This window comes from Streptomyces bungoensis (assembly GCF_001514215.1).
GTDB classification, from domain to species: domain Bacteria; phylum Actinomycetota; class Actinomycetes; order Streptomycetales; family Streptomycetaceae; genus Streptomyces; species Streptomyces bungoensis.
Window position 1 is genome coordinate 1 of sequence record NZ_KQ948856.1, and the last position, 56,973, is coordinate 56,973.

Sequence of the window (56,973 nt, forward strand, 5' to 3'; positions counted from 1 at the left end):
CGACGGCGACCCGGGAGGTCGGGTCCTCGCGCAGGAGCGCGTCGAGAATGGTGTCGCTGATCTGGTCAGCGATCTTGTCGGGGTGACCTTCGGTCACGGACTCCGAGGTGAACAGGCGACGGGACACAACGCTCCCTGGGGTTGCAGCGGCTGCTGGCTGATCATGGTCGGACCCCGCGCGGGAGCTGCGCCCGGCGTGGTCCGTGAACAGTTTATCGGTCGCACTCCGCCGCGGGCCCACCCGTCTCGCCTCTCGGGAGCGCTGTGACCTGCGGCACGGGCATTCTGCACAATGCCGCGCGGCCTTGGCCAGGGCCGTCGCGCCACATTCTCGGGGCGGGGAAAGACGTCGAACGGCCGAATCGATGCGGTCCGGACGGCGGAACGCGGGTGCTCGCGGGCGGCCCGGCGGCTCAGCCGAGACGGGCGGCCACGAGGTCCCAGACGATGTCCGCGAGGGCCTCCTTCGGCCCGTGCGGCACGGGGGTCTCGGTGCCGTCGGCACCCAGCACCACGGCCTCGTTCTCCTCCGAGCCGAAGGTCTTGCGCTCCCCCACCTCGTTGACGACGAGCAGGTCGCAGCCCTTGCGGGCGAGCTTGGCGCGGCCGTTGGCGAGGACGTCGTCGGTCTCGGCGGCGAAGCCGACCACGAGCTGTCCGGCGCGGGCGCGGTCGGCCGAGATCTCCGCGAGGATGTCGGGATTGCGCACCAGGACGACCGGCTCGGGGTCCTGGCCGTCCTTCTTCTTGATCTTCCCGGCCGCGTAGGCGGCCGGGCGGAAGTCGGCGACGGCGGCGGCCATGACCACGGCGTCGGCGTCCGCCGCGGCCTTCAGGACCGCCTCGCGCAGCTGGACGGCGGTGCCCACCGGGACCACGTCGACGCCGGCCGGGTCGGGCAGCCCGGTGTTGGCCGCGACCAGCGTCACCCGGGCGCCGCGGGCGGCGGCCGTGCGGGCCAGTGCGTAGCCCTGCTTGCCGGAGGAGCGGTTGCCGAGGAAGCGGACGGGGTCGAGGGGCTCGCGGGTGCCGCCGGCCGAGACGACGACGTGGCGTCCCGCGAGGTCCGGCTCGGCGACGCCCCGGGCCAGCACCCGGCGGCAGGCCTCGAAGATCTCCACCGGGTCGGGCAGCCGGCCCTTGCCGGTGTCGACGCCGGTGAGTCGGCCGACGGCGGGCTCCAGGACGACGGCGCCGCGGCGGCGCAGCGTGGCCACGTTCTCCTGGGTGGCGGGGTGCTCCCACATCTCGGTGTGCATGGCGGGCGCGAACACCACCGGGCAGCGGGCGGTGAGCAGCGTGTTGGTGAGCAGGTCGTCGGCGAGGCCGTGGGCGGCCCGGGCGAGGGTGTCGGCGGTCGCCGGGGCGACGACGACCAGGTCGGCGTGCTGGCCGATGCGGACGTGCGGGACCTGGTGGACGTCGTCCCAGACCTCGGTGGCGACCGGGTTGCCGGACAGGGCGGACCAGGTGGCGGCGCCGACGAAGTGCAGCGCGGAGGCGGTGGGCACCACCCGGACGTCATGGCCCGACTCCGTGAGCCTTCTCAGCAGCTCGCAGGCCTTGTACGCGGCGATGCCGCCGCTGACGCCCAGAACGACCCTCGGCTTGTCCACCATGTCCCGCCATCTCTCCCGGCTCGGCTGCGTACGAGTCCATCACACACCACAGGCCCGGCAGGGGTCCCCCCTCCGGGGAGAGTGACTGCCGGGCCTGTGGACAAACCAACTGCGATCTGACGGTGTTACTGCGCCGGGCCCTCGATGGCCTCGGAGGTCAGCAGACCGGCGTTGATCTCGCGCAGGGCGATCGAGAGCGGCTTCTCGTGGACGTGGGTGTCCACGAGCGGACCGACGTACTCGAGGAGGCCCTCGCCGAGCTGCGAGTAGTACGCGTTGATCTGGCGGGCACGCTTGGCCGCGTAGATCACGAGGCTGTACTTCGAGTCGGTGGCCTCGAGAAGCTCGTCGATCGGCGGGTTGATGATGCCCTCGGGCGCGGTGATGGAAGAGGACACGCTCTACCTTCCGATGGGTGGAAAAGAATAGATGATCGTGATCACGGTCACGATCACACAACTGCCATCAAGGCTAGCAGCTCGCGGGCCACGTCCTCGACGGAGGTGTTGACCAGGGTCGTGTCGAACTCCGGCTCGGCCGCCAGCTCGGTTCTGGCCGCCTCCAGGCGGCGCTCGATGACCTCGGGCGGCTCGGTCCCCCGGCCGGTGAGCCTGCGCACCAGCTCCTCCCAGGAGGGCGGGGCCAGGAACACCAGCTGGGCGTCCGACATGGACTCACGGACCTGCCGGGCGCCCTGGAGGTCGATCTCCAGCAGCACGGGCTCGCCGTTCTCCAGCCGCTCGATGACGGCCGCGCGGGGCGTGCCGTACCGGTTGCCGGCGAACTCGGCCCACTCGAGCAGCTCGCCGTTGGCGATCAGCTTGTCCATCTCCTCGTCGGTGACGAAGAAGTAGTGGACTCCGTGCTGCTCGCCGGGGCGCGGCTTGCGGGTCGTGGCCGAGACCGAGAGCCAGACCTCGGGGTGCTCCTTGCGCATATGGGCGACGACCGTGCTCTTGCCGACCCCCGAGGGGCCGGAGAGCACGGTCAGCCGCGGACGTACGTCCGGGGGCTCGGGGGTCGTCCCCCGGAATGTTGCAGCCATGCAGCGATTATTCCAGCAATCCCGGAGTGCCCGGGACTCCTGGGTCCGGCGGGACCCGGACTCAGGAGCCGGTGCTGCCGAACTCACGCTCCAGGGAAGCGATCTGGTTGGAGCCGAGGCCGCGCACCCGGCGGCTCTCGGAGATGCCCAGACGCTCCATGATCTGCTTGGCGCGGACCTTGCCCACGCCGGGCAGCGACTCGAGCAGTGCGGAGACCTTCATCTTGCCGATGACGTCGTTCTCCTGGCCCTGCTTGATGACCTCGTGCAGGGAGGCGCCGGAGTGCTTGAGTCGATTCTTGACCTCGGCCCGCTCCCGGCGAGCCGCGGCGGCCTTTTCGAGCGCGGCTGCGCGCTGTTCAGGGGTAAGGGGCGGAAGAGCCACGCCTACGTCACCTCGGATGTCGAACTGTCGGATACGGACCGGTGAGGAACCTAGTCGCCCCACACCTGGGGAGCCACGAGCAACACGCTCGCCCGTTAACTCTGCTCGGAGACTAGCGATTAAGTCCGCCAGAGTCAGCGAGAACAGCGGAAAAGTACAGGTCAGCCGCCGTCAGGCCGGACATTTCAGACATACTGCCCTCAATTTGAGGATGTATTCACGCTCAACCCGGCCCCTTGCCGCTCGCCGACGGCTCCCACCTGGGGTCTCAGCCGCCGGCGACGGCGGCCCGGATCTCCTCCGCGAAGCGTTCCGTCGCCGTGCGCAGGGCACCGGCGTCGGGTCCCTGCCGCAGGACACCCCGGCTGACGTTCGGCACGACGTTGCGCACCGCCGCCCCGAACACCGCCGGCAGGTCGGCCGCCGTCGCCCCCTGCGCCCCGACGCCCGGGGCGAGGAGCGGGCCGTTGACGGCGAGGTCGTACGCCGACAGGTCCCCCACCGTCGCGCCGACGACCGCGCCGAAGGAGCCCAGGGGCTCCTCGCCCGCGTTCTCGGCGGCCAGGTGGGCGAGCATGGTCGCGGCCACGCTGCGGCCGTCGGCACGGACCGCGTGCTGCACCTCGGGGCCCTCCGGGTTGGAGGTCAGCGCCAGCACGAACAGCCCGGCGCCGCTCTCCCTGGCCAGCGCGACGGCCGGGCTCAGCGAGCCGTAGCCGAGGTAGGGCGAGACGGTGAGCGCGTCGGAGAACAGCGGGGCGTCCTTGTGCAGGTAGGCCTCGGCGTACCCGGCCATGGTCGAGCCGATGTCGCCGCGCTTGGCGTCCATCACGACCAGGGCGCCGGCCGCGCGGGCCTCCTGGACCGTCTTCTCCAGCACGGCGATCCCGCGTGAGCCGAACCGCTCGAAGAAAGCGCTCTGCGGCTTCATCACGGCGACCCGGTCCGCCAGCGCCTCGACGACCGTGCGGCTGAACCGCTCCAGACCGGCCACGTCGTCGTTCAGGCCCCACTCGGTGAGCAGGGAGGCGTGCGGGTCGATGCCGACGCACAGCGGCCCGCGCTCGTCCATGGCGCGGCGCAACCGGGCGCCGAAGGGTTCCAGAACCGTCATGCGGGCTTCCTCACGTCGGCGCCGACCGCGTCGGCGAGGGTGGCGTACGGGCTGGTGCGCAGGCGCGCGGCGAGGCCCTTGTGGATCGCGCGGGACCAGAACGGGCCCTCGTAGACGAAGGCGCTGTACCCCTGGACCAGCGTGGCACCGGCCAGGATCCGCTGCCAGGCGTCCTCGGCGGTCTCGATGCCGCCGACGCCCACCAGGGTGATCCGGTCGCCCACGCGCGCGTAGAGGCGGCGCAGGACCTCCAGGGAGCGGGCCCTGAGCGGGGCGCCGGACAGGCCGCCGGCCTCCTTCACCAGCGCGGGGTCGGACCTGAGGCCCAGCCCCTCGCGCGCGATGGTGGTGTTCGTGGCGATGATGCCGTCCAGGCCCAGTTCGACGGCCAGGTCGGCGACGGCGTCGACGTCCTCGTCGGCGAGGTCCGGGGCGATCTTCACCAGCAGCGGGACGCGCCGGTTCGCCACCACGCGGTCGGCGGCCTCGCGCACGGCGGTCAGCAGCGGGCGCAGCGCCTCGGTGGCCTGCAGGTTGCGCAGGCCGGGCGTGTTGGGCGAGGAGACGTTGACGACCAGGTAGTCGGCGTAGGGCGCCAGGCGCTCGGCGGACTTCACGTAGTCGCCGACGGCCTCCGCCTCCGGGACGACCTTGGTCTTGCCGATGTTGACGCCCACGACGGTCCGGAAGACCGGCCGGCGGGTGGCCAGCCGCGCGGCGACGGTGAGCGAGCCGTCGTTGTTGAAGCCCATGCGGTTGATCAGGGCGCGGTCCGCGACGAGCCGGAACAGCCGCTTCCTGGGGTTGCCGGGCTGCGGCTCGCCGGTGACCGTGCCGATCTCGACGTGGTCGAAGCCCAGCATCGACATGCCGTCGACGGCCACGGCGTTCTTGTCGAAGCCGGCTGCGAGCCCGAAGGGGCCGTGCATGCGCAGGCCGAAGGCCTCGGTGCGCAGCTCTTTGTGGCGGGGCGCGAGGGCGGCGGCGGCGAAGGTGCGCAGCACGGGGACGCGCGCCGCGAGGCGGATCCAGCGGAAGGCCAGGTGGTGGGCCTGCTCGGGGTCCATCCGCCGGAAGACGAGATTGAAGAAGATCTTGTACATGGTGTCCTCGTGAAGAGGGGGACACCGTTTCCGGTGTCCCCCTCAAGGGCTGCTAGTCGCGGGCCGCGGTCAGGTGCTGCGCGTGTTCCTGGAGTGAGCGCACGCCCACGTCGCCGTGGTTGAGGGCGTCGATGCCCTGGACGGCCGCCGCGAGCGCCTGGACGGTCGTCAGGCACGGGACCGAGCGGGCCACCGCCGCCGTACGGATGTCGTAGCCGTCGAGGCGGCCGCCGGTGCCGTACGGGGTGTTGACGATGAGGTCGACCTCGCCGTCGTGGATGAGCTGGACGATGGTCTTCTCGCCGTTCGGGCCGGTGCCCTCGGACTGCTTGCGCACGACGGTGGCGTTGATGCCGTTGCGCCTGAGGACCTCGGCGGTGCCGGAGGTGGCGAGCAGCTCGAAGCCGTGGGCGACCAGCTCGCGCGCCGGGAAGATCATCGAGCGCTTGTCCCGGTTGGCGACCGAGATGAAGGCGCGGCCCTTGGTGGGCAGCGGCCCGTAGGCGCCCGCCTGCGACTTGGCGTACGCCGTGCCGAAGACGGAGTCGATGCCCATGACCTCGCCGGTGGAGCGCATCTCCGGGCCGAGGACGGTGTCGACGCCGCGGCCCTGGATGTCGCGGAAGCGCGACCAGGGCATGACGGCCTCCTTGACGGAGATCGGCGCGTCCAGCGGCAGCTCGCCGCCGTCGCCGTTCGCCGGGAGCAGGCCCTCGGCGCGCAGCTCGGCCACGGTCGCGCCCAGCGAGATCCGGGCGGCGGCCTTGGCCAGCGGCACCGCGGTCGCCTTGGAGGTGAAGGGGACCGTGCGGGAGGCGCGCGGGTTGGCCTCCAGGACGTAGAGAATGTCCCCGGCCATCGCGAACTGGATGTTGATCAGGCCGCGCACGCCGACGCCCTTGGCGATCGCCTCCGTGGAGGCGCGCAGGCGCTTGATGTCGAAGCCGCCGAGGGTGATCGGGGGCAGGGCGCACGCCGAGTCGCCGGAGTGGATGCCGGCCTCCTCGATGTGCTCCATGACACCGCCGAGGTACAGCTCCTCGCCGTCGTAGAGGGCGTCGACGTCGATCTCGATGGCGTCGTCGAGGAAGCGGTCGACGAGCACCGGCCGGGAGGGGCTGATCTCGGTCGACTCCGCGATGTAGGAGGCGAGGCGGGTCTCGTCGTAGACGATCTCCATGCCGCGGCCGCCGAGGACGTAGGAGGGCCGCACCAGCACCGGGTAGCCGATCTCGTCGGCGATGGCCTTGGCCTCGGCGAAGGTGGTGGCCGTGCCGTGCTTCGGGGCGGGCAGGCCGGCCTCGGCGAGGACGCGGCCGAAGGCGCCGCGGTCCTCGGCGGCGTGGATCGCCTCGGGGGACGTGCCGACGATCGGCACGCCGTTGTCCTTCAGGGCCTGCGCGAGGCCCAGCGGGGTCTGGCCGCCGAGCTGGACGACCACGCCGGCGATCGGGCCCGCGAGCGACTCCGCGTGGACGATCTCCAGCACGTCCTCGAGCGTCAGCGGCTCGAAGTACAGGCGGTCGGAGGTGTCGTAGTCGGTGGAGACGGTCTCCGGGTTGCAGTTGACCATCACGGTCTCGTACCCGGCGTCCGACAGCGCGAAGGAGGCGTGGACGCAGGAGTAGTCGAACTCGATGCCCTGGCCGATGCGGTTCGGGCCGGAGCCCAGGATGATGACGGCCGGCTTCTCGCGCGGGGCGACCTCGGTCTCCTCGTCGTAGGACGAGTAGAAGTACGGCGTCTTCGCGGCGAACTCGGCGGCGCAGGTGTCGACCGTCTTGTAGACCGGGCGGATGCCGAGGGCGTGCCGGACCTCGCGGACGACGTCCTCGCGCAGGCCGCGGATCTCGGCGATCTGCTGGTCGGAGAAGCCGTGCCGCTTGGCGTCGGCGAGCAGCTCGCGGGTCAGCTCCGGTGCCCCGGCCAGCTCGTCGGCGATCTCCTTGATCAGGAAGAGCTGGTCGACGAACCAGGGGTCGATCCTCGTGTACGCGAAGACCTCCTCCGGGGTGGCGCCCGCGCGGATGGCCTGCATGACCGTGTTGATCCGGCCGTCGGTGGGCCGTACGGCCTCGCGCAGCAGCGCGTCCTTGTCGCCGGGCTCACCGGTGAAGGCGAACTGGCTGCCCTTCTTCTCCAGCGAGCGCAGCGCCTTCTGGAAGGCCTCGGGGAAGTTGCGGCCGATGGCCATGGCCTCGCCGACCGACTTCATGGTGGTGGTCAGCGTGGAGTCGGCCTGCGGGAACTTCTCGAAGGCGAAGCGCGGGGCCTTGACGACCACGTAGTCGAGGGTGGGCTCGAAGGAGGCCGGGGTCTCCCGCGTGATGTCGTTCGGGATCTCGTCCAGCGTGTAGCCGACGGCCAGCTTGGCGGCGATCTTGGCGATCGGGAAGCCGGTCGCCTTCGAGGCGAGCGCCGAGGAGCGCGACACGCGCGGGTTCATCTCGATGACGATGACGCGGCCGTCCTCGGGGTTCACCGCGAACTGGATGTTGCAGCCGCCGGTGTCGACGCCGACCTCGCGGATGATCGCGATGCCGACGTCGCGCAGCACCTGGTACTCGCGGTCGGTCAGCGTCATCGCGGGCGCCACGGTGATCGAGTCGCCGGTGTGCACGCCCATGGGGTCGAAGTTCTCGATGGAGCAGACGACCACGACGTTGTCGTGCTTGTCGCGCATGAGCTCCAGCTCGTACTCCTTCCAGCCGAGGATGGACTCCTCCAGGAGCACCTCGGTGGTCGGAGACAGGGTGAGGCCCTGGCCGGCGATGCGGCGCAGCTCCTCCTCGTCGTGGGCGAAGCCGGATCCGGCGCCGCCCATGGTGAAGGAGGGGCGGACGACGACCGGGTAGCCGCCGAGCGTCTCGACGCCCTGGAGGACGTCGTCCATGGTGTGGCAGATGACCGAGCGGGCGGACTCGCCGTGCCCGGTCTTCCTGCGGACCTCCTCCACGACGTCCTTGAAGAGGTCGCGGTCCTCACCCTTGTGGATCGCCTCGGGCTTGGCGCCGATCAGCTCGACGCCGTACTTCTCCAGCACGCCGTTCTCGTGCAGCGAGATCGCGGTGTTCAGGGCCGTCTGGCCGCCCAGGGTGGGCAGCAGGGCGTCGGGGCGCTCCTTGGCGATGATCTTCTCGACGAACTCGGGGGTGATCGGCTCGACGTAGGTGGCGTCGGCGATCTCCGGGTCGGTCATGATCGTCGCCGGGTTGGAGTTCACCAGGACGACGCGCAGGCCCTCGGCCTTGAGCACGCGGCACGCCTGGGTGCCGGAGTAGTCGAACTCGGCGGCCTGGCCGATGACGATCGGGCCGGAGCCGATGACCAGGACGGACTGGATATCGGTGCGCTTAGGCACGCTGGCCCTCCATCAGGGAGACGAAGCGGTCGAAGAGGTAGGCGGCGTCGTGCGGGCCCGCCGCCGCTTCGGGGTGGTACTGGACGGAGAAGGCCGGCTGGTCGAGCAGCTGCAGCCCCTCCACGACGTCGTCGTTCAGGCAGACGTGCGAGACCTCGGCGCGGCCGAACTTCGTCTCGCTGACCCGGTCGAGCGGCGCGTCCACGGCGAAGCCGTGGTTGTGCGCGGTGACCTCGACCTTGCCGGTCGTGCGGTCCTGGACCGGCTGGTTGATGCCGCGGTGGCCGTACTTCAGCTTGTAGGTGCCGAAGCCGAGGGCGCGGCCGAGGATCTGGTTGCCGAAGCAGATGCCGAACAGCGGCGTCCTGCGCTCCAGGACGGCCTGCATGAGCGCGACGGGGCCGTCGGCGGTGGCGGGGTCGCCGGGGCCGTTGGAGAAGAAGACGCCGTCCGGGCCGACGGCGTAGACCTCGTCGGCGGTGGCGGTGGCGGGCAGGACGTGCACCTCGATGCCGCGCTCGGCCATGCGCCGGGGGGTCATGCCCTTGATGCCGAGGTCGATCGCGGCGACCGTGAAGCGCTTCTCGCCGATCGCCGGGACGACGTACGCCTCCTTGGTCGCGACCTCCTCGTAGAGGCTCGCGCCCTTCATGTGCGGCTGGGCCTGCACGCGCCCGACCAGCTCGGTCTCGGGGGCGATCGCCTCTCCGGAGAAGATGCCCGCGCGCATCGAGCCGCGCTCGCGCAGGTGGCGGGTGAGGGCGCGGGTGTCGATCCCGGAGATGCCGACCACGCCCTGCGCGACCAGCTCGTCGTCCAGGGAGCGCTTGGCCCGCCAGTTGGACGGCACGCGCGCGGGGTCGCGCACGACGTAGCCGGAGACCCAGATGCGCCGGGACTCGTCGTCCTCGTCGTTCCAGCCGGTGTTGCCGATCTGCGGGGCGGTCGCGACGACGATCTGCCGGTCGTACGACGGGTCGGTGAGCGTCTCCTGGTAGCCGGTCATGCCGGTGGAGAACACGGCCTCGCCGAAGGTCTCCCCCACGGCCCCGTAGGCGCGGCCGCGGAAGGTGCGGCCGTCCTCCAGGACGAGTACGGCGGGAACCTTCACGGCTCCCCTGGTGGAGGTCGTCATCGTGCGCCTTCCGTGTCGTTGGTCATCTGGTTCAGGGCGTCGACCCAGGCGGGGTGCTCGGCCGCGTGGTCGGAGCGGAAGCCGGAGTCGATCAGCTTGTCGCCGAGCGCCCAGGTCACCACCAGCAGGCCGCCCTCGGTGAGGACCTTGCCGGCGATGCCCTTGTCGAGCCGGGCGCCGCGCAGCGCGGCCGCGGGGACGAAGAAGTCCCGCGCTCCGGGGCGTTCGACGTCCAGGCCCGCGTCGGTCAGGGTGAGCTCGGCCCGGCTGCGGGTGCCCAGGCCGTGGGCCACGATCCGGTCCAGCCACTGCCCGGCGGTGGTGGAGCCGTGGTAGCGGCCGCTCATGGTCAGTTTCGCCGGGCCGGTCTCCTCCGGCGCGCTGGGCGGCGCGGGCAGGTCGCTCTGGAGGGTGCCGCGCCACTTCCAGCCCTCGCGCATCAGCCAGTAGACGAGCGCGACGAAGAGGGCGAGTCCGACGAGCCAGCCGATGCGGGCCGGCCAGTCGGTGACCTCGGCCGACTTCCTGGCCTCGGCCAGCAGGATTACAGGTGTCACGTGAGCTTCCCGTCGACGAGCGTGGCCTTGCCCCGCAGCCACGTGTGCGTCACACGGCCCGGCAGCTCACGGCCCTCGTAGGGGGTGTTGCGGCTGCGCGAGGCGAAGCCCGCGGGGTCCACCTGGCCACGGTATGCCGTGTCGACCAGGGTGAGGTTGGCGGGCTCACCAGCCGAGACGGGACGGCCGTGCCCGGTGGCCCGGCCGATGCTCGCGGGCTTGACGGACATGCGGTCGGCGACGCCGGCCCAGTCCAGCAGGCCCGTGTCGACCATGGTCTCCTGGACCACGGACAGCGCGGTCTCCAGGCCCACCATGCCCATGGCGGCCGCGGCCCACTCGCAGTCCTTGTCCTCGTGCGGGTGGGGCGCGTGGTCGGTGGCGACGATGTCGATCGTGCCGTCGGCGAGCGCCTCGCGCAGGGCCAGCACGTCGCGGTCGGTGCGCAGCGGCGGGTTGACCTTGTAGACCGGGTTGTAGGAGCGCACCATCTCCTCGGTGAGGAGCAGGTGGTGCGGGGTGACCTCGGCGGTGACGTCGATGCCGCGGGACTTGGCCCAGCGGACGATCTCGACGCTGCCGGCGGTCGACAGGTGGCAGATGTGGACGCGGGAGCCGACGTGCTCGGCGAGCAGCACGTCCCGCGCGATGATCGACTCCTCGGCGACGGCCGGCCAGCCGCCCAGGCCCAGCTCGGCGGAGACGACGCCCTCGTTCATCTGGGCGCCCTCGGTGAGCCGCGGCTCCTGCGCGTGCTGGGCGACGACGCCGCCGAAGGCCTTCACGTACTCCAGCGCGCGGCGCATGATCACGGCGTCGTCGACGCACTTGCCGTCGTCGGAGAAGACGGTGACCCCGGCGGCCGACTCGTGCATGGCGCCCAGCTCGGCGAGCTTCCTGCCCTCCAGGCCGACGGTGACCGCGCCGATGGGCCGGACGTCGCAGTAGCCGTGCTCCCGGCCGAGCCGCCAGACCTGTTCCACCACACCGGCGGTGTCGGCGACGGGGAAGGTGTTGGCCATGGCGAAGACGGCCGTGTAGCCGCCGCTCGCGGCGGCGCGCGTGCCGGTGAGGACGGTCTCGGAGTCCTCGCGGCCGGGTTCGCGCAGGTGGGTGTGCAGGTCGACCAGGCCCGGCAGCAGCACCTTGCCGTCGGCCTCCACGACCTCGGCGCCCTCGGCGCTCAGCCCCCGGCCGACCTCGGCGATGGTCTCGCCGTCGATCAGCACGTCCTGCGGCTCGCCGCCGAGCACCTTCGCACCATGGATCAGGATCTTGCTCATGGGTCTTACTTCTCCTCGGTACGCGGGTGGGAGACGGCGGGCTCGTTTCCGCCGAGCAGCAGGTACAGGACGGCCATCCGGATGGAGACTCCGTTGGCGACCTGCTCCACGACGGTGCAGCGGTCGGAGTCGGCGACCTCGGCGGTGATCTCCATGCCGCGGACCATCGGGCCGGGGTGCATCACGATGGCGTGCTCGGGCAGCCTGGCCATGCGGTCGCCGTCGAGGCCGTAGCGCCGGGAGTACTCGCGCTCGGTCGGGAAGAAGGCGGCGTTCATGCGCTCGCGCTGGACGCGGAGCATCATCACCGCGTCGGACTTCGGCAGCGTGCTGTCGAGGTCGTAGGAGACCTCGCAGGGCCAGGTCTCGACGCCGACCGGCACCAGGGTGGGCGGGGCGACCAGGGTGACCTCGGCGCCGAGGGTGTGCAGCAGGTCGACGTTGGAGCGGGCGACCCGGCTGTGCAGGACGTCGCCGACGATGGTGATGCGCCGGCCGGCCAGGTCCTGGCCGAGGCCGGCGTCCCGGCCGACCAGGCGGCGGCGCATGGTGAAGGCGTCCAGCAGGGCCTGGGTGGGGTGCTGGTGGGTGCCGTCGCCGGCGTTGATGACGGCGGCGTCGATCCAGCCGGAGTTGGCCAGGCGGTAGGGGGCCCCGGAGGCGCCGTGCCGGATGACGACGGCGTCGACGCCCATCGCCTCCAGGGTCTGGGCGGTGTCCTTCAGGGACTCGCCCTTGGACACGCTGGAGCCCTTGGCGGAGAAGTTGATGACGTCCGCGGAGAGACGCTTCTCGGCGGCCTCGAAGGAGATGCGGGTGCGGGTGGAGTCCTCGAAGAAGAGGTTGACGATCGTGCGGCCGCGCAGGGTCGGCAGTTTCTTGATCGGCCGGTCGGCGACCCGGGCCATCTCCTCGGCGGTGTCGAGGATCAGGACGGCGTCGTCGCGGGTGAGGTCGGCGGCCGAGATGAGATGACGCTGCATCTGTCAGGCTCCGTAAGGCAGTTCATTCGGGGAGATTCAGGGCAGACCGGTGCGCGTACGGGCCCGCCGGGCGGCCGTACGCCGGACGTGCTACTGGCCGGCCGGCTTCACACCGAGCAGCACGGTGTCGCGACCGTCCTCCTCGGCGAGCAGGACCTTGACCGTCTCCCGCAACGACGTGGGGAGGTTCTTGCCGACGTAGTCGGCGCGGATGGGCAGTTCGCGGTGGCCGCGGTCGACGAGGACCGCGAGCTGCACCGCGCGCGGGCGCCCGATGTCGTTCAGGGCGTCGAGGGCGGCGCGGATGGTGCGGCCGGAGAAGAGCACGTCGTCGACGAGGACGACGAGGCGGCCGTCGATGCCGTCACCGGGGATCTCGGTGCGGGCCAGCGCACGCGGCGGGTGCATGCGCAGGTCGTCGCGGTACATGGTGATGTCGAGCGAGCCGACGGGGACCTTGCGGTCGGTGATCTGCTCCAGCTTGGCGGCGAGCCGCTGGGCGAGGAAGACCCCCCGGGTCGGGATGCCGAGGAGCACCACGTCGTCGGCGCCCTTGGCGCGTTCGACGATCTCGTGGGCGATACGGGTCAGCACGCGGGCGATGTCGGGGCCCTCGAGAACGGGCCGGGCATCGGATCCGGTGGGATTCGCGTGCGAGTCCTGCGTGTCCATAAAAACGGACCTCCTTCTCCGCCTCACGGGACGGACCTTAAAGGACGTCGGATTTGCGCCATCCACGGTAGCAGGTCGCCGGGAGCGCCCTGTCACCCGGTTGGCGTAACGCACCTTCGTCACCACGGAAGAGTCGGTGTGGACCATTCGGCTTGACGCGCGAGAGTCACGCTGCGTAACCTCACAGTGAGTTACCAACCGCGCGGCATGGAAACCACAGCCGGCCGCGTCGACAGTGTCCGGGGAGCTATATGTCCAGCGAATACGCCAAACAGCTCGGGGCCAAGCTCCGGGCCATCCGCACCCAGCAGGGCCTTTCCCTCCACGGTGTCGAGGAGAAGTCCCAGGGGCGCTGGAAGGCCGTGGTGGTCGGGTCGTACGAGCGCGGTGACCGTGCCGTGACCGTGCAGCGCCTGGCCGAGCTGGCCGATTTCTATGGCGTTCCTGTGCAGGAGCTCCTGCCGGGCACCACGCCGGGCGGCGCCGCCGAGCCGCCGCCGAAGCTGGTCCTGGACCTGGAGCGGCTGGCCACCGTGCCGGCCGAGAAGGCGGGACCCCTGCAGCGCTACGCGGCGACGATCCAGTCGCAGCGCGGCGACTACAACGGCAAGGTGCTCTCGATCCGCCAGGACGACCTGCGCACACTCGCCGTCATCTACGACCAGTCCCCCTCGGTCCTCACCGAGCAGCTGATCAGCTGGGGCGTCCTCGACGCGGACGCGCGCCGCGCGGTGGCGACCCACGAAGACGCCTGAGCCCCGTATCCCTCAGCAGAAACGTGCCGCCGGGGTGGCCGGAACTTTGCGGTTCCGGCCACCCCGGCGGTGTTTCCGCCGTCCGCCGGGCTAGGCCCGGCGGAGCGACGGCTTGAGCTCTTTCAGGCGGCCCAGCAGGCCGTTCACGAACGAGGGCGACTCGTCCGTGGAGAACTCCTTCGCCAGCTGCACCATCTCGTCCAGCACGACGGCGTCCGGCGTCTCGTCCACCCAGATCAGCTCGTACGCGCCCAGCCGCAGGATGTTGCGGTCGACCACCGGCATCCGGTCGAGCGTCCAGCCGACCGCGTACTGCGCGATCAGCTCGTCGATCCGCCGCGCGTGCTCCGCGTAGCCCTCGACCAGCTGCATCGTGTACTCGCTGACGGGCGGCTGCCGGGTGTCGTCCCGGGACAGCCGGATCCAGTCCGCGAGGACCGTGAGGACGTCGACGCCGCGCTGGTCGCCCTCGAAGAGGATCTGGAAGGCACGCTTGCGGGCCGTGTTGCGGGCAGCCACGGTTAGCTGTTCACCCGGCCGAGGTAGTCGCTGGTACGGGTGTCGACCTTGATCTTCTCACCGGTGGTGATGAAGAGCGGGACCTGGATCTGGTGGCCGGTCTCCAGGGTGGCGGGCTTGGTGCCACCGGTGGAACGGTCGCCCTGGACGCCCGGCTCGGTCTCCTGGATGACGAGCTCGACGGCGGCCGGCAGCTCGACGAAGAGCACCTCGCCCTCGTGCTGCGCGACGGTGGCGGTGAAGCCCTCGATGAGGAAGTTGGCGGCGTCGCCGACGGCCTTGCGGTCGACCATCAGCTGGTCGTAGGTCTCCATGTCCATGAAGACGAAGTAGTCGCCGTCCATGTACGAGAACTGCATGTCGCGCTTGTCGACAGTGGCCGTCTCGACCTTGACGCCGGCGTTGAAGGTCTTGTCGACGACCTTGCCGGAAAGCACGTTCTTGAGCTTGGTGCGCACGAAGGCCGGGCCCTTGCCGGGCTTGACGTGCTGGAACTCGACGACGGACCAGAGCTGGCCGCCTTCGAGCTTGAGCACCATGCCGTTCTTGAGGTCGTTCGTGGAAGCCACGGTTGCGGAATCTCCTGGACTGACGTACGACCCCGGTGCACGCACCTGCCTAGAGGGCGAGCAGCTCCTTGGTCGTGATGGTGAGTAGCTCGGGTCCGCCGTCCGCCTCGGGGCGGACGACGAGCGTGTCATCGATCCGGACACCGCCCCGGCCCGGGAGATGGACCCCCGGTTCGACGGTGACCGGCACGCAAGCGTCCAGTTTACCCACGGCCGCGGGGGCCAACTGCGGGTCCTCGTCGATTTCGAGTCCGACCCCGTGTCCCGTGAGCGCCGGCAGGGCCTCCGTGCAGCCCGCCGAGTCCAGCACCTGGCGTACCGCGCGGTCCACGTCACGGTAGGCGGTGCCGGGCGCCAGGGACTCGCGTCCGGCGCGCTGGGCGGCGAAGACCAGGTCGTACAGCTCGACCTGCCAGTCGGCCGGCGAGGTGCCGATGACGAACGTGCGGCCGATCTCGCAGCGGTAGCCCCGGTAGGTCGCACCGAGGCAGACGGAGAGGAAGTCGCCCTCCTCCACGCGCCGGTCGGTGGGCCGGTGGCCGCGGCGGCCGGAGTTCGGTCCCGTGGCCACCGAGGTCGGGAAGGCCGGCCCGTCGGCGCCGTGGTCGACCAGGCGCCGCTCCAGCTCCAGCGCGAGGTGCCGCTCGGTGCGGCCGACCAGGATGGACTCCAGCAGCTCACCGAGGGCCTGGTCGGCGATCTCGGCGCCGATGCGCAGACAGGAGATCTCCTCCTCGTCCTTGACCACCCTGAGCTGCTCCACGGCCGCGCCGAGGTCGGCGAGGCGCAGGCGGGGGGCGACGGAGGTCAGGGCCCGGTGCCGGGCCACGGTGAGGTGGTGTTCCTCGACGGCCAGGGACTCGGCGCCCTCCCCCGCGGCGAGGCCCGCCGCCGCGACAGCGCAGTCGCCCCCGGGCGTGACGTGCACCGGCAGTGCCTCGTCGGGGCGGCCCTCGGTGGGGCGGTCGTCCGGCGGGACGGGGCACACCAGCAGGTCCTCCCGTTGCCCGAGCAGCAGGACGGAGCCCTGCGGGGCCACGGCCGCGAGATAGCGGACGTTGGCGGGGCGGGTGACGAGCGCCGCCGCGGCGCCGCCCGCGTTGAAGTGTTCCCTCAGCCGGGATCGGCGGTTCGCGTACACCTCTGACATGAGACGAGCGTAGGAGTTTTGGGCGATTTGTGCCGTTCAGGTGGGGCCGAGTGGGGCTGTGGGGGCTGCGGTCGTGCGCCGGGTGCCGCTGCATGGCGGTGGCTCGCGCCCACGCGGCGGAGCCGCACATCGATACGGCCCCGCGCCCCCTTCGGCCGGGACAGTCGCCCCTGTCACCAGCTCGGCGGGCTCGCGATCGCTCTGGCCAGGACCTCGTCCAGGACCCTGGCGGTGGCCGGGACGTCCAGCTGGGAGTTGTCGATGATCGGCAGGCCCGAGCCGTACCAGCCCGCCATGCGGCCGTGGATGCGGGCCACCTCCTCGTCGGTGAGGCGGCGGTTGCCCGTCCGTTCGGCGTTGCGCTCCAGGACGATGTCGAGGCCCGGGAGGATGACGACCGGGAGCAGGCCGGGGCCCACGTGGCGCTTCCAGCCGCCGAGGCCGACGACGGGGCGGTCCGGGAAGACCGCGTCGTCGAGGATGCAGGAGATCCCGTTGGCCAGGAAGTTCCGGGCGGCGAAGCCGCAGGTGCGGCGGGCCAGGCGGTACTGGGCCTCCGAGTTGTCGTTCCAGCCGGACTGCGGGTTCGCGTAGCCCGAGCGGACCCATTCGCGTACGTCGTCCAGGCTGATGTGGGCCGTGGGCACCCGGCGGTGGTCCGCCCAGTACTTGGCCACGCTGGTCTTGCCGGCGCCCGCCGGGCCGATCAGCAGCACGGCCAGGGTGGTGGCCGCCGGGTCCGGCACGGCCGCCGCGGCCGGCGGTACGGCGGGCATGCCGACCGGGCCGCCCGGCGGCAGCGGGACGTGTCCCGTGGTGTCGGGCGGGGGCGGGGCGGGGGTGTGCTGCGGGGGTGCGGGCGGCACGGGGCCGACGGTGGGCGCGGGGCCCGCTCCGGGGAATCCGGGTGGCGGCGGGGGTACGGGTGCGGGACCCTGCGGGGCTCCCGGGTGGTGCGCGGCCTGCGCCCAGTCCGCGTGCGGTCCCTGCCCCGGCCGGTGGGGAGGCGGCAGCGGAGACCCCACTGCGTGCTGCATCCGTTGCCACTCCGTCTCGTACACACATCTGGCATTGGCAGGCGGGTGCGGAGCCCGCTCCGTACCGAACGGTACCGCCCCCGGCCGTCGTTTGGTGAAACGACCGGGGGCGGTCCGAAGTGCCCGGCCCGCAACGGGAATCGGGCGGAAGGGAACAGCGGGGTACTTACTGGCCCACTTCTCCGTAGGCGGCGAGCAGCACGGCCGGGTCCGGGCCCTCCAGGACGGTCGGCCTGGCCAGGCCGTCGAGGACGATGAAGCGCAGCAGGTCGCCGCGGGACTTCTTGTCGACCTTCATCGTCTCCAGCAGCTTGGGCCACTGGTCGTAGCGGTAGTGCAGCGGCAGGCCGACCGACTCCAGGACGCTGCGGTGGCGGTCCGCCGTCGCGTCGTCCAACCGCCCGGCCAGGCGGCCGAGTTCGGCGGCGAAGTGCATGCCGACCGCGACCGCGGCGCCGTGCCGCCACTTGTAGCGCTCGTTCTTCTCGATGGCGTGGCCGAGGGTGTGGCCGTAGTTGAGGATCTCCCTGAGGCCCGACTCCTTCAGGTCGGAGGAGACGACCTCGGCCTTGACCCGGATCGACCGCTCGATCAGCTCGGCCGTGTGCGGCCCCGCCGGGGTCCGGGCGGCTTCGGGGTCGGACTCGATCAGGTCCAGGATCACCGGGTCGGCGATGAAGCCGGCCTTGATGACCTCCGCGAGCCCGGACACGTAGTCGTTGACCGGGAGGGAGTCCAGCGCGGCGAGGTCGCAGAGCACACCGGCGGGCGGGTGGAAGGCGCCGACCAGGTTCTTGCCCTCGGCGGTGTTGATGCCGGTCTTGCCGCCGACCGCCGCGTCCACCATGGCGAGGACGGTGGTGGGGACGGCGATCCAGCGCACCCCGCGCAGCCAGGTCGCGGCCACGAAACCGGCGAGGTCCGTGGTCGCGCCGCCGCCGACGCCGACGATGACGTCGGTGCGGGTGAAGCCGGACTGGCCGAGCGCCTTCCAGCAGTAGGCGGCGACCTCGGCGGTCTTGGCCTCCTCCGCGTTCGGCACCTGGATGGCGACGGCCTCGTAGCCCTGCTCGGCCAGGTCGGCGCGCAGCGCGTCGCCGGTCTCGGCCAGCGCCTCCGGGTGGACCACCGCGACCCGCTTGGCCCGCGGCCCGATCAGCCCGGCCAGCTCGCCCAGGAGTCGCCGGCCGACCAGCACCTCGTAGGGGTCGGTGCCCGCGCTGCCGGCGACGTGGATGCGGGTGACTGCCTCGGTCATGCTTCCTTCAACTCCAAAGCGTCCAGCGCTGCTTGGGCGACCTCTTCGGGGGTGCGGCCGTCCGTCGGTACGACGGCGGTGGCGACCTCCTCGTACAGGTGCCGCCGGGCCTCCATCAGCTCGCGCCACTGCTTGCGCGGGTTGACCGCGAGCAGCGGCCGGGCCACGTTGAGGCCGGTGCGCCGGACGGCCTCCTCGACGTCCATGGACAGGTAGACCACCCGGTGCCCGGCGAGCAGCGCGCGGGTGTCCGGGTCGAGGATCGCGCCGCCGCCGAGCGCGAGGACGCCGTCGTGCCCGGCGAGCGCGGTGCGCACGGCGTCCTTCTCCAGCGCGCGGAACGCCGGCTCGCCGTCGTCCACGAAGATCTCGGCGATGGTGCGGTCCTCGGCGGCCTCGATGTCGGCGTCGGTGTCCCGGTAGCCGACGCCCAGCCGCTCGGCCAGCAACCGCCCGACGGTGGACTTGCCCACGCCCATCGGGCCGACCAGGACGACCACAGGCACGGCGGTCACCGGATCCGCAGGTTGTCGAGGTACGAGCGCACGTTGCGGCGGGTCTCGGCCACGCTGTCGCCGCCGAACTTCTCCGCGACCGCGTCGGCGAGCACGAGCGCCACCATGGCCTCGGCGACGATGCCCGCGGCCGGCACGGCGGAGACGTCGGAGCGCTGGTGGTGGGCCTGGGCGGCCTCGCCGGTGGTGACGTCCACGGTCCGCAGGGCGCGCGGCACGGTCGCGATCGGCTTCATCGCGGCGCGGACGCGCAGCAGCTCGCCGGTGGTCAGGCCGCCCTCGGTGCCACCGGAGCGGCCGGAGACGCGCCGGATGCCGTCGGGCGTGCCGACGATCTCGTCGTGCGCCTGGGAACCGGGCACCCGGGCCAGCTCGAAGCCGTCCCCGACCTCGACGCCCTTGATCGCCTGGATGCCCATCAGGGCACCGGCGAGTCGGGCGTCCAGCCGCCGGTCCCAGTGCACGTGCGAGCCGAGGCCCACCGGGACGCCGTAGGCCAGCACCTCCACCACGCCGCCGAGCGTGTCGCCGTCCTTGTGGGCCTGGTCGACCTCCTCGACCATGGCCTTCGAGGCGTCCGCGTCCAGGCAGCGCAGCGGGTCGGCGTCCAGCTTCTCGACGTCGGCCGGTGTGGGGTACACGCCGTACGGGGCCTTCACGGAGCACAGCTCGACGACGTGCGAGACGATCTCGACGCCGGTCGTCTCCTTCAGGTACGACCGGGCGACCGCGCCGAGCGCCACCCGGGCCGCCGTCTCGCGGGCGGAGGCGCGCTCGAGGATGGGGCGGGCCTCGTCGAAGCCGTACTTCTGCATGCCGGCGAGGTCGGCGTGGCCGGGGCGGGGGCGGGTCAGCGGCGCGTTGCGGGCGAGCCCGGCGAGGATCTCGGGGTCGACCGGGTCGGCCGCCATGACCTGTTCCCACTTGGGCCACTCGGTGTTGCCGACCATGACCGCGACCGGGGAGCCGAGGGTGAGTCCGTGCCGGACGCCGCCCAGGAACGTGACCTCGTCGCGCTCGAACTTCATCCGGGCACCGCGGCCGTAGCCGAGCCGCCGCCGCGCGAGGTGGTCCGCCACCATCTCCGTGGTGATCGGCACGCCGGCGGGAAGGCCCTCCAGCGTCGCGACAAGTGCCGGACCGTGGGACTCCCCCGCGGTCAGCCAACGCAGCCTGCTCAACGGTGCTCCTCAGTGCTCGCGCCCGGTACTGCCCTGGGTACGCGTGTGCGCGCGTACGACGACGACGTGACCGGGTGCGCGGCCCCGGTCCGCCACCTCCGATCCTCCCACGTCCGCGGTCCGGACCCGGCCGGTGGTCCAGCAGGCGGACGCGGCCGAGGGGGCTCAGCGCGCGGCGAGCGCCTTCTCGCCGGCCTGCCGCATGGCCTCCAGCGGGGCCGGGGAACGGCCGGTCATCTGCTCGACCTGGAGCACGGCCTGGTGGACCAGCAGGTCGAGACCGCTGACGACGGCGCCGCCGAACATGGACCAGCGGGCCGCGAGCTCGGTGGGCCAGGGCTCGTAGAGCACGTCGAAGAGGGTGGTGGGCCGCTCGGGCACGGCGGCGGCGAGGGCGTCGGTGGTGCCGGCGGGGGTGGTGGCGATCACCAGGGGGGCACGCAGGGCCTGCTCCGCGTCGTCCCAGTCCGCGGTGCGGACGTCGACGTCGAGGCGCTCGCCCCACCGGCGCATCTCGGCGGCGCGGGCGTCGCTGCGGACGTAGGCGACGACCTGGCCGGTGCAGATCCGGGCGAGGGCGGCGAGCGCGGAGGACGCGGTGGCACCGGCGCCGAGGATCGCGGCGGACTCGACCTGCTCGATGCCGTGCTCGCGCAGCGCGGCCACCATGCCCGGGATGTCGGTGTTGTCGCCGAGGCGGCGGCCGTCGCCGGTGAGGACCACGGTGTTGACGGCGTCGACGGAGGCGGCCGTCTCGCTGATCTCGTCCACCAGCGGGATGACCGCGCGCTTGAGCGGCATGGTCAGCGACAGCCCCGCCCACTCCGGTCCCAGCCCGTCGAGGAAGCCGGGCAGGGCGGCCTCGTCGATCTCGAAGCGGTCGTACGACCAGTCGGTGAGCCCGAGCGACTCGTAGGCCGCCCGGTGCAGCACCGGCGAGAGGGAGTGGGCGATCGGCTTACCGAGCACGGCGGCCCGACGGGCGTCAGTTGCCCGAGCTGGCATTGAATTTTTCCTTGAGCCGTTGGAATTCCGCGTAGGTCTTGGCGAACTCGGTGTTGTTCGCGCCGTCGGTCGCCACGAAGTAGATCCAGCCGTCGTGGGTCGGGTTCAGTGTCGCCCGCAGCGCGTCCTCGCCGGGGTTTCCGATCGGACCGGGCGGAAGTCCCTTGTGGGTGTAGGTGTTGTACGGGTTGGTGTTGCTGTTGATCTCCCGCTCGGAGATGTGGATGTTGCTCGCGCCCTTGAGGTAGTTGTAGGTCGAGTCGAACTGCAGCAACTGGTTGGTCTCGGTGTTCGTGGGCTTCAGGCGGTTGTAGACCACCTCCGCCATCTTGCGGAAGTCGTCGTGCGTCTTGCCCTCCGCCTGGACGAGGCTCGCGACCGTGACGAGCTCGAACGGGTTCTTCAGGCCCAGGGCCTGGGCCTTGGACGGCAGGCCGTAGGCGGCGTACTTCTGCTTGGCCTGACTGACCATCTGTTTCAGGATCGCGTCCGGCTTCATGCCCTTGGCGGCCGGATAGGTGCCCGGGAACAGGAAGCCCTCCAGCGGGTCCTTCATGGTGCTGGTGTTCTCCGCCCAGCCCGGCATGCCGAGGTTCTTGTACTGCTTCCGGGCGACCTTTCCGGTGGTTCCGGAGGCGAGGCCGAGCTGCTTGTCGATCGCCTGGTAGACCCCGGAATTGCGCTCGCCCGGCGTCACCAGGACATTGCTCTTGCTCTTCGGGTCCAGCATCAGGGCGACGGCGCTGGCGGCGGACATCTCCTTCTTCAGGACGTAGGCGCCCGCCTCGATCTGGCTGCCCTTGGAGTTCTGTCCCTGCGCGTGGACGAAGGCTTCGGCGCTCTTGACGACCCCCGCCGCCTTCAGCCGGCGGCCGATGTCCCAGCCGCCCGCGCCGCTCGGGATCTCGACCGTCACGGTCTCGCCGGTGCCGTCGCCCGCGTAGTCCGGGGCCGGGGCGAAACGATTTTGGTAGAACTTCCAGCCGAAGTACCCGACGGTGCCGAGGCCGCCGCCGAAGACCAGGACGACCACCATGCAGGCGCAGCCGGTGCGCCGCTTCTTGCTCTTGACCGGCTTCTTCCCGCGCCGCTCGCCGCGGCCGGAGCGGCTCTCGGCCTCGTCGTCGGCGTCCTCGTCGGCGCCGCCACCCGCGAAGAAGGGGTGCTCCTCCCCGCCGGCCGTGGGCTGGAGTTCCGGCTCCGGCTCGGGTTCCGGCTCGGGCTCGGGGCGCCTGCGGCCGGGCGGCACCGGCGGCGGGTAGGCGTCCTCGGTGCCGTACAGGTCGGGCTGCTCCGCGCCGTAGGACGCGGGCTGCTGGCCGTACGGGTCGCCCGGGTCGGCCGCGTACGGCACATGGCCGTGGCTGCCGGTCGCGTCCCAGCCGCCCTGGTGCTGGTACTGCTGCGGGGTGTGCGCGGCGTACTGCTGGTCCTGGCCCGCGTACTGCCGGCCGTAGTGCTGATGGCCCTGCTCGTCGTAGTACGGGTACTGCTGCTGGTCGTACGCGGGCTGCTGCCCCTGCGTCCAGTCGCCGTGCTGCGCCTGCTGGGGGTGCTGCTGCGGCAGGCCGCCGTAGGCAGGCTGATGGCCGGTGTGCGCCTGCTGCCCTTCCCATCCGCCGTCCCCGTACAACGGGTCCTGCGGATGCCACGGTTCGGGGCCAGGGCCCCGGCCATACTCAGTCATCGATCCCCTAGAGCCGCGAGGCCGACGGTCGCGCGGCCGGGGCCGGCTTCCGTTCCGCCTCTTGCTGTGCCCCGGCTGTTCGAACACCGGCGCATCGCGCGGAACGTTACCGTATCGCGATCAGATGACCACTTCGACGCCCTCGCCGGGTGGTTTACCTGACACCCGTTCGGATTCCAGGGCCTGCTGCAGAATGATGACGGCGGCCGCCTGGTCGATGACGGCCCGGCCCTTCTTGGATCCCACCCCCGAGGCACGCAGTCCCTGCGTGGCCGACACGGTCGTCATCCGCTCGTCCACCAGGCGGACCGGTACCGGCTTGACGCCCTTGGCCAGTTCCCGGGCGAAGGCGCGGACCTTGACGGCGGCCGGGCCCTCGCCCCCCTTGAGGGAGCGAGGGAGTCCGACGACGACCTCGATCGGTTCGTACTCCGCCACCAGCTGCCGCAGCCGGCGGTGGGCGGCCGGGACGTCCCGGCCGGGGACGGTCTCCACCGGCGTGGCGAGGATCCCGTCGGGGTCGCACGAGGCGACCCCGATCCGGGCGTCCCCGACGTCGATCGCGAGCCGGCGTCCTCTGCGCATTTCCGACCGTTTCCTTACCGGGCCGTTACTTGGCGGTCTCGGCGACGAGCCGCTCGACGGCGTCGACGGCCTCACCGACGGCGGCCGGGTTCTGGCCGCCGCCCTGGGCGACGTCCGGCTTGCCGCCACCGCCGCCACCGAGGGTCTTGGCCGCGGCGCGGACCAGGTCACCGGCCTTGAGACCGCGCTCGCGGGCGGCCTCGTTGGTGGCGATGACGGTCAGCGGCTTGCCGCCCGCGACCGTGAAGAGGGCCACGACGGCGGCCCGGCCGCCCTGGATGCGGCCGCGCACGTCGAGGACCAGCTTGCGCAGGTCGTCCGCCGTCGTCCCGTCCGGCACCCGGCCGGTGACGACGGCGACGCCGCGGACGTCCTTGGCGGACTCGGCGAGACCTGCGGCGGCCTGCAGCACCTTCTCGGCGCGGAACTTCTCGATCTCCTTCTCGGCGTCCTTCAGCTTGCCGAGCATGGCGGAGATCTTCTCCGGGAGCTCCTCCGGGCGGCCCTTGACCAGCTCCTGGAGCTGGGCGACGACCGTGTGCTCCCGGGCGAGGAAGTGGTAGGCGTCGACGCCGACCAGGGCCTCGATGCGGCGCACACCGGAGCCGATGGACGACTCACCGAGCAGCTTCACCAGGCCCAGCTGGGCGGTGTTGTGCACGTGGGTGCCGCCGCACAGCTCCTTGGAGAAGTCTCCGATGGTGACGACGCGGACCCGCTCGCCGTACTTCTCGCCGAACTCGGCGATGGCGCCCTGCTTCTTGGCCTCGTCGATGCCCATGACGTCGGCGCGCACGTCGAGGTCGCGGGCGAGCACCTCGTTGATCTTCTGCTCGACGTCGGTCATCACGGCCGTCGGCACGGCGGCCGGGGAGCCGAAGTCGAAGCGGAACCGGCCGGGCTGGTTCTCGGAGCCGGCCTGGGCGGCCGTCGGGCCGAGGGCGTCCCGCAGGGCCTGGTGGGTCAGGTGGGTGGCCGAGTGGGCGCGGGCGATGGCCTTGCGACGGCGGGCGTCGATCGAGGCGTGGGCCTTGGCGCCGACGGTGACCTCGCCGACCTGGACGACGCCCTTGTGGACGTACACGCCCGGGACGGGCTTCTGGCAGTCGCGGACCTCGATGACGGCACCGGAGTCGACCTTGATCCGGCCGGTGTCGCCGATCTGGCCGCCGCCCTCGGCGTAGAACGGGGTGCGGTCCAGGACGACCTCGACCTCGTCGCCCTCGGTGGCGGCCGGCGAGGAGACGCCGTCGACCAGGAGGCCGACGATGGTGGACTCGCCCTCGGTGTCGCTGTAGCCGATGAAGTCGGTCGCGCCGGCGGCGTCGGCGATCTCCCGGTAGGCGCCCAGGTCGGCGTGGCCGGTCTTCTTGGCCTGGGCGTCGGCCTTGGCGCGCTCCCGCTGCTCCTTCATCAGGCGGCGGAAGCCGTCCTCGTCCACGGCGAGGCCCTGCTCGGCGGCCATCTCCAGGGTGAGGTCGATCGGGAAGCCCCAGGTGTCGTGGAGCAGGAAGGCCTTCTCACCGGAGAGGACCGTGCCACCGGCCTGCTTGGTCTCGGTGACGGCGGTGTCGAGGATGTTGGTGCCCGCCTTCAGCGTCTTGAGGAAGGCGTTCTCCTCGGCGACGGCGACCTTCTCGATGCGCTCGCGGTCGGTGACCAGCTCGGGGTACTGCCGGCCCATCATCTCGATCACGGTGTCGAGGAGTTCCCTGACGACCGGACCGGTGGCGCCGAGCAGCCGCATGTTGCGGATGGCGCGGCGCATGATGCGGCGCAGCACGTAGCCGCGGCCCTCGTTGCCGGGGGTGACGCCGTCGCCGATGAGCATCGTGGCGGTGCGCATGTGGTCGGTGACCACGCGCAGGGACACGTCCGAGCCGTGGGCGTCGCCGTAGCGGACGCCGGTCAGCTCGGTGGCCTTGTCGATGACGGCCATCGAGGTGTCGATCTCGTACATGTTCTGCACGCCCTGCAGAATCATGGCGAGCCGCTCCAGGCCGAGGCCCGTGTCGATGTTCTTGCTCGGCAGGTCCCCGAGGATCTCGAAGTTGTCCTTGCCGGTGCCCTCGCCGCGCTCGTACTGCATGAAGACGAGGTTCCAGATCTCCACGTACCGCTCGTCGTTGACGGCGGGGCCGCCCTCGGCGCCGAACTCGGGGCCGCGGTCGTAGTTGATCTCGGAGCAGGGGCCGCACGGTCCGGGGACGCCCATGGACCAGTAGTTGTCCTTCATGCCCAGGCGCTGGATGCGCTCCCTGGGCACGCCGACGACCTCGTGCCAGATGCGCTCGGCCTCGTCGTCGTCCTTGTAGACGGTGATCCAGAGCTTCTCCGGCTCCAGGCCGTAACCACCTTTGTCCTGGGGCGTGGTGAGCAGCTCCCAGGCGTACTTGATGGCGCCTTCCTTGAAGTAGTCGCCGAAGGAGAAGTTGCCGCACATCTGGAAGAACGTGCCGTGGCGCGTGGTCTTGCCGACCTCTTCGATGTCGGGCGTGCGCACGCACTTCTGCACGCTGGTGGCGCGCGGGAAGGGGGGCTTGACCTCGCCCAGGAAGTAGGGCTTGAAGGGCACCATGCCGGCGGGGACGAGGAGCAGAGTCGGGTCGTCCGCGATGAGCGACGCCGAAGGGACGACGGTGTGCCCGCGCTCCTCGAAGAAGCTCAGCCAGCGGCGGCGGATCTCGGCCGACTCCATCAGTGGTCCTCATTCCGGTTGTACGAGTACGTCGTGTTCTCGATGTACTTCGGGTTCTCGATGTACTGCGGGTTGCTGCGGTTGTTCTCGATGGCGGCGTGCCGCCGGGTCGGGACGACGCCGGGGGCCCGGTCGATGCCGAGGGCCTCCTCGAGCTCGGCCTCCCGCTGCGCCATGTTGTCGCGGACGTCGAGCGCGAAGCCGACCGCGCGGTCCTTGAGGCGCTGGCCGGTCTCCAGGGCCTTGTTCGCCGCGGTGGCGGCGAGGCTCTCGGGGGTCAGCTGCCTCAGCTTGCGGTTGACCTTGGTGGTGGCCCACACACCGGCGGCGACACCCGTGCTGAACCAGAACGTACGGCGGAACATCGCTCGGTCTCAGTCCCTTTTCCCGCGGAGGTCTCGCCTGCGCCGTGCGGCGGGGACCGTGCGGCCCACGATCACCGTACGCCGGGGCGACTTGGCAGGCACGTCCTCCTTGCGGCCGCCCAGCGCGCGGCGCACGCCGTAGCCGAAGGCCGCGACCTTGACCAGGGGGCCGCCGAAGGTGGAGGCGACGGTGGTCGACAGCGCGGAGGCGTTGGAGGTGACCTCCTGGACGTCGGTGGCGATCGCGTCGACCCGGTCGATCTGGGTCTGCGCCGAGCGCACGGCCGCGGAGGCGTCGGCGAGCAGCGGGACGGCCTGGTCGGTCACGTCCGCCACGAGCTTGGTGGTCGCCTTGAGCGTCTGGGCCAGCCTCGCCAGAGCGACGGCGAGGAAGGAGACCAGGATCGCCCAGAAGACGGCCACCAGGATCCCGGCCACCTCTCCACCGGACACTGTGCGCACCCGCTCCCTGAAACGTGCCTGAGCATCGATAAGTCGTGCACCGAGCCTATCGCGCCGGGGATGGGGCTCCGTACCGGATTACCGTCGGCGGGCGGCGGAGTCGCGGGAAGGAATTGTACGCACCGAACACGCTTCAGTACGTTCCGTGCCCCATGCGGGCTTCTCGGCGCCCCGGGTCCCCGGCGGACGGCGGTCCGTCCCGTGAGCTCACCGCCTTCGTCGGGCGCCCGGCCGAACTCGCCGCGCTCACCTGGGTGATGCGCACGGCCCGGCCGGACCGGGGCCGGGGCCGGCGAGACGGGCAAGTCCTGCCGGACCACGCCACCCGGTCGTCCCGCGACACGCTGCTCGCTCAGCTCGCCGGCCGCCGGGTCCTGCCGGTGCTGGACGGGTTCGGGGGACCCGGCCGAGGCGGCGGTGCTGCGGGGCGCGGCGGGCCGGGCGTGGCCGCCGGTGGGGCCGCCGCTCTTCGGCTCGGCGTGCTGCAACGCCCCGCACGAGGCTGTGCGAGGCGACGGCCCGGGGCCGCGCGGGCCGGAACAACGCGAACCCGCCGCCTCGCCCGCCCGGGAGGGCGGGGAGACGGCGGGCTGAGGACGTACGCCGGGGCTGGTGTCAGCGGGCGTAGTACTCGACGACGAGCTGCTCGTCGCAGATCACCGGGATCTCCTTGCGGTTCGGCTCGCGGTCCAGGCGGAACGCCAGGGCGCGGAGGTTCACCTGCAGGTAGCGGGGGGTCTCGCCGTCGGGGGCGAAGCCGCCCTCACGGGCGATCTGGAAGAGCGTCTTGTCCTTGGAGCGGTCGCGGACCTGCACGACGTCGTCCGGGCGGACGCGGAAGGACGGCTTGTCGACCTTCTGGCCGTTGACCTGGATGTGGCCGTGGACGACCATCTGGCGGGCCTGGTAGATCGTGCGGGCGAGGCCCGAACGCAGGACCAGCGCGTCGAGGCGGCGCTCGAGCTCGATGATCAGGGCCTCACCGGTCTTGCCCTGGACCTTGGAGGCACGCTCGTAGGCGCGGACGAGCTGGCGCTCGGACACGTCGTACTGCGCGCGCAGACGCTGCTTCTCCAGCAGACGGACCTTGTAGTCCGAGTTCTGCTTGCGGCCGCGGCCGTGCTCACCCGGCGGGTAGGGGCGGGCCTCGAAGTACTTGACGGCCTTCGGGGTCAGCGCGATGCCGAGGGCACGCGACTTCTTGACCTTGGGGCGGGACTGGTTCGCCACTGTCTCTGTCTCTTTTCCTGGTTTTCCGGCTTGTCAGGGTTGAGGGAGGTCGCATCCGCAGCCGGGGAAACCCGCCGGGTCCGTTGCCGGGCCTGGTGGGCAGCCGCTCCCCTGGTCTGGGCACATACGTGCAGCACGCGAGTGGCCCACCGACCTGTCCCGGGACTCCGGGTGGTGGTGGGCTGCCCGCGACACCGTTCGACGGTGCGCGACGCTCCTGGAGCCGGTCCGCGAGGACCGGGACTCCGGCTGGCTGTCCCGCTCTGACTGCGCGGGACTCAGCACTTCGGAGAAGTCTACAGGGCCCTCAGGACCGCCTGCGACCGAGGTGCTTCCTCGTCCACTCGACCGCGTCGGCGTACCGCGCCTCGGCGCCGTGCCGGGTCGGGGCGTAGTACTCGCGGCTCTTGAGGGCGTCCGGGGCGTACTGCTGCTCGGCGATGCCCTCGGGCAGGTCGTGCGGGTAGACGTAGCCCTGCGCGTGGCCGAGCTTGGCGGCGCCCTTGTAGTGCCCGTCGCGCAGGTGCGGCGGGACCGGGCCGGCCAGGCCCTTGCGGACGTCCTCCAGGGCGGCGCCGATCGCGGTGGTCGCGGCGTTGGACTTGGGCGCGAGGGCGAGCGCGATGGTGGCGTGGGCGAGGGTGAGGGAGGCCTCGGGGAAGCCGATCATGGCGACGGCCTGGGCGGCGGCCACCGCGATCGGCAGCGCGTTCGGGTCGGCGAGGCCGATGTCCTCGCTGGCGGAGATCATCAGGCGGCGGGCGATGAAGCGGGGGTCCTCGCCGGCCTCGATCATGCGGGCCAGGTAGTGCAGGGCGGCGTCGACGTCGGAGCCGCGGATCGACTTGATCAGAGCGCTGGCCACGTCGTAGTGCTGGTCGCCGTCGCGGTCGTACTTCACCGCGGCCCGGTCGACGGTCTGCTCCAGGGTCGCCAGCGTGATCTCCTTCTCGCCCTGGTCCAGCGCGGCTCCGGCGGCGGCCTCCAGGGCGGTGAGGGCCCGGCGGGCGTCGCCGCCGGCGATGCGCAGCAGGTGCTCCTCGGTGTCCTCGGGGAGGCCGACGGCGTCCTTCAGGCCGCGCTCGTCGGTCAGTGCGCGCCGGAGCAGGCCGCGGACGTCGTCGTCCGTGAGGGGTTCGAGCGTGAGCAGGAGCGAGCGGGACAGCAGGGGCGAGATCACCGAGAAGTACGGGTTCTCGGTCGTCGCCGCGATGAGGGTGACCCAGCGGTTCTCGACGGCGGGGAGCAGGGAGTCCTGCTGGGCCTTGCTGAAGCGGTGGATCTCGTCCAGGAAGAGGACGGTCTCCTTGCCGTAGCCGCCGGCGGCGCGGCGGGCGCCGTCGATGACCGCGCGGACCTCCTTGACGCCGGCGGTGATCGCGGACAGCTCCACGAACCGCTTGTTCGTGGCCTTGGAGACCACGTAGGCGAGCGTCGTCTTGCCGGTGCCGGGCGGCCCCCAGAGGATCACCGAGGAGGGGCCGGCGGGGCCGCCGGAGCCCTCTCCCACCAGCCGGCGCAGCGGCGAGCCGGGGCCCAGCAGGTGCTGCTGGCCCACGACCTCGTCGAGGGTGCGCGGGCGCATCCGCACCGCCAGGGGGCTCGCTGCCGGGTCCTTCTCCTGGCGTTCTTCGCTGGCGGCGGTGAAGAGGTCGGGTTCCACGCCTAGAACCCTAGTTCACCGCACCGACAGCACGGCCGGGCCGGTCAGGCCCAGAGCTGGCTGCCCCACCGGGTCAGGATCAGCATGGCGATGACGCCGCAGTGCGTGACCGGGAGGACCCAGGTGAACTCGCCGAGGAAGTTCTTCAGCGGGCGCGGGGCGGGCAGGAAGCCGTTGCGCACGTTGAAGGAGGTCGCGTACCAGAACATGGTGATCGTGGCGACCCAGGCCAGGGAGCACCACAGGCACAGCGCGTTGATCCGGTACAGCGACTCGAACTGCAGCCAGGTGACGAAGGCGACGCCGAAGAGCGTGCCGAAGTTGAAGGTGAGCCAGTACCAGCGCGGGAAGCGGGCGTGGGCGAGCAGGCTCATGCCGAGGCAGATGACGATGCCGTAGCAGACCAGGCCGAGCATCGGGTTGGGGAAGCCGAAGACGGCGGCCTGCTTGCTCTCCATGACGCTGCCGCAGGAGACGACGGGGTTGACGCTGCACCCGGGGGTGAAGGTCGTGCCGGCGACCTTGGCTTCGAGGATCTTGAACTTGTCGATCGTGATGACCCACGCGGCGAGCAGTCCGGCCGCGCCGGTGATCACCAGCAGGAGGGCGAAGGCGCGACTGCCGCCCACCGCGCGGGGTGCGTCGGCGGCACGCTCGGGCCCGGGCTCCGTGGAGACGTCCTTGACTGTCGTCTTGCTCATCACGCCGATTCCGTCACTCGAGGCTTGGACCTTCTTCGGGCACGGTCATTGTGCCGCACCCGGGGGCGGGTCCACCGTTCGGTGGACATAAGGAGGTACGGACGACGGCCGTGGATCGTTCGGTTCCGGCCGACGCCCGGCGGCGGATCCGCCCGGGCGACCGGCTGTGCGTCTCGGGGGTGAACCGGCACCCGCTGGGTTGACGGTCCGGCGGGGACGCGGCCCGCGCGGGGTGGGCCGGACGGGGCGCGGCCGTCCGGCCCGGGGCGTCAGCCCAGCCGGGACTCCAGCTCGGCCACGATCTCGTTGACGCCGATCGCCGCCTGCTCGCCGGACTCCATGTCCTTGAGCTGGACGATGCCCTCGGCGAGGTCGCGCTCACCGGCGACGAGGGCGTAGCGGGCCCCGCTGCGGTTGGCGTTCTTCATGGCCCCCTTCAGGCCCTTGGCGCCGTAGGAGAAGTCCGCCGCGATGCCGACCTTGCGCAACTCGGTGACCTTGGCGAACAGCACGCGGCGGGCCTCCTCGCCGAGCGGGACCGCGTAGACGCTGGTGGTGGACGGGAGGTCCAGCTCAACGCCCTCCGCCTCCAGGGCCAGCACCGTGCGGTCGACGCCGAGGGCCCAGCCCACCGACGGCAGCGCGGGGCCGCCGATCATCTCGGACAGGCCGTCGTAGCGGCCGCCGCCGCCCACCGCGGACTGGGAGCCCAGACCGTCGTGCACGAACTCGAAGGTGGTGCGCGTGTAGTAGTCCAGGCCGCGCACCAGCTTCGGGTCGTCCTCGAAGGCCACGCCCGCGGCGGTGATCAGCTCGCGGACCTCCTCGTGGTAGGCCTTGCAGGCGTCGCACAGGTAGTCGCGCAGCAGCGGGGCTCCGGTGAGCTGCTTCTGGACCGACTCCCGCTTGTCGTCGAGGACGCGCAGCGGGTTGATCTCCGCCCGGCGCAGCGTGTCCTCGTCCAGGTCCAGGCCGCGCAGGAAGTCCTGCAGCGCGGCCCGGTACACCGGGCGGCACTCCCGGTCGCCCAGGCTGTTGAGCAGGATGCGGAAGTTCCGCAGGCCCAGCGAGCGGTAGGCCTGGTCGGCCAGGATGATCAGCTCGGCGTCCAGCGCCGGGTCCTCCGCGCCGATCGCCTCGGCGCCGACCTGCGAGAAGTGGCGGTAGCGGCCCTTCTGGGGGCGTTCGTAGCGGTAGTAGGACCCGGAGTACCAGAGCTTGACCGGGAGGTTGCCCGCCTTGTGCAGGTTGGCCTCCAGGGCCGCGCGCAGCACCGAGGCGGTGCCCTCGGGGCGCAGGGCCAGCCGGTCGCCGCCCTTGGTCTCGAAGGTGTACATCTCCTTGGTGACGATGTCGGTGGACTCGCCGACCCCGCGCGCGAACAGCTCGACGTTCTCGAAGCCGGGCGTCTCGATGTAGCCGTAGCCGGAGTTGCGCAGCGGGGCGGCGATCGCCTCGCGGACGGCCAGGTACGTGGCCGAGTCCGGTGGGACCAGGTCGTAGGTGCCCTTGGGTGCCTTGAAGGTGCTCAACGTAGCTCTTCCGTCACATTCCTCGTCGGGGCGCCTGCGAGGCGCCCTGGCCGGCCGCCACCTGCCGCAGATAGGGGTTGGTGGCGCGCTCCCGGCCGATGGTCGTCTGGGGGCCGTGGCCGGACAGCACCACGGTGGAGTCGTCGAGCGGCAGGCACACGCGGGCCAGCGACTCGACCAGGTCCTCCATGGATCCGCCCGGCAGATCGGTGCGTCCGACGGAGCCGGCGAACAGCAGATCCCCTGAGAAGAAGACCGGCGGGATGTCCGCGGCCCCGGGCATCCGGAAGGTCACCGACCCCTTGGTATGGCCCGGCGCGTGCGCGACGGAGAACTCGAGGCCCGCGAGGTCGAGCGCGGCGCCGTCGGCCAGCTCCCTGACGTCGTCCGGCTCCCCCACGGTCAGCTCGCCCATCAGCGGCATGCCGATGGACCGGCCGAGCGCCTTCCCGGGGTCGCTCATCATGTACCGGTCCTCGGGGTGGATCCACGCCGGCACGTCGTGCGCGCCGCAGACGGGGACGACCGAGGCCACATGGTCGATGTGGCCGTGGGTGAGGACGACGGCGACGGGTTTGAGCCGATGCTTCCTCAGTGCTTCCTCGACGCCTTCGGCGGCCTGGTGGCCCGGGTCGATGATCACGCACTCCTCACCGGCGGCGGGGGCGACGAGATAACAGTTCGTCCCCCAGGCCCCGGCGGGGAACCCGGCAATGAGCACGATCGTCCTTCGTTGTGTCGGTTCGGGGCGGCTTCGGCCGCGGTCAGAGCCTACCGGCGCTGCCGTTTCCTCAGCGAACCCATATACGGTACGGGGCTACACGCGGCTGTCGGATCCAGGGACGCGCGCGTACCGGTCGGCACACGACACGCATGAGGAGAGAACCCGGTGGTCAGCCAGGAGCAGCGGCGGCGTCAGCTCGCCCGGGAGAAGTTCTTGCGGCAGCAGCAGCGGCGCACCAGTGCGCGGCGCAAGGCGCGCATGCGCAACTCCGTCATCGCCTCGGTGCTGGGCGTGGTCGTGATCGGCAGTGTGGCGCTGTACACGACCGGGGTGCTGAAGAACGACGACGACAAGAAGACGAACGCGAGCGCCGACGTCACGCCGAGCGCGACGCCGAGCAAGAAGGCGCCGGACCCGTGCGCCAAGCCGGCCGCGGGCTCGATCAAGAAGCTCAGCTGGAAGAAGGAGCCGGCGATGACGATCGACACGTCGGCGAAGTACACGATGAAGCTCGCCACGACGTGCGGCGACATCGGTGTGGCGCTGAAGACCTCGGCCGCGCCGCACACCGTGAACTCGTTCAACTTCCTGGCCGGCAAGGGCTACTTCGACCACACGAAGTGCCACCGCCTGACCACGAACGGTATTTACGTCCTGCAGTGCGGCGACCCGACGGGTCTCGGCAGCGGCGGTCCGGGCTACACGATCCCGGACGAGAACCTCAAGGACAAAAGCCTCAAGGGCAACAAATACCCCGCGGGTACGGTGGCGATGGCCAACACGGGGCAGAAGCACACCGGGGGCAGCCAGTTCTTCCTGGTCTACAAGGACAGCCCGCTGCCGCCCAGTTACACGCCGTTCGGCACGATCGACGCGGCGGGGCTGAAGGTCCTCGACAAGATCGCGGCCGCCGGCGAGACCACGGGCGCCGGCGACGGTGCCCCGAACGCGACCGTGGTGATCAACAAGGCGACGGTCGCCAAGTCCTGATGACCTGGGCGGTCAACTGCCGAATTTCGGCCGCGCTGGATGCGGACAGGCAACCCGCCGGTCGCCTATGTTGGCCGTGACGAAACTGTGGACGATGCCTGGGGGGCTCAGGGCCCTGCGCAGGCATCATGTGGAGGAGGCGCTGTGAGCAGCGACCCGTGGGGCCGCGTCGACGAGACGGGGACCGTGTACGTGCGTACGGCCGACGGCGAGCAGGTCGTCGGCTCCTGGGCGGCCGGCTCCCCCGAGGAGGCGCTGGCCTACTTCGAGCGCAAGTACGAGGGCCTGGTTGTCGAGATCGGCCTCCTCGAGAAGCGCGTGCGGACCACCGATCTGTCGGCGAAGGACGCCCAGGCCGCGATCGACCACCTGCGCGAGCAGGTGGACGCGCACCACGCGGTCGGCGACCTGGACGCGCTGCGGACCCGCCTCGACAAGCTCGTGGAGACGGTCGAGGCCCGGCGCGAGGAGCGCAAGGCGCAGCGGGCCAAGCAGTCCGACGAGGCCCGCAAGGCCAAGGAGACGCTGGTCGCCGAGGCGGAGGAGCTGGCCCGGTCCGACCAGTGGCGGGCCGCCGGTGAGCGGCTGCGGGCACTGGTGGACACCTGGAAGGGGCTGCCGCGGCTGGACCGCAAGTCCGACGACGAGCTGTGGCACCGCTTCTCGCACGCCCGGTCGGCGTTCTCCAAGCGCCGCAAGGCGCACTTCGCGCAGCTGGACGCGCAGCGCGAGGAGGCGCGCCGGACCAAGGAGCGGCTGGTCGGCGAGGCGGAGGCGCTGTCCGGTTCGACGGACTGGGGTCCGACGGCGGCCCGGTACCGCGAGCTGATGACGGAGTGGAAGGCCGCGGGCCGCGCCCAGCGCGAGCACGAGGACGACCTGTGGAACCGCTTCCGCGGCGCCCAGGACGTCTTCTTCGCCGCCCGCAGCTCGGTCTTCGCCGAGCGGGACGCGGAGCAGGCCGAGAACCTGAAGCTGAAGGAGGAGCTGGCCGAGGAGGCCGAGAAGCTCCTGCCGATCACGGAGCTGAAGGGTGCGCGGGCGGCCTTCCGCTCGATCAACGAGCGCTGGGAGGCCATCGGCCACGTCCCGCGGGACGCGCGCCCGAAGGTCGAGGGCCGGATGCACGCGGTGGAGCGGGCGATCCAGGAGGCCGAGGAGGCCGAGTGGCGCCGGACCAACCCGGAGGCACGCGCGCGTGCCGAGGGGCTGACCGGTCAGCTGCAGGCCGCCGTGGACAAGCTGAGGGCGCAGATCGAGCAGGCGCGCGCCCAGGGCAACAACGCCAGGGCCGACAAGCTGGAGAAGGAGCTGGAGGGCCGCCAGGCGCTTCTGGACCAGGCTCTGAAGGGCCTGCAGGAGTTCGGCGGCTGATTCCCCGCAGGCGCAGGTGAAAGGGCCCCGTACCGGCGTACGGGGCCCTTCCCTTTCGCTGCCTGTCGCTACGCGCGGGTGCGGGCCGACGTCACGCGGTAGACGTCGTAGACGCCCTCCACGCCCCGTACGGCCTTCAGGACGTGGCCCAGGTGCTTCGGGTCGCCCATCTCGAAGGTGAAGCGGGAGGTGGCCACACGGTCGCGGGAGGTCTGGACGGCCGCGGACAGGATGTTGACGTGCTGGTCGGACAGGACGCGGGTGACGTCCGAGAGCAGGCGGGAGCGGTCCAGCGCCTCGACCTGGATGGCGACGAGGAAGACCGAGGACTGGGTGGGCGCCCACTCGACGTCGAGGATGCGCTCCGGCTCCCGGGACAGCGACTCCACGTTGACGCAGTCGCTGCGGTGGACCGATACGCCGCTACCCCGGGTGACGAAGCCGATGATCGGGTCGCCGGGGACCGGCGTGCAGCAGCGGGCCAGCTTGACCCACACGTCGTCGACGCCCTTGACGACCACGCCGGGGTCGGCGCTGGAGCGGCGCTTGCGGCCGCGGCCGCGGGACGGCGGGACCGACTCGTCGATCTCCTCGGTGGCGGCCTCCTCGCCGCCGAGGGCCTGGACGAGCTTCTGCACGATGTTCTGCGCGGAGACGTGGCCCTCGCCGATCGCCGCGTACAGCGCGGAGATGTCCGAGTAGCGCATCTCGTGCGCGAGCGTGACGAGCGAGTCGCCGGTGAGGATGCGCTGGATCGGCAGGTTCTGCTTGCGCATGGCGCGGACGATGGCGTCCTTGCCGTGCTCGATCGCCTCGTCGCGGCGCTCCTTGGAGAACCAGGCCCGGATCTTGTTGCGGGCGCGCGGGGACTTGACGAAGCCGAGCCAGTCGCGCGAGGGGCCGGCGCCGGGTGCCTTGGAGGTGAAGACCTCGACCAGGTCGCCGTTGTCCAGGGTGGACTCGAGCGGTACGAGCCTGCCGTTGACCCGCGCCCCTATGGTGCGGTGGCCGACCTCGGTGTGGACGGCGTACGCGAAGTCCACGGGGGTGGCACCGGCCGGCAGCGCGATGACGTCGCCCTTGGGCGTGAAGACGAAGACCTCGTTGCGGGACAGGTCGAAGCGCAGGGACTCCAGGAACTCGCCGGGGTCCTCGGTCTCCTTCTGCCAGTCGAGCAGCTGGCGCAGCCACGCCATGTCGTTGAGGTGGTCGTCCTTCTTGCCCGCCTTGGGCACGTCGGTGCGGACCTTGGAGGCGCCGGCGACGGCCTCCTGCTTGTACTTCCAGTGCGCGGCGATGCCGTACTCGGCTCGGCGGTGCATGTCGAAGGTGCGGATCTGCAGTTCGACCGGCTTGCCGTTGGGTCCGATGACCGTCGTGTGCAGCGACTGGTACATGTTGAACTTGGGCATCGCGATGTAGTCCTTGAACCGGCCGGGGACCGGGTTCCATCGCGCGTGCACGGTGCCGAGGGCGGCGTAGCAGTCGCGGACGGTGTCGACGAGGACGCGGATGCCCACCAGGTCGTAGATCTCCGCGAAGTCGCGGCCGCGGACGATCATCTTCTGGTAGACGCTGTAGTAGTGCTTGGGGCGGCCGGTGACGGTCGCCTTGATGCGGGCGGCGCGCAGGTCGGCCTGGACCTCGTCGGTCACTATGGCGAGGTACTCGTCCCGCTTCGGCGCGCGTTCGGCCACCAGGCGGACGATCTCGTCGTACATCTTGGGGTAGAGGATCGCGAACGCGAGGTCCTCCAGCTCCCACTTGATGGTGTTCATGCCCAGGCGGTGGGCGAGCGGCGCGTAGATCTCCAGGGTCTCGCGGGCCTTCTTCTCCTGCTTCTCCCGCTTGAGGTACCGCATGGTGCGCATGTTGTGCAGGCGGTCGGCGAGCTTGATGACCAGGACCCGGGGGTCCTTGGCCATGGCGACGACCATCTTGCGCACGGTCTCGGCCTGGGCGGCCTCGCCGAACTTGACCTTGTCCAGCTTGGTCACGCCGTCGACGAGCAGCGCGACGACGTCACCGAAGTCGCGGCGCAGGTCGTCCAGGCCGTACTCGGTGTCCTCGACGGTGTCGTGCAGCAGCCCCGCCATGAGGGTGGCCGGGTCCATGCCCAGTTCGGCGAGGATGGTGGTGACGGCGAGCGGGTGGGTGATGTACGGGTCGCCGCTCTTGCGCTTCTGGCCGCGGTGCCAGCGCTCGGCGACCTGGTAGGCGCGCTCGATCTGGCGCAGCGTGGAGTTCTCGATCTTGGGGTCGTTGCTGCGCACTATCCGCAGCAGCGGCTCCAGCACGGGGTTGTACGGGTTCGCGCGCTGCACCCCGAGCCGGGCGAGGCGGGCGCGGACGCGGTTGGAGGAGGCGCTGCGGGCGGGCTGGCCGGCGGCGGGGCGCACGGGCGGGGCCGGCTTGGGTCGCGCGGTCTCGGCACCCTTCTCGACGGGCGCGGACTGGGCGTGCTCCACCGCACCGCGGGTGTCGTTCTTCGCGTTGCTCGCGGTGGACGCGTCCGGCGCGGACTTGGCCGCCGGGGCCGAGGCGGGCTCGGGCTTGGCGGCGGTCAGGTGCTGGGCCTCGTCTGGCAAGAGGACTCCTCGTGCGCGATCCGGGTCCCCGGTCAGGCTCCGGAGCCCCCATGGTAGCGATCCGGCGCCCGGTCATCGCCTTCAGGCGGATGTGAGGACCGTGTACCCCTGCAACACCGGGAGCAGGCGTGGGATTCCGGCGGCCCGCGGCACAGGGCCGGGAACGAGCGGGACGGCCGCCCCGGCAGATGCCGTGGCGGCCGTCCCGGCCGTGACGAGAGGGGCTCAGACCTGGAGGAGCGCCTCCAGCGGTGCCCCGCCGAGGGCCGGTTCCAGACGGGCGCGCCCGTCGAGGAAGCCGAGCTCCATGAGGACGGCGAGGGCGGAGACCTCGGCGCCGGCCCGCTGGATGAGGTGGATCGCCGCTTCCGCGGTGCCGCCGGTGGCGAGCACGTCGTCCACGATCAGGACCCGGTCACCGGAGTCCAGGTCCTCCGCGTGGACCTCGATCTCCGCCGAGCCGTACTCCAGCTCGTAGGCCTGGCGCAGCGTCGCTCCGGGGAGCTTGCCCGCCTTGCGGACCGGGACGAAGCCGAGGCCCGCGCGGACGGCGACCGGGGCGCCCAGGATGAAGCCCCGGGCCTCCAGGCCGACGACCTTGGTCGCGCCGGTGTTCGCCGCGATCTCGGCCAGCGCGTCGGTCAGCGCCGTGAACGCCCCCGGGTCCGCGAGCAGGGGGGTGATGTCCTTGAACATCACGCCCTGCTCCGGGTAGTCGGGCACGTCCCGGATGCGGCTGAGCAGCAGCTCCCGGATGTCGGTCATCGGCGCTTCCCCGAGGGTCGGCCGCGGCCCCGGGTGCGGGACGCGGGCTGGTTGCGCGGGCCCACCACCGCGGGGGCGGCGTCACCGGGCTCGTCACCGGCGGGGGCCTCCACGAGGTCCTCCCCGGCGGCAGCCTGGGCGCGCTTGGCCAGGACCCGCTTGCGCAGGGCCCGCATCGCCGGCTCGCGCTCCTTGAGGTCGGCCACCAGCGGGGTGGCGATGAAGATCGAGGAGTACGCACCGGCCGCGAGGCCGACGAACAGGGACAGCGAGATGTCGTTCAGCGTGCCCGCGCCGAGGAAGCCGCCGCCGATGAACAGCAGGCCCGCCACCGGCAGCAGCGCGACCACCGTGGTGTTGATGGACCGCACCAGCGTGCCGTTGATCGACTGGTTGGCGATGTCGCTGTAGGTGAAGCGGGTCTGCTTGGTGATGTCCTTCGTCTGCTCCTTGAGGCTGTCGAAGACGACGACCGTGTCGTAGAGCGAGTAACCGAGGATCGTCAGCAGGCCGATGACCGTACCGGGCGTGACCTCGAAGCCGACGAGGGCGTAGATGCCGGTGGTGATGGTGATGTCGTGGATCAGCGCGACGAGGGCCGCGAGGGCCATGCGCCACTCGAAGGCGATCGCCAGGTAGATCACCACGAGCACCATGAAGATCCCGAGGCCCTGCCAGGCCTTGCTGGCGATCTGCTCACCCCAGCTGGGGCCGACCAGGTCGGCGGCCAGCTTCTCGGAGTTGAGGTTCAGGTCCTTGGCGAGGGTCTGCTTGATCTGGTCGGACTTGTCGGTGTCGATGCCGGCGATCTGGATGCGCAGGCTGCCGTTGCCGAGCTTCTGCACGATCGCCTCGTGGCCCGAGGCCTCCTTGGCGTACTCCTCCGCCTGCGCCACCGAGGTGCTCATGCCCGTCGGGGTGGTGAAGACCGCGCCGCCCTGGAACTCGATGCCCATGTTCAGGCCGCGCACCGCCAGGCCGAGGATGGCCGTGATGGTGATCAGGATGGAGACGCCGTACCAGATCTTGCGCTTGCCGACGAAGTCGTAGCTGATCTCGCCGCGGTGCAGTCGAGCGCCGAGGTTGCCGAGTTTCGACATCGCTCACGCCTCCTTCGGGTCGACAGGGCCGGCGACGGGACCGGCGGGACGGCGGGTGCGCCGCAGCGGCGGCTTGGCACCCAGGCTCCTCGGGTCGAGACCGGACCACTTGTGGCCGTCCGCGAAGAACCGGCGGCGGGCGAGGAGCGTCATGAGCGGCTTGGTGAAGAGGAACACGACGACCACGTCGAGCACGGTGGTCAGGCCGAGCGTGAACGCGAAGCCCTGGACCTTGCCGACGGTGACGATGAACAGCACGGCGGCGGCGAGGAACGACACGAAGTCGGAGACCAGGATGGTGCGCCGGGCGCGCGGCCAGGCGCGCTCGACGGCGGGCCGCAGGGAGCGGCCCTCCCGGATCTCGTCCCGGATGCGTTCGAAGTACACGATGAACGAGTCCGCGGTGATACCGATGGCGACGATGGCACCGCAGACGGCCGGCAGGTTCAGCGCGAAGCCGATGGCCGGGCCCAGCAGCGACATGAGCACGTAGGTGAGGACCGCGGACACCAGCAGCGAGGCCATCGCCACGACCGACAGGCCGCGGTAGTAGACCACCAGGTAGATCACGACGAGCGCGAGACCGATGGCGCCGGCGAGCAGGCCGGCGTGCAGCTGCTCACCGCCGAGCGCGGCGGTCACGGTGGTGACGGTCTCCTCCTTGAAGGAGAGCGGCAGGGCGCCGTACGACAGCATGTTCGCGAGGCTCTGTGCCTCCTGCTGGGTGAAGCTGCCGGAGATCTCGGCCTGGCCGCCGGTGATGGCCTGCTGCACGAACGGGCTGGAGACGACCTGGCCGTCCAGGACGATGCCGAACTCGTTCTGCGGCGACTGCTTCTTGGCCAGCTCGCCGGTGATGTCCGCGAACTTCTTGGCGCCGCTGGAGGTGAAGTTCATCTGGACCTGCCAGCCGGAGGCGCCCTGGGTGTCGAAGACCGCCGCGGCCTTCTTGACCTCGGTGCCGTCCACGGCGGCCGGGCCGAGCAGGTACTTGTACCAGACCTTGTTGTTCTCGCCGCAGGCCACGATGGGGTCACCGGGCTTGGCGCCCGAGCCGGCCTTGGCCCGCTCGGCGGGCTTGGAGCAGTCCAGCGCCGCGTACTGCGCCTGCAGCTTGGCGACCTCGGCGTTGGCGCCGGACGACGCGGACGGGGAGGCCGACGGGCTCGCGGAGGACTTCGCGCTCGGGGAGGACGAGGCGCCCGCGGAGGCCGAGGGCGACGGCGTGGTGTCGGCCTTCAGCGCGCCGGTGACGGCGCGGCCCTGCGACGTGGCGCTCGCCGTCGGGGACGCGGAGGACGAGGAGGGCGAGGAGGCCTTCTGCTTGGCGGAGGCGCTGCTCGACGGGCTCGGGGAGGCGCTGCCGCCGGTGGAGGCGCTCGGCGAGGGGCTCGGCTTGGCGCCGGTGCTGGGCTCGCTGGTGAGGACCGGGCGGAAGTACAGCTTGGCGGTGGTGCCGACCTGCTGCTGGGCCTCCTTGGAGTTGGTGCCCTTGGGGATGTTGACGATGATGTGGTCGTTCCCCTGGGTCTGCACCTCCGCCTCGGAGACGCCCAGGCCGTTGACACGGCGGTTCATGATGTCGACCGCGGTGTCCATGTTGGCCTTGTTGATCGCCGACCCCTGGTCGGCCTTCGCCTTGAGCGTGATGCTCGTACCACCGGCAAGGTCGATGCCGAGACGCGGAGTGGTGTTTCCGGAGGCGAACATTCCCCCGGCGAGCGCCACGATGGCGATCAGGATGAGGGCCAGCGAGCGTCCTGGCTTGCTCTGGGCGCTCGCGCTCCGGCCCCTCTTAGGTGCTGCCACCTTCTCGTACTCCCTCTCGGGCCGCCCCGCGCCCGGTCGGCGCGGTCGGCCATGACATGGTGTCGGGCTGCTGCCGTGCGGAAACAGACGCGCCCGGGGCGCGCGGGGTGCGGCCGGGCCGCGCCTCGCACCCCGGGACGTGACTACTTCGCGCCGGTGTCGCCGTCGGTCTTCTTCGGCTCGTCCTCCGCCTTGGCCTCGGCGGCGGCGTCGGCCCGGGCCTCTGCGGCCTCGGCCGCGTCGGCCTTGGCCTCGGCGGCGTCCTTCTTACCGAGGTCGACGGCCTGCTCGTCGGAGGCGGCGGCAGCGGCGGCAGGCGCGTCGGCCGCGTCGGTCTCGGTGAGGGAGGAGGCGTCGTCCGGGACGAGGTCGGCGTCGGACTTCAGGTCGTGCTCGATGCCGTGGACGATCCGGTTGTACTCGTCGTCGCTGAGGACGGCGCCGATCGCGCTCTTGGCGAAGAGGAGCTCGACGCCCGGACCGGCGTCGAGGAGGACGGTCTCCTCGCTGACCTCCTTGACCGTCGCGTACATCCCCCCGATCGTGCGGACCCCGGAGCCGGGCTGCATCTCGTTCCGCATGTTGGCAGCCTGCTGCTGCTTCTTCTTGGCCGAACGCGTCATCAGGAACATGGCCGCGATGAGCACGATGAAGGGGAGAAGGGTAAAGGCATTCACGAGACGGAATTTCCTTCGCGCGACCGCGCGGTGAGCGGCCTGTTGGATGGGGGTGGGTCGGCGCCGCCCGCAAGGGCGGCATCGGCGGAGTCTAAGCGAGTCCACGCGCATGGAACAACGCTCAGCATGGCACCTGGGTTCCTGACCCGGCCAATGCCCGCGCCGTCACGAAAGGATCACGCTCCGAACAGATCCTGCTGTCCGCCACCCGCCGTGGCCGACCGGGGCGGGGTCAGACCGAGGTGCGCCCAGGCCGCGGGTGTCGCGACGCGGCCCCTCGGGGTGCGGGCGAGCAGGCCCTCGCGGACCAGGAACGGCTCGGCGACCTCCTCCACGGTCTCACGTTCCTCCCCCACCGCCACGGCGAGCGTGGACAGGCCGACCGGTCCCCCGCCGAACAGCTTCAGCAGCGCCTCCAGGACGCCCCGGTCCAGCCGGTCGAGGCCGCGCGCGTCGACCTCGTAGACGGCGAGGGCGGCCGCGGCGATCTCGCGGGTGATCACGCCGTCCGCCTTGACCTGCGCGTAGTCGCGCACCCGGCGCAGCAGGCGGTTGGCGATGCGGGGCGTGCCGCGGGAGCGGCCGGCGATCTCGGCGGCGCCGTCCGGCTCGATGTCCACGTCGAGGAGGTTGGCCGAGCGGTGCACGACGCGCTCCAGTTCGCGCGGCTCGTAGAACTCCATGTGCGCGGTGAAGCCGAAGCGGTCGCGCAGCGGGGGCGGCAGCAGGCCCGCGCGCGTGGTGGCGCCGACCAGGGTGAAGGGGGGCAGCTCCAGCGGGATGGCGGTGGCGCCGGGGCCCTTGCCGACGATGACGTCGACCCGGAAGTCCTCCATCGCCATGTACAGCATCTCCTCGGCGGGCCGGGACATGCGGTGGATCTCGTCGAGGAAGAGGACCTCGCCCTCCTGGAGGGAGGACAGGATCGCGGCGAGGTCGCCGGCGTGCTGGATGGCCGGTCCGGAGGTGATCCGGATGGGGGCGGCCATCTCGGCCGCGATGATCATCGACAGGGTCGTCTTGCCGAGGCCGGGCGCGCCGGAGAGCAGGACGTGGTCGGCGGTGGCCCCGCGCGCGCGTGCGGCGCGCAGGACGAGGTCGAGTTGTTCGCGGACCTTCTCCTGGCCGATGAACTCGCCGAGGTCCTTGGGGCGCAGGGCGGCCTCGACGGCCTGGTCCTCCCGGTCGGCGGCGGGGCCGACGAGCCGCTCCTCGGCGGCGGCGTCGGTCGTGTCGTCCCAGTTCATGAAATGTGCCTCGGCAGGGGTCGGGGTCAGCGGGCGCGGTTCAGGGTCTGCAGGGCGGCCTTGAGCAACTGGCCCACCTGCGGGGTGCCGCCGGCGGCCTCGGCCTGGGGGGCCACGGCGGCGACGGCCTCGTCGGCCTCGCGGGTGGCGTAGCCGAGACCGATCAGGGCCGCGTGCAGCTGGTCGCGCCAGCCCTGGCTGACGGGGGCGCCGACCGCGGGGGCCCCGAGGGGTTCGCCGAGCCGGTCCCTCAGCTCCAGCAGCAGCTTCTGCGCACCCTTCTTGCCGATGCCGGGGACGGCGACGAGGGCCTTCTCGTCACCGGTGGAGACGGCGCGGCGCAGCGCGTCGGGGGTGTGCACGGCGAGCATCGCCTGGGCCAGCCGCGGGCCGACGCCGCTCGCGGTCTGCAGCAGCTCGAAGACCTGGCGTTCGTCGTCGTCGGCGAAGCCGTAGAGGGTCAGCGAGTCCTCGCGGACCACGAGGGAGGTGTGCAGCTTGGCGGGCCGGCCGACGCGCAGCGCCGAGAGCGTGTTCGGCGTGCACTGGACGGCCATGCCGACGCCGCCGACCTCGACGACCGCGGTGTCGGGGGCGAGGGCGGCGACCTGGCCGCTGACGAAGGCGATCATGCCGTACGGCCTTTCGACGGTGTCCGTGCCCGGGCGGTGTGCTGGGCGACGGCCTGCTGGAGCCGGTTCTGGGCGGGGGCGCGCCAGATGTGGCAGATGGCGAGCGCGAGGGCGTCGGCGGCGTCGGCGGGCTTCGGCGGCGCCGCCAGCCGGAGCAGGCGCGTGACCATGGCGCCCACCTGGGCCTTGTCGGCGCGGCCGCTGCCGGTGACGGCGGCCTTGACCTCGCTGGGGGTGTGCAGGGCGACCGGGATGCCGCGCCGGGCGGCGCAGAGCATCGCGACGGCGCTGGCCTGGGCGGTGCCCATGACGGTGCGTACGTTGTGCTGGCTGAAGACGCGCTCCACGGCGACGAACTCGGGCCGGTGCTCGTCCAGCCAGGCCTCGATGCCCCGCTCTATGGCGACGAGGCGGTGCCCGAGCTCGGCGTCCGCCGGCGTGCGCACGACGCCGACGCCGACCATGGTCAGCGGCCGCCCCGCGACCCCCTCGACGACGCCGACACCGCACCGGGTCAGGCCGGGGTCGACCCCCAGAACACGCACAGCGCCCTCCCCTCCCTGCGATGATCCACGTCGCCGCCAGGCTAGCGGCTGCCTCTGACAACGGCGGCGGGCCGGTGGACGTGTCCCACCGGCCCGCCGAACCGCTCAGTGCGCGGCAGCGCTACGCGTCGACCTTCTCCATGATCTCGTCGCTGACGTCGAAGTTGGCGAAGACGTTCTGCACGTCGTCGCTGTCCTCGAGCGCGTCGATCAGCTTGAAGATCTTCTTGGCGCCCTCCTCGTCCAGTTCGACCTGGACGGACGGCACGAAGCTGGAGTCGGCGGAGTCGTAGTCGATCCCGGCGTCCTGGAGGGCGGTGCGGACCGCGACCAGGTCGGTGGCCTCGCTGATGACCTCGAAGGTCTCGCCGAGGTCGTTGACCTCCTCGGCGCCCGCGTCCAGGACGGCGGCGAGGACGTCGTCCTCGGTCAGCTCGCCCTTGGGGACGATGACGACGCCCTTGCGGCTGAACATGTACGACACCGAGCCGGGGTCGGCCATGGAGCCGCCGTTGCGGGTCATGGCGACGCGCACGTCGGAGGCGGCGCGGTTGCGGTTGTCGGTCAGGCACTCGATGAGCACCGCGACACCGTTCGGGCCGTAACCCTCGTACATGATCGTCTCGTAGTCCGCGCCACCGGCCTCGAGACCGCCGCCGCGCTTGATCGCGGAGTCGATGTTCTTGTTCGGGACCGACTGCTTCTTGGCCTTCTGGACGGCGTCGTAGAGGGTGGGGTTGCCCTCGAGGTCGACGCCGCCCATGCGGGCCGCGACCTCGATGTTCTTGATCAGCTTCGCGAAGAGCTTGCCGCGCTTGGCGTCGATCACGGCCTTCTTGTGCTTCGTCGTAGCCCATTTAGAGTGGCCGGACATCTGCCTGTCTCCTTCGCGTAACCCATCTCTGCAACGAACTCCAGAGATCCTACAAGGACTCCGGTGTCCGGTTGGCGCGCACCATGTCGACGAAAAGCGCGTGCACGCGGTGGTCGCCGGTCAGCTCCGGGTGGAACGACGTGGCGAGCGCGTTGCCCTGGCGGACCGCGACGATGTGGCCGTCGTGCTCGGCGAGCACCTCGGCACCGGCGCCCACGGACTCCACCCAGGGAGCGCGGATGAAGACGCCCTCCACAGGATCGCCCGGGATGCCCTTCACGTCGAGCGCGGCCTCGAAGGACTCGTTCTGGCGGCCGAAGGCGTTGCGGCGCACGATCATGTCGATGCCGCCGACGGTCTCCTGGCCCGAGCGCGGGTCGAGGATCTTGTCGGCGAGCATGATCATGCCCGCGCAGGTGCCGTAGACGGGCATGCCGTCACGCACGCGCGCGCGGAGGGGCTCCATCACGCCGAAGAGGACGGCCAGCTTGGAGATGGTGGTGGACTCGCCGCCGGGCAGGACGAGACCGTCGACCTCGGCGAGTTCCTCGGGGCGCCGCACCGGCCTGGCCACGGCGTCGGCCGCGGCCAGGGCGATGAGGTGCTCCCGTACGTCGCCCTGGAGGGCCAGGACGCCTATGACGGGGGTGTTCATGCGGTGCGTCGCCTTACCAGCCGCGGTTGGCGTAGCGCTCGGTCTCGGGGAGGGTGTCGCAGTTGATGCCGACCATGGCCTCGCCGAGGTTGCGGGACGCGTCCGCGATGATCTTCGGGTCGTCGTAGAAGGTGGTCGCCTTGACGATGGCGGCGGCGCGCTTGGCCGGGTCGCCCGACTTGAAGATGCCGGAGCCGACGAAGACGCCCTCGGCGCCGAGCTGGCGCATCAGGGCGGCGTCGGCCGGGGTGGCGACGCCGCCGGCGGAGAACAGGACCACCGGGAGCTTGCCGAGCTCGGCGACTTCCTTGACCAGCTCGTAGGGGGCGCGCAGCTCCTTGGCGGCGGCGTACAGCTCGTTGTTGTCGCAGCCGCGCAGCTTGGCGATCTCGCCCTTGATCTGGCGCAGGTGACGGACGGCCTCGACGACGTTGCCGGTGCCGGCCTCGCCCTTGGAGCGGATCATCGCGGCGCCCTCGGCGATGCGGCGCAGGGCCTCGCCGAGGTTGGTCGCACCGCAGACGAAGGGGGTGGTGAAGGCCCACTTGTCGGAGTGGTTGACCTCGTCGGCCGGGGTGAGGACCTCGGACTCGTCGATGTAGTCGACGCCGAGGGACTGCAGCACCTGGGCCTCGACGAAGTGGCCGATGCGGGACTTGGCCATGACCGGGATCGAGACGGCGTCGATGATGCCCTCGATCATGTCCGGGTCGGACATGCGGGCCACGCCGCCGTCCTTGCGGATGTCGGCCGGGACCCGCTCCAGGGCCATGACGGCGACGGCGCCCGCGTCCTCGGCGATCTTCGCCTGCTCCGGCGTGACGACATCCATGATCACGCCGCCCTTGAGCTGCTCGGCCATGCCGCGCTTCACGCGTGCGGTGCCGGTCTCGGGAGCCTGGTTGTCGATGGTGGACACGGGTGACCTCACTGATGGGGAAGAAGAGGGTTCGGTGCAGCACCGAGGAAACGCGAGTGGACCAGGCCACAGCAAGGGCCAATGGCGAGTCTGTGGATCGTTTTGGCCTGTCGGCGGGTCAGGCGGCCCGCTCCACGAGGGCCGCCGGCGGCTCGTCGTCCATCTCGAAGGCCATCGGGAACGGGGCGTGGCCGGCCAGCCGGAACCAGCGCACCTTGCGGTGTTCGCGGAGCCTGCGGGCGGCCCCCACGGCGTCGTTGTGGAAGCGGCGGGCCATCGGGACCCGGCGGACGGCCTCGGCCAGCTCGAGGGCCGCCGCCTCGCCTCCGGGGGCCTCCCGTACCGCCTCCACCTGCTGCGGCTCCCCGAAGACGGCGCGCAGGGCCTGGCTCAGCTCGCTCTCGGCGACCTCCCGCTGCTCCTCCTCGGACTGCCGGGCGGCGTGCGCGGCCTCGTAGAGCACGATGGAGGCGGCGGGGTCCAGCACGCCCGAGGTGGCCAGCTCCTGCGCCACGGAGGCGCGCCGCAGCAGCTGGGCGTCCAGGGCGGCCCGCGCGGCGTCCATCCGCACGTGCAGCCGGTCCAGCCGCCCGGCCGTCCAGCTCAGGTACAGCCCGATCGCCAGCAGCGCGACGAGGATCCAGATGAGGGTTGCGGTCACGGGCGGCAAGGCTACCGGGCGCCGGTCCGGCGGCCGACGGGGCGTGTGCGCGGCCGGGCGGGTGCCGCCCGGCCGCCCGGTCTCAGTCCCGGGCCAGTCCGAAGCGGGCCCGCAGGCCCGGGCGTTCGTCGGCGGCCACCGCCGTCGTTCCGGTCGTCACCGTCTCGTACACCGAGAGGATGTCGGCGCCCACCGTCGACCAGTCGAAGCGGCGGACGTGGGCGCTGCCCCGCTCGCGCAGTTCGGCCCGCCGGGCCGGGTCCCCGAGGAGCCGTACGGCGGCCGCGGCCAGCGCGTCCGCGTCCTCGTTGGCGAAGACCTCGCCGGCCTTGCCCTGGTCGAGGACCTGGACGAAGGCGTCGAGGTCGGAGGCGAGCACGGGGGCGCCCGCCGACATGGCCTCGACCAGGATGATGCCGAAGCTCTCGCCGCCGGTGTTGGGCGCGACGTACAGGTCGACGCTGCGCAGGAACCGCGCCTTGTCCCGGTCGCTGATCATGCCGAGGAACTCCACCCGGGAGCGCAGCTCCTCGGGCAGGTCCTCGACGGCGGCCTCCTCGTCGCCCCGGCCCGCCACCAGCAGGCGCGTGCGCGGGCGGGCCTCGAGGATCGCGGGCAGCGCCCTCATCAGGACCGGCAGGCCCTTGCGGGGCTCGTCGATGCGGCCGATGAAGCCGATCGTGCCGCCCGCCCGTGTCCCACCACCACCCTCAACCGAGCTTCGCGCCTCTTCTGATTGCCACTCCGGCTTGGGCTCGGCCGTGGCGAAGAAGTCGACGTCGACGCCGTTGGGAATGACCACCGCGTCCCCGCCGAGGTGCTCGACCAGGGTGCGGCGGGCGTACTCGCTCACCGCGATCCGCGCGCTGATCTTCTCCAGCGCCGCCTGGAGGATCGCGTAGGCGGCGATCATGGCGCGGGAGCGCGGGTTGGAGGTGTGGAAGGTGGCCACGATGGGCCCCTGGGCCGCCCAGCAGGTCAGCAGGCCCAGCGACGGTGAGGTCGGCTCGTGGATGTGGATGACGTCGAACTTGCCCTCGTGCAGCCAGCGCCGCACCCGCGCCGCCGACAGGAAGCCGAAGTTCAGCCGGGCCACCGAGCCGTTGTACGGCACCGGCACCGCGCGGCCGGCCGAGACGACGTACGGCGGCAGCGGGGTGTCGTCGTCGGCCGGGGCCAGGACGGACACCTCGTGGCCGAGGCGGAGGAAGTACTCGGCGAGGTCGCGGATGTGGAACTGGACGCCACCGGGCACGTCCCAGGAGTACGGGCAGACGATCCCGATTCTCACGCGGGTCCCTTCGCGGGGTCGAGGTCGGCGAGCCACAGGCGCTGGAGCATGTGCCAGTCCTGCGGGTGGTCGGCGATTCCGCCGGCGAAGGCGTCGGCCAGCGCCTGAGTCATGACCGCCGTCTTCTCCCGCCGGGTACCTGACTGCGGTACCTCGACCGGGGGATGCACCCGGCCCCGCATGACCGGTGACTCGTCGTACCAGAGGGTGACGGGCAGCAGCAGGGCGCCGGTCTGCTGGGCGAGGAGGGCGGGACCGGCGGGCATCCGGGCCTTCTCGCCGAAGAAGCCGACCTCGACGCCGGAGGCGGAAAGGTCCCGGTCGGCGACCAGGCAGACCAGGCCGCCGGCGCGCAGCCGGCGGGCCAGGGTGCCGAAGGCGGCGCCGCCGCTGTGCGGCAGGACCTCCATGCCGAGTCCCTCCCGGTAGGCGACGAAACGGTCGTACAGCGTCTCGGGCCTCAGGCGCTCGGCGACCGTCGTGAACGGCGTCTTCAGGGCGGTGGTGACCCAGGCGCCGGCCAGGTCCCAGTTGGCCAGGTGCGGCAGCGCGAGGACGACCCCGCGGCCGGCGGCCAGGCCGTCGGTCAGGTGGTGCAGGTCCTTCGGCTCGAAGCCCGTCCGCACGCGCTCGGCGCTCCAGGCCGGCAGCCGGAAGGACTCCATCCAGTAGCGCAGGTACGAGCGCATCCCCGCGCGCGAGAGCGCGGCCAGGCGCTCGGGCGTCGCGTCGGGCACCACGCGCGCGTAGTTGGCCTCCAGCCGCTGGACGCCCTTGCCGCGCTGCTTCCAGGCGAGGTCGGCGATGGCCTGCCCGAGGCGGACGGCCGCGGGTTCGGGGAGCCTCTTGACGGTGCTCCAGCCGAGCCCGTACAGCGAGTCGGTGAGCCGTTCGGCGGTGCTCACTTCGCCGTCTCACTCCCCTGGGAGGCGTCCTGCCGGGCCGCGGCCGCCTCGGCCTCCGCGGACTCGCGGCGGACGGTGACGACGCGCTGGACCAGCGTGACGAGGCTGCCCACCGCGACGATCCACAGGGCGATCGGCAGCAGCCACTGGATGCCCGGCACCCCGAACTTGTGCAGGCCCGCGAACCCGGCCGCGACCAGCGAGATCACCAGCCGCTCGGCGCGTTCGACGAGCCCGTTGACGGCGACCGGCAGCCCGATCGACTCGCCGCGGGCCTTGGTGTACGACACCACCTGCCCGCTGGCCAGGCAGAAGATCGAGACGGCGCACAGGGCGTTGTCGTCGCCGTTGCCCGCGTACCAGAGCGCGAAGCCGCCGAAGATCGCGCCGTCGGCGACCCGGTCCAGGGTGGAGTCCAGGAAGGCGCCCCAGCGGCTGGAGCGGCCCAGCTGGCGGGCCATGTTGCCGTCGACCAGGTCGGAGAAGACGAACAGCGTGATCACGACCGTGCCCCAGAAGAACTCGCCCCGGGGGTAGAAGACCAGCGCTCCCGCGACCACACCGGCCGTGCCGATGAGTGTGACCGTGTCGGGGGTGACGCCCCGGCGGATGAGAAACGTGGCGAACGGCGTGAGGACACGCGTGAAGAAAGCACGCGCGTACTTGTTCAGCATGGCCTTCCCGACGGTCGGTGTGGCCGCGGCCCTGGTGGCCGCCGGCTGGCCCATCGTAGCCACGCGCGCACGGGCGCGGCGGGCGGGCACCCGCAGCCGGGTCCGCGAGCCCGTGCGCGCCCCCGCGCGGGGCGTGCGCACGTCGTTCGTATGGACGCGGGGTGACGGGAGTGGGAAGGTCGAAGAACCGCGGGCGCCGCCGGAGCCGCCAGCACGCGGGTCCCGCGTGTCCGCGCCCCCAGTGACCTCACCGTGTACGGGAGGCAGGATCATGGGCGACAAGGCACAGACTCACCACCCCGGGGCCGCCGGCAGGGCTCTGGCGGCCGACCACCCCGCGTCCGTGCGGAATGTGGTGCTGGTCGGCCACTCCGGTTCGGGCAAGACGACCCTGGTGGAGGCCCTCGCGCTGACCGCGGGGGCGGTGAACCGGGCCGGCCGCGTGGAGGACGGCGGCACGGTCTCCGACTACGACGACATCGAGCACCGCCAGCAGCGCTCGGTACAGCTCTCGCTGGTCCCGGTCGAATGGGACGGCATCAAGATCAACGTGCTGGACACCCCCGGGTACGCGGACTTCGTCGGGGAGCTGAGGGCCGGTCTGCGCGCGGCGGACGCGGCCCTCTTCGTCGTCTCCGCCTCGGACGGGGTCGACGGCTCGACCCGCATGGTGTGGGAGGAGTGCCAGGCCGTCGGCATGCCCCGCGCGATCGTGATCACGCACCTGGAGTCCGCGCGCGCGGACTTCGAGGAGATGACCCGGGTGTGCGCGCAGGCCTTCGGCGCGGACGACCCCGACGCCGTGCTGCCGCTGTACCTGCCGCTGCGCGGCCCGGAGGGTCCCGACGGGCACGCGCCCGTGACCGGGCTGGTCGGGCTGCTGTCGCAGAAGCTGTTCGACTACTCGACCGGGGAGCGCAAGGAGTCCGAGCCCGGCGAGGACCAGCTGCCGGACATGGACGAGGCCCGCAACCGGCTCATCGAGGGGATCATCGCCGAGAGCGAGGACGAGACCCTGATGGACCGCTACCTGGGCGGCGAGCAGGTCGAGGTCAGGACGCTGATCCAGGACCTGGAGCGGGCCGTCGCGCGCGGCACCTTCTTCCCCGTCCTGGCCGCCGCCCCCGCCGCCGAGGGCGCACGGCAGGGCCTCGGCACGGTCGAGCTGCTGGAGCTGATCACCCGCGGGTTCCCGACGCCGTTCGAGCACCCGATGCCCGGGGTCACGACGATCGACGGCCGGCCGCGCGAGCTGAAGGCGTGCGACACGAGCGGTCCGCTGGTCGCCGAGGTCGTCAAGACCGCCTCCGACCCCTACGTCGGCCGCATCTCCCTGGTCCGCGTCTTCTCCGGGACCCTGCACCCCGACGAGACGGTGCACGTCTCCGGGCACGGCCTGGCCGACCGCGGGCACGAGGACCACGACGTCGACGAGAAGATCGGCGCCCTGTCCATGCCGTTCGGCAAGCAGCAGCGCCCGGTGCAGCAGGCCGTCGCCGGCGACCTGGTGTGCGTGGCCAAGCTGGCCCGCGCCGAGACCGGGGACACGCTCTCGGCCAAGGACGAGCCGCTGCTGATGGAGCCGTGGCAGATGCCCGACCCGCTGCTGCCGCTCGCCATCCAGGCGCACAGCAAGGCCGACGAGGACAAGCTCTCCCAGGGACTGGCCCGGCTGGTCGCCGAGGACCCCACGATGCGGCTGGAGCAGAACCAGGACACCCACCAGGTCGTCCTGTGGTGCCTGGGCGAGGCCCACGCGGACGTGGCGCTGGAGCGGCTGCGCAGCCGGTACGGCGTCCAGGTCGACGTCGTACCGCACCGGGTCTCCCTCCGGGAGACGTTCGCGGCGAAGGCCTCCGGGCGCGGGCGGCACGTGAAGCAGTCCGGCGGGCACGGGCAGTACGCCATCTGCGAGATCGAGGTGGAGCCGCTGCCGGGCGGCTCGGGCATCGAGTTCGTGGACAAGGTGGTCGGCGGCGCCGTGCCGCGCCAGTTCATCCCGTCCGTGGAGAAGGGCGTGCGGGCCCAGGCCGCCAAGGGGGTCGCGGCCGGCTATCCGCTCGTGGACGTGCGGGTCACGCTGCTGGACGGCAAGGCGCACTCGGTGGACTCCTCCGACGCGGCCTTCCAGACGGCGGGCGCGCTCGCCCTGCGCGAGGCAGCGGCGGACGTCCGGATCCATCTGCTGGAGCCGGTGGCCGAGGTGAGCGTGCTGGTGTCCGACGACTACGTCGGCGCGGTGATGAGCGACCTGTCGAGCCGGCGCGGCCGGGTGCTCGGCACCGAGCAGGTGGGCTCCGGCCGGACCCTGGTCCGCGCCGAGGTGCCCGAGTTCGAGATCGGCCGGTACGCGATCGACCTGCGCTCGCTGTCCCACGGCACGGCCCGCTTCGACCGCGCCTACGCCCGCCACGAGCCGATGCCGCCGCAGGTCGCCGAGCGGGTGCGCGAACAGGCCGGGGAAGGAGCGTAGTTCACCACCCTTCGACACCGTGCGCCGGTGGGCGGCTTCGGCCGTCCGCCGACGCGGTGTCGGTGGCTGCGGATACGCTGATCACCTGATCACGTCGTGCCGGGCGCCGGCGGGCCTTCCGTCGTGCCGGCACGTCGGCCTGTCCAACAGGTGTGCGGAGCTTGGAAGTCGGGAAGGCCGCAGGGAGCGGGGCCGGCGGCGATGGGGGCGGGAATGTCGGTGGGAACGGAGTGGGACGGGCCTCAGGTGCCCGTCTCCGGCGACGAGGGCCAGGCGGCGACCTTCGCCCTGGCCTCTGCGGCCTACCGGGACAACGTGATCGAGGAGATCAAGAAGACCGACAACGAATGGCACCAGTCGACCGTCAAGGCCGGCCGGTGGAAGCTGCTGCGGCCGAACCTCGGTGAGGCCTTCTCCCGGGCCGTGGTGGACCGCATGCTGGCGCCAGGCCGCAAGCCGCTCATCCAGTCCTTCGGCGCCGAGCCCCAGGTGGTCGTCGAGCACTGCCTGGCGGCCAACAACATCCGCCGGGAGCGGGACAACCGGCTCAGCGTCGTCATGGTGCTGTGCGGCCTGATCTTCCTGCCGGGGCTGATCGGCTGGCTGCTCGTCTTCACGCTGCGCTCGCTCGTCGTCCGGCGCGACGACAAGCGGGCCGGGGCGCTGGCCACCGCCCTGCTCACCGGGGTCGGCGTGCTCGCGGTGCTGTTCCTGCTGAAGATGCCGTTCAGCGGCTTCTGGGGGTGGTACGCGCGCGCCTGCGTGGTCGCCCCGGTGCTCGGCTGGTTCTGGGCCAAGCGGATCTGCGAGCGCGCCGCGCGGGACCTGCGGGCGCGCTGGGACGGGCTGCTCTCGGGCAGCAGCGTCGGTGCCAAGGTCCCCGAGGCGGTGCCGCGCAGCCCCGGTGAGACCGCGCGCGAGGCGCTGCGGCAGTCGCTGGCCCGGCTCAGCGCCGAGCAGCGGTCGAACTCGGTCTTCTACGCCGGCCCCAAGGGCATACTCGGGATGGGCACCCGCTGGGGGGCCTGGCACCTCGCCGAGGACCTGGTGCCCGCGGACCCCAACCGGGAGATCCACCCCTTCCGCAGCTGGGACGTCGTCCGCGCGATCCACGACCAGCTGCGCATGCTGGAGCGGGGCCCGCTGAACACCGGCGGCTTCCCCCGGCCCTCGATACGGCACTGGATCGTCACGCCGATCGGGGAGAACGCCAAGGAGGTCTCCCGGCCCGGCGGCACGGACGTCGAGGCGTTCCAGGTCAAGCAGCACGCGATACAGGACATCTGCAACAAGCAGCAGTTCGGCAGCGGCGACCGCCACTACCTGGGCGTGCAGTGGACGCTGTGGGACGGGCAGCTGGTCATCACCATGCTGATCACGGTGACCGTGCTGCACGAGACGCTGCGCATCGAGGTGACGGGGCACGCCCTGGGTCCGGTGAACCCGCTGTTCACCACGAAGCCGGCGGCGCCCACCAAGGAGGTCGCCAAGTCCTTCAAGCCCTGGGAGAACCGCACGGTCAACCTGCCCCTGGTCCCCACCGACGAGGTGGTACGGCTCGCCGCGCGCGCCCCGCTGACCTGGTACCCGCCGCTGCTGAACTGGCTCGGCGGCTCGCTGGTCCTGCCCGAGCCGTTCGGGCTGCGGCACGCCTGGGCCGACCAGCCGTGGCGGCACCGCTTCATGGCCGACGACGCGCTGCGCGCGGCCACGCCGGTGCTGCGGGTGGTGCACTCGGCCGCGATCCGGGTGCTCAAGGAGAACGGCGCGGACACGGAGAGGTTCGGCAACCGCTCGTCGTTCCTCAGCACCCAGGTACAGGACCCGACGCCGAGGAAGGCGGACGTCTACGACGCGTGAGGGGTGCCCTCGCACAGGGCACCCCCGCACCTGCCGCCGGACCTCACGCCGGCCAGGCCTCCGCCAGCATCTTGCGGGTGTCCGCCAGCAGCTGCGGCAGCACCCTGGTGTGCCCGACCACCGGCATGAAGTTCGTGTCCCCGCCCCAGCGCGGGACGATGTGCTGGTGGAGGTGGGCGGCGATGCCCGCCCCGGCCACGGCGCCCTGGTTCATGCCGATGTTGAACCCCTGGGCGCCGGAGGCGGTGCGCAGGGCCGTCATCGCCTGCTTGGTCAGCTCGGCCAGCTCGGCGGTCTCCGCACCGTTCAGGCCCGTGTAGTCGGCCACGTGCCGGTAGGGCACGGTCATCAGGTGGCCGCCGTTGTACGGGTAGAGGTTCAGCACCGCGTAGACGTGCTCGCCGCGCCGGACGATCAGGCCGTCCTCGTCGGACTTGGCGGGGATCGAGCAGAAGGGGCAGCCGTCGTCGGCCCCGGGGCCGGTCGGCTTGTTCTCGCCCTGGATGTAGGCCATCCGGTGGGGCGTCCACAGGCGCTGGAACGCGTCCTGCGTCCCCACTCCGATCTGCTGCTCCGGCTCACTCGTCATGCAAGGCAGCATATGGCTTCGCCCGTTCGCGGCGTGTCGGCGGGGCTGCGCGGACGCGGTCACCAGCCAAGCTGGGCCGGTGGACGACGACAGCCGTATGCGCCGCTGGGAGACACGGACCGCCTATCCGCTCGCCGTGGCCTCGCTGCTCTACCTGGGCACCTACGCGGCGCACGTCCTGGTCCCCGGATGGCCCCCGCTGGTCCACCTCGTGCTCCGCTCGCTGCAGTTCGGCGCCTGGGGGTTCTTCATCCTGGACTACGCGGTGCGCTGGCGGTTCAGTGGGGAGGGCTGGCGGTTCGTGCCGCGGCACTGGCTGGACACCATCGTGGTGGTGCTGCCGCTGATGCGGCCGGTGCGGATCATGAACGCCTACGACAGGATGGAGCGCCTGCGCGGTGCCTCGCGGCTGCCGCTGCACGGGCGCGTGATGGTGTACGCGGGTGTCTCGGCGGTCCTGCTGGGATTCGCCGGCGCGCTCACGGTGTACGACCACGAGCGCACCGCTCCGCACGCCACGATCCTCACGTTCGGCGACTCGGTGTGGTTCACCTGCTCGACCCTGGCGACCGTCGGCTACGGCGACGTGACCCCGGTGACGGCGTGGGGCCGGACCGCCGCGGTGGGCCTGATGATCTGCGGTCTGGGCCTGCTCGGCGCGGTGACCGGTTCGTTCTCGTCGCTGCTGGTGCAGCGGTTCGCGCGGGGGGACGAGGACGCGGGGCCCCCGGGGAGGTGATCCCCGGGGGCCCCTGGTTGCCGTGTGCCGGCGCGGGTCAGACCTGGGTCCGCTCCTGCACGACCTTGGCGATCTTGGCGAGGGCGTCGTCGAACGGGATGCCGTTCTCCTGGGAGCCGTCGCGGTAGCGGAAGGAGACCGTGCCCGCGTTCATGTCCTCGTCGCCGACGATGACCATGAACGGCACCTTCTGCTTCTGCGCGTTGCGGATCTTCTTCTGCATGCGGTCCGAGGAGGAGTCCACCTCGATGCGCAGGGCCTGCTTCCGGCCGGCCGCGGCGAACTTCTCCAGGTACTCCACGTGCGCGTCGCCGATCGGGATGCCGATGGCCTGGACCGGGGCCAGCCAGGCCGGGAAGGCGCCCGCGTAGTGCTCCAGGAGGACGGCGAAGAACCGCTCGATGGAGCCGAACAGCGCGCGGTGGATCATGACCGGGCGCTGCTTCGAGCCGTCGGCGGCCGTGTACTCCAGGTCGAAGCGCTCGGGCAGGTTGAAGTCCAGCTGGACGGTCGACATCTGCCAGGTGCGGCCGATGGCGTCCTTGGCCTGGACGGAGATCTTCGGCCCGTAGAAGGCGGCGCCGCCCGGGTCCGGGACCAGCGGCAGGCCCTGCTTCTCGGCGACCTGGCGCAGGGTCTCGGTGGCCTCCTCCCAGGCCTCGTCGGAGCCGACGAACTTCTCCGGGTCCTTGGTGGACAGCTCCAGGTAGAAG

General features: G+C 71.6%; 54 protein-coding genes (1 of these 54 only partly in view). 6 read left to right on the plus strand and 48 right to left on the minus strand.

What is annotated here, in order from left to right; translation table 11 throughout:
- From AQJ66_RS37245 to pyrR, 13 genes are all read right to left on the minus strand, one after another.
- Positions 1-127 (minus strand): S-adenosylmethionine synthetase N-terminal domain-containing protein (locus AQJ66_RS37245; RefSeq protein WP_279617324.1); only part of this gene is annotated, 127 nt, incomplete at its 3' end.
- A gap of 286 nt (positions 128-413) precedes the next feature.
- Positions 414-1,616, minus strand: coding sequence for a bifunctional phosphopantothenoylcysteine decarboxylase/phosphopantothenate--cysteine ligase CoaBC (coaBC, locus tag AQJ66_RS14475; RefSeq protein ID WP_061921687.1), 1,203 nt, complete (start codon positions 1,614-1,616; stop codon positions 414-416).
- A gap of 128 nt (positions 1,617-1,744) precedes the next feature.
- The gene (gene rpoZ, locus AQJ66_RS14480) at positions 1,745-2,017 is read right to left on the minus strand and encodes a DNA-directed RNA polymerase subunit omega (protein ID WP_005319902.1); all 273 of its coding nucleotides are present in this window, start codon (positions 2,015-2,017) and stop codon (positions 1,745-1,747) included.
- A gap of 53 nt (positions 2,018-2,070) precedes the next feature.
- A complete protein-coding gene (gene gmk / locus AQJ66_RS14485) occupies positions 2,071-2,664 on the minus strand; it encodes a guanylate kinase (protein WP_061920931.1) in 594 nt (197 codons plus the stop codon).
- A 61-nt stretch (positions 2,665-2,725) separates the two neighbouring features.
- On the minus strand, positions 2,726-3,049 hold the full coding sequence (locus AQJ66_RS14490) for an integration host factor (protein ID WP_003977346.1): 324 nt from the start codon (positions 3,047-3,049) through the stop codon (positions 2,726-2,728).
- A gap of 268 nt (positions 3,050-3,317) precedes the next feature.
- On the minus strand, positions 3,318-4,163 hold the full coding sequence (gene pyrF / locus AQJ66_RS14495; protein ID WP_061920933.1) for an orotidine-5'-phosphate decarboxylase: 846 nt from the start codon (positions 4,161-4,163) through the stop codon (positions 3,318-3,320).
- Positions 4,160-5,266 (minus strand): quinone-dependent dihydroorotate dehydrogenase, encoded by a 1,107-nt coding sequence (locus AQJ66_RS14500; RefSeq protein ID WP_061920935.1) that lies wholly within the window; start codon positions 5,264-5,266, stop codon positions 4,160-4,162. The genes pyrF and AQJ66_RS14500 overlap by 4 nt, the downstream gene beginning before the upstream one ends.
- A 52-nt stretch (positions 5,267-5,318) precedes the next feature.
- Complete coding sequence (carB, locus tag AQJ66_RS14505; protein WP_061920937.1) at positions 5,319-8,627, minus strand: carbamoyl-phosphate synthase large subunit; 3,309 nt, start codon at positions 8,625-8,627, stop codon at positions 5,319-5,321.
- Positions 8,620-9,762 carry a glutamine-hydrolyzing carbamoyl-phosphate synthase small subunit gene (gene carA, locus AQJ66_RS14510; RefSeq protein WP_061920938.1) on the minus strand — a complete coding sequence of 381 codons (1,143 nt, stop codon included), beginning with the start codon at positions 9,760-9,762 and terminating at the stop codon, positions 8,620-8,622. The genes carB and carA overlap by 8 nt, the downstream gene beginning before the upstream one ends.
- Positions 9,759-10,319, minus strand: coding sequence for a PH-like domain-containing protein (locus tag AQJ66_RS14515; RefSeq protein ID WP_061920940.1), 561 nt, complete (start codon positions 10,317-10,319; stop codon positions 9,759-9,761). The genes carA and AQJ66_RS14515 overlap by 4 nt, the downstream gene beginning before the upstream one ends.
- Entirely contained in the window at positions 10,316-11,602 is a 1,287-nt protein-coding gene (locus AQJ66_RS14520) for a dihydroorotase (RefSeq protein ID WP_061920941.1), read from the minus strand. Before AQJ66_RS14520 ends, AQJ66_RS14515 begins: the two co-directional genes overlap by 4 nt.
- A 5-nt stretch (positions 11,603-11,607) precedes the next feature.
- Positions 11,608-12,585: an aspartate carbamoyltransferase catalytic subunit gene (locus tag AQJ66_RS14525; RefSeq protein ID WP_061920943.1), complete on the minus strand. Its 978-nt coding sequence runs from the start codon at positions 12,583-12,585 to the stop codon at positions 11,608-11,610.
- A 90-nt stretch (positions 12,586-12,675) separates the two neighbouring features.
- Positions 12,676-13,257, minus strand: a complete 582-nt coding sequence (gene pyrR, locus AQJ66_RS14530) for a bifunctional pyr operon transcriptional regulator/uracil phosphoribosyltransferase PyrR (protein ID WP_061920944.1) — start codon at positions 13,255-13,257, stop codon at positions 12,676-12,678.
- 251 nt (positions 13,258-13,508) lie between these two features.
- Between pyrR and bldD the strand changes: the two genes are divergently transcribed.
- Positions 13,509-14,012, plus strand: a complete 504-nt coding sequence (gene bldD, locus AQJ66_RS14535) for a transcriptional regulator BldD (protein ID WP_020938842.1) — start codon at positions 13,509-13,511, stop codon at positions 14,010-14,012.
- 90 nt (positions 14,013-14,102) lie between these two features.
- Here the strand turns inward: bldD and nusB are convergent, their stop codons facing one another.
- The 18 genes from nusB to AQJ66_RS14625 all read right to left on the minus strand — a co-directional run bounded on the left by nusB (position 14,103) and on the right by AQJ66_RS14625 (position 32,890).
- Entirely contained in the window at positions 14,103-14,531 is a 429-nt protein-coding gene (gene nusB / locus AQJ66_RS14540) for a transcription antitermination factor NusB (RefSeq protein WP_061920945.1), read from the minus strand.
- A 2-nt stretch (positions 14,532-14,533) separates the two neighbouring features.
- A complete protein-coding gene (efp, locus tag AQJ66_RS14545; RefSeq protein WP_030048852.1) occupies positions 14,534-15,100 on the minus strand; it encodes an elongation factor P in 567 nt (188 codons plus the stop codon).
- 49 nt (positions 15,101-15,149) lie between these two features.
- A complete protein-coding gene (locus AQJ66_RS14550) occupies positions 15,150-16,250 on the minus strand; it encodes an aminopeptidase P family protein (RefSeq protein ID WP_061920947.1) in 1,101 nt (366 codons plus the stop codon).
- A gap of 173 nt (positions 16,251-16,423) precedes the next feature.
- The gene (locus AQJ66_RS14555; protein ID WP_061921690.1) at positions 16,424-17,287 is read right to left on the minus strand and encodes a Pro-rich N-terminal domain-containing protein; all 864 of its coding nucleotides are present in this window, start codon (positions 17,285-17,287) and stop codon (positions 16,424-16,426) included.
- A 166-nt stretch (positions 17,288-17,453) separates the two neighbouring features.
- Complete coding sequence (gene aroB / locus AQJ66_RS14560; protein ID WP_061920948.1) at positions 17,454-18,545, minus strand: 3-dehydroquinate synthase; 1,092 nt, start codon at positions 18,543-18,545, stop codon at positions 17,454-17,456.
- A complete protein-coding gene (locus AQJ66_RS14565) occupies positions 18,542-19,060 on the minus strand; it encodes a shikimate kinase (RefSeq protein WP_061920950.1) in 519 nt (172 codons plus the stop codon). Before AQJ66_RS14565 ends, aroB begins: the two co-directional genes overlap by 4 nt.
- Entirely contained in the window at positions 19,057-20,241 is a 1,185-nt protein-coding gene (gene aroC, locus AQJ66_RS14570; RefSeq protein ID WP_061920952.1) for a chorismate synthase, read from the minus strand. The genes AQJ66_RS14565 and aroC overlap by 4 nt, the downstream gene beginning before the upstream one ends.
- Before the next feature lie 165 nt (positions 20,242-20,406).
- A complete protein-coding gene (locus tag AQJ66_RS14575) occupies positions 20,407-21,246 on the minus strand; it encodes a shikimate dehydrogenase (RefSeq protein WP_061920953.1) in 840 nt (279 codons plus the stop codon).
- Positions 21,227-22,933, minus strand: coding sequence for an endolytic transglycosylase MltG (mltG, locus tag AQJ66_RS14580; RefSeq protein ID WP_079060225.1), 1,707 nt, complete (start codon positions 22,931-22,933; stop codon positions 21,227-21,229). Before mltG ends, AQJ66_RS14575 begins: the two co-directional genes overlap by 20 nt.
- A gap of 120 nt (positions 22,934-23,053) precedes the next feature.
- Complete coding sequence (gene ruvX / locus AQJ66_RS14585; RefSeq protein WP_061920956.1) at positions 23,054-23,518, minus strand: Holliday junction resolvase RuvX; 465 nt, start codon at positions 23,516-23,518, stop codon at positions 23,054-23,056.
- A 25-nt stretch (positions 23,519-23,543) separates the two neighbouring features.
- Positions 23,544-26,216 (minus strand): alanine--tRNA ligase, encoded by a 2,673-nt coding sequence (gene alaS / locus AQJ66_RS14590; protein WP_061920958.1) that lies wholly within the window; start codon positions 26,214-26,216, stop codon positions 23,544-23,546.
- A complete protein-coding gene (locus AQJ66_RS14595) occupies positions 26,216-26,581 on the minus strand; it encodes a hypothetical protein (protein WP_061920960.1) in 366 nt (121 codons plus the stop codon). The genes alaS and AQJ66_RS14595 overlap by 1 nt, the downstream gene beginning before the upstream one ends.
- A 9-nt stretch (positions 26,582-26,590) precedes the next feature.
- Positions 26,591-27,034 carry a DUF948 domain-containing protein gene (locus tag AQJ66_RS14600; protein WP_061920962.1) on the minus strand — a complete coding sequence of 148 codons (444 nt, stop codon included), beginning with the start codon at positions 27,032-27,034 and terminating at the stop codon, positions 26,591-26,593.
- A gap of 624 nt (positions 27,035-27,658) precedes the next feature.
- Positions 27,659-28,273: a 30S ribosomal protein S4 gene (rpsD, locus tag AQJ66_RS14605; RefSeq protein ID WP_061920963.1), complete on the minus strand. Its 615-nt coding sequence runs from the start codon at positions 28,271-28,273 to the stop codon at positions 27,659-27,661.
- 307 nt (positions 28,274-28,580) lie between these two features.
- Positions 28,581-29,936, minus strand: a complete 1,356-nt coding sequence (locus AQJ66_RS14610; protein ID WP_061920965.1) for a replication-associated recombination protein A — start codon at positions 29,934-29,936, stop codon at positions 28,581-28,583.
- 44 nt (positions 29,937-29,980) lie between these two features.
- A complete protein-coding gene (locus AQJ66_RS14615) occupies positions 29,981-30,637 on the minus strand; it encodes a vitamin K epoxide reductase family protein (protein ID WP_061920967.1) in 657 nt (218 codons plus the stop codon).
- Between the two features lie 269 nt (positions 30,638-30,906).
- The gene (gene hisS / locus AQJ66_RS14620; protein ID WP_061920969.1) at positions 30,907-32,169 is read right to left on the minus strand and encodes a histidine--tRNA ligase; all 1,263 of its coding nucleotides are present in this window, start codon (positions 32,167-32,169) and stop codon (positions 30,907-30,909) included.
- 13 nt (positions 32,170-32,182) lie between these two features.
- Positions 32,183-32,890 carry an MBL fold metallo-hydrolase gene (locus AQJ66_RS14625; RefSeq protein WP_061920971.1) on the minus strand — a complete coding sequence of 236 codons (708 nt, stop codon included), beginning with the start codon at positions 32,888-32,890 and terminating at the stop codon, positions 32,183-32,185.
- A gap of 168 nt (positions 32,891-33,058) precedes the next feature.
- Between AQJ66_RS14625 and AQJ66_RS14630 the strand changes: the two genes are divergently transcribed.
- The gene (locus tag AQJ66_RS14630; protein WP_061920972.1) at positions 33,059-33,883 is read left to right on the plus strand and encodes a peptidylprolyl isomerase; all 825 of its coding nucleotides are present in this window, start codon (positions 33,059-33,061) and stop codon (positions 33,881-33,883) included.
- 144 nt (positions 33,884-34,027) lie between these two features.
- The gene (locus tag AQJ66_RS14635; protein ID WP_061920974.1) at positions 34,028-35,257 is read left to right on the plus strand and encodes a DUF349 domain-containing protein; all 1,230 of its coding nucleotides are present in this window, start codon (positions 34,028-34,030) and stop codon (positions 35,255-35,257) included.
- A gap of 68 nt (positions 35,258-35,325) precedes the next feature.
- Here the strand turns inward: AQJ66_RS14635 and AQJ66_RS14640 are convergent, their stop codons facing one another.
- From AQJ66_RS14640 to pgsA, 15 genes are all read right to left on the minus strand, one after another.
- Positions 35,326-37,845 (minus strand): RelA/SpoT family protein, encoded by a 2,520-nt coding sequence (locus tag AQJ66_RS14640; RefSeq protein ID WP_061920977.1) that lies wholly within the window; start codon positions 37,843-37,845, stop codon positions 35,326-35,328.
- A 225-nt stretch (positions 37,846-38,070) separates the two neighbouring features.
- A complete protein-coding gene (locus AQJ66_RS14645; RefSeq protein WP_061920978.1) occupies positions 38,071-38,610 on the minus strand; it encodes an adenine phosphoribosyltransferase in 540 nt (179 codons plus the stop codon).
- Entirely contained in the window at positions 38,607-39,710 is a 1,104-nt protein-coding gene (secF, locus tag AQJ66_RS14650) for a protein translocase subunit SecF (protein WP_061920980.1), read from the minus strand. The genes AQJ66_RS14645 and secF overlap by 4 nt, the downstream gene beginning before the upstream one ends.
- Positions 39,711-39,713: 3 nt before the next feature.
- Positions 39,714-41,519 carry a protein translocase subunit SecD gene (gene secD / locus AQJ66_RS14655; RefSeq protein WP_208611363.1) on the minus strand — a complete coding sequence of 602 codons (1,806 nt, stop codon included), beginning with the start codon at positions 41,517-41,519 and terminating at the stop codon, positions 39,714-39,716.
- A 143-nt stretch (positions 41,520-41,662) separates the two neighbouring features.
- Entirely contained in the window at positions 41,663-42,196 is a 534-nt protein-coding gene (yajC, locus tag AQJ66_RS14660) for a preprotein translocase subunit YajC (protein ID WP_061920985.1), read from the minus strand.
- A gap of 176 nt (positions 42,197-42,372) precedes the next feature.
- Positions 42,373-43,443 carry a Holliday junction branch migration DNA helicase RuvB gene (gene ruvB, locus AQJ66_RS14665; protein WP_061920987.1) on the minus strand — a complete coding sequence of 357 codons (1,071 nt, stop codon included), beginning with the start codon at positions 43,441-43,443 and terminating at the stop codon, positions 42,373-42,375.
- Between the two features lie 26 nt (positions 43,444-43,469).
- Positions 43,470-44,075 carry a Holliday junction branch migration protein RuvA gene (gene ruvA / locus AQJ66_RS14670; protein ID WP_061920988.1) on the minus strand — a complete coding sequence of 202 codons (606 nt, stop codon included), beginning with the start codon at positions 44,073-44,075 and terminating at the stop codon, positions 43,470-43,472.
- The gene (gene ruvC / locus AQJ66_RS14675; RefSeq protein WP_061920990.1) at positions 44,072-44,620 is read right to left on the minus strand and encodes a crossover junction endodeoxyribonuclease RuvC; all 549 of its coding nucleotides are present in this window, start codon (positions 44,618-44,620) and stop codon (positions 44,072-44,074) included. The genes ruvA and ruvC overlap by 4 nt, the downstream gene beginning before the upstream one ends.
- A 121-nt stretch (positions 44,621-44,741) precedes the next feature.
- On the minus strand, positions 44,742-45,494 hold the full coding sequence (locus AQJ66_RS14680) for a YebC/PmpR family DNA-binding transcriptional regulator (protein WP_061920992.1): 753 nt from the start codon (positions 45,492-45,494) through the stop codon (positions 44,742-44,744).
- A 49-nt stretch (positions 45,495-45,543) separates the two neighbouring features.
- Entirely contained in the window at positions 45,544-46,149 is a 606-nt protein-coding gene (gene pdxT, locus AQJ66_RS14685) for a pyridoxal 5'-phosphate synthase glutaminase subunit PdxT (RefSeq protein WP_061920995.1), read from the minus strand.
- A 13-nt stretch (positions 46,150-46,162) separates the two neighbouring features.
- The gene (gene pdxS, locus AQJ66_RS14690) at positions 46,163-47,068 is read right to left on the minus strand and encodes a pyridoxal 5'-phosphate synthase lyase subunit PdxS (protein ID WP_061920997.1); all 906 of its coding nucleotides are present in this window, start codon (positions 47,066-47,068) and stop codon (positions 46,163-46,165) included.
- A 118-nt stretch (positions 47,069-47,186) separates the two neighbouring features.
- Positions 47,187-47,729, minus strand: coding sequence for a LemA family protein (locus AQJ66_RS14695; RefSeq protein ID WP_061920999.1), 543 nt, complete (start codon positions 47,727-47,729; stop codon positions 47,187-47,189).
- Positions 47,730-47,811: 82 nt separating this feature from the next.
- Entirely contained in the window at positions 47,812-49,020 is a 1,209-nt protein-coding gene (locus AQJ66_RS14700) for a glycosyltransferase family 4 protein (RefSeq protein WP_061921001.1), read from the minus strand.
- Complete coding sequence (locus tag AQJ66_RS14705; protein WP_061921003.1) at positions 49,017-49,925, minus strand: phosphatidylinositol mannoside acyltransferase; 909 nt, start codon at positions 49,923-49,925, stop codon at positions 49,017-49,019. The genes AQJ66_RS14700 and AQJ66_RS14705 overlap by 4 nt, the downstream gene beginning before the upstream one ends.
- Entirely contained in the window at positions 49,922-50,653 is a 732-nt protein-coding gene (pgsA, locus tag AQJ66_RS14710; RefSeq protein WP_061921005.1) for a phosphatidylinositol phosphate synthase, read from the minus strand. Before pgsA ends, AQJ66_RS14705 begins: the two co-directional genes overlap by 4 nt.
- A gap of 217 nt (positions 50,654-50,870) precedes the next feature.
- Here pgsA and AQJ66_RS14715 point away from each other — a divergent pair, with 217 nt between their 5' ends.
- On the plus strand, positions 50,871-53,072 hold the full coding sequence (locus AQJ66_RS14715) for an elongation factor G-like protein EF-G2 (protein WP_061921007.1): 2,202 nt from the start codon (positions 50,871-50,873) through the stop codon (positions 53,070-53,072).
- A 213-nt stretch (positions 53,073-53,285) separates the two neighbouring features.
- Complete coding sequence (locus tag AQJ66_RS14720) at positions 53,286-54,932, plus strand: hypothetical protein (RefSeq protein WP_061921009.1); 1,647 nt, start codon at positions 53,286-53,288, stop codon at positions 54,930-54,932.
- Between the two features lie 43 nt (positions 54,933-54,975).
- On the opposite strand, the gene AQJ66_RS14725 is transcribed toward AQJ66_RS14720, so the two are convergent.
- Positions 54,976-55,533 carry an HIT family protein gene (locus tag AQJ66_RS14725; RefSeq protein WP_061921011.1) on the minus strand — a complete coding sequence of 186 codons (558 nt, stop codon included), beginning with the start codon at positions 55,531-55,533 and terminating at the stop codon, positions 54,976-54,978.
- A gap of 67 nt (positions 55,534-55,600) precedes the next feature.
- Between AQJ66_RS14725 and AQJ66_RS14730 the strand changes: the two genes are divergently transcribed.
- Positions 55,601-56,260, plus strand: coding sequence for a potassium channel family protein (locus tag AQJ66_RS14730; protein ID WP_061921013.1), 660 nt, complete (start codon positions 55,601-55,603; stop codon positions 56,258-56,260).
- A gap of 37 nt (positions 56,261-56,297) precedes the next feature.
- Here AQJ66_RS14730 and thrS read toward each other — a convergent pair whose 3' ends face one another.
- Positions 56,298-56,973: the final stretch of a threonine--tRNA ligase gene (gene thrS / locus AQJ66_RS14735; protein WP_061921016.1), read on the minus strand. It continues 1,301 nt past the right edge of the window; 676 of the gene's 1,977 nt are visible here — the last part of the coding sequence; its start codon lies beyond the right edge, outside the window; its stop codon occupies positions 56,298-56,300.

Excerpts from the sequence above, each read along its gene's own strand:
- pdxT (WP_061920995.1), bottom strand. The coding sequence starts at position 46,149 with ATGAACACCCCCGTCATAGGCGTCCTGGCCCTCCAGGGCGACGTACGG.
- carA (WP_061920938.1), bottom strand. The coding sequence starts at position 9,762 with ATGACGACCTCCACCAGGGGAGCCGTGAAGGTTCCCGCCGTACTCGTC.
- AQJ66_RS14575 (WP_061920953.1), bottom strand. The coding sequence starts at position 21,246 with ATGCCAGCTCGGGCAACTGACGCCCGTCGGGCCGCCGTGCTCGGTAAG.
- AQJ66_RS14595 (WP_061920960.1), bottom strand. The coding sequence starts at position 26,581 with ATGTTCCGCCGTACGTTCTGGTTCAGCACGGGTGTCGCCGCCGGTGTG.
- AQJ66_RS14725 (WP_061921011.1), bottom strand. The coding sequence starts at position 55,533 with ATGCTGCCTTGCATGACGAGTGAGCCGGAGCAGCAGATCGGAGTGGGG.
- ruvA (WP_061920988.1), bottom strand. The coding sequence starts at position 44,075 with ATGATCGCCTTCGTCAGCGGCCAGGTCGCCGCCCTCGCCCCCGACACC.
- secF (WP_061920980.1), bottom strand. The coding sequence starts at position 39,710 with ATGTCGAAACTCGGCAACCTCGGCGCTCGACTGCACCGCGGCGAGATC.
- pyrF (WP_061920933.1), bottom strand. The coding sequence starts at position 4,163 with ATGACGGTTCTGGAACCCTTCGGCGCCCGGTTGCGCCGCGCCATGGAC.
- aroB (WP_061920948.1), bottom strand. The coding sequence starts at position 18,545 with ATGACCGAGGCAGTCACCCGCATCCACGTCGCCGGCAGCGCGGGCACC.
- pgsA (WP_061921005.1), bottom strand. The coding sequence starts at position 50,653 with ATGGGCCAGCCGGCGGCCACCAGGGCCGCGGCCACACCGACCGTCGGG.
- bldD (WP_020938842.1), top strand. The coding sequence starts at position 13,509 with ATGTCCAGCGAATACGCCAAACAGCTCGGGGCCAAGCTCCGGGCCATC.
- AQJ66_RS14550 (WP_061920947.1), bottom strand. The coding sequence starts at position 16,250 with ATGTCAGAGGTGTACGCGAACCGCCGATCCCGGCTGAGGGAACACTTC.
- ruvX (WP_061920956.1), bottom strand. The coding sequence starts at position 23,518 with ATGCGCAGAGGACGCCGGCTCGCGATCGACGTCGGGGACGCCCGGATC.
- AQJ66_RS14555 (WP_061921690.1), bottom strand. The coding sequence starts at position 17,287 with ATGCAGCACGCAGTGGGGTCTCCGCTGCCGCCTCCCCACCGGCCGGGG.
- alaS (WP_061920958.1), bottom strand. The coding sequence starts at position 26,216 with ATGGAGTCGGCCGAGATCCGCCGCCGCTGGCTGAGCTTCTTCGAGGAG.
- AQJ66_RS14715 (WP_061921007.1), top strand. The coding sequence starts at position 50,871 with ATGGGCGACAAGGCACAGACTCACCACCCCGGGGCCGCCGGCAGGGCT.
- mltG (WP_079060225.1), bottom strand. The coding sequence starts at position 22,933 with ATGACTGAGTATGGCCGGGGCCCTGGCCCCGAACCGTGGCATCCGCAG.
- gmk (WP_061920931.1), bottom strand. The coding sequence starts at position 2,664 with ATGGCTGCAACATTCCGGGGGACGACCCCCGAGCCCCCGGACGTACGT.
- AQJ66_RS14525 (WP_061920943.1), bottom strand. The coding sequence starts at position 12,585 with ATGCAGCGTCATCTCATCTCGGCCGCCGACCTCACCCGCGACGACGCC.
- AQJ66_RS14680 (WP_061920992.1), bottom strand. The coding sequence starts at position 45,494 with ATGTCCGGCCACTCTAAATGGGCTACGACGAAGCACAAGAAGGCCGTG.
- AQJ66_RS14520 (WP_061920941.1), bottom strand. The coding sequence starts at position 11,602 with ATGAGCAAGATCCTGATCCATGGTGCGAAGGTGCTCGGCGGCGAGCCG.
- pyrR (WP_061920944.1), bottom strand. The coding sequence starts at position 13,257 with ATGGACACGCAGGACTCGCACGCGAATCCCACCGGATCCGATGCCCGG.
- AQJ66_RS14720 (WP_061921009.1), top strand. The coding sequence starts at position 53,286 with ATGTCGGTGGGAACGGAGTGGGACGGGCCTCAGGTGCCCGTCTCCGGC.
- AQJ66_RS14615 (WP_061920967.1), bottom strand. The coding sequence starts at position 30,637 with ATGAGCAAGACGACAGTCAAGGACGTCTCCACGGAGCCCGGGCCCGAG.
- ruvB (WP_061920987.1), bottom strand. The coding sequence starts at position 43,443 with ATGAACTGGGACGACACGACCGACGCCGCCGCCGAGGAGCGGCTCGTC.
- AQJ66_RS14500 (WP_061920935.1), bottom strand. The coding sequence starts at position 5,266 with ATGTACAAGATCTTCTTCAATCTCGTCTTCCGGCGGATGGACCCCGAG.
- AQJ66_RS14645 (WP_061920978.1), bottom strand. The coding sequence starts at position 38,610 with ATGACCGACATCCGGGAGCTGCTGCTCAGCCGCATCCGGGACGTGCCC.